Annotated in this window: 39 protein-coding genes (1 of these 39 only partly in view); 3 read left to right on the top strand and 36 right to left on the bottom strand. The window is 52.7% G+C overall.

Features of this window, described 5'->3' with window-relative positions; genetic code table 11:
* Positions 1-22: 22 nt before the first annotated feature.
* From AC0YOB_RS08120 to AC0YOB_RS08090, 7 genes are all read right to left on the bottom strand, one after another.
* Positions 23-5269, bottom strand: a complete 5247-nt coding sequence (locus tag AC0YOB_RS08120) for an Ig-like domain-containing protein (protein ID WP_475792423.1) — start codon at positions 5267-5269, stop codon at positions 23-25.
* A 281-nt stretch (positions 5270-5550) separates the two neighbouring features.
* Positions 5551-6384: a carbohydrate ABC transporter permease gene (locus AC0YOB_RS08115; protein ID WP_475792422.1), complete on the bottom strand. Its 834-nt coding sequence runs from the start codon at positions 6382-6384 to the stop codon at positions 5551-5553.
* The gene (locus AC0YOB_RS08110; protein WP_210045461.1) at positions 6381-7334 is read right to left on the bottom strand and encodes a carbohydrate ABC transporter permease; all 954 of its coding nucleotides are present in this window, start codon (positions 7332-7334) and stop codon (positions 6381-6383) included. Before AC0YOB_RS08110 ends, AC0YOB_RS08115 begins: the two co-directional genes overlap by 4 nt.
* Before the next feature lie 97 nt (positions 7335-7431).
* Positions 7432-8910: an ABC transporter substrate-binding protein gene (locus tag AC0YOB_RS08105; RefSeq protein ID WP_475792421.1), complete on the bottom strand. Its 1479-nt coding sequence runs from the start codon at positions 8908-8910 to the stop codon at positions 7432-7434.
* Between the two features lie 1177 nt (positions 8911-10087).
* Positions 10088-10939: an NAD-dependent epimerase/dehydratase family protein gene (locus AC0YOB_RS08100; protein ID WP_475792420.1), complete on the bottom strand. Its 852-nt coding sequence runs from the start codon at positions 10937-10939 to the stop codon at positions 10088-10090.
* A gap of 205 nt (positions 10940-11144) precedes the next feature.
* Positions 11145-11450 (bottom strand): hypothetical protein, encoded by a 306-nt coding sequence (locus tag AC0YOB_RS08095; protein ID WP_475792419.1) that lies wholly within the window; start codon positions 11448-11450, stop codon positions 11145-11147.
* A 264-nt stretch (positions 11451-11714) separates the two neighbouring features.
* Complete coding sequence (locus tag AC0YOB_RS08090; protein WP_475792418.1) at positions 11715-12248, bottom strand: RNA polymerase sigma factor; 534 nt, start codon at positions 12246-12248, stop codon at positions 11715-11717.
* Between the two features lie 295 nt (positions 12249-12543).
* Between AC0YOB_RS08090 and AC0YOB_RS08085 the strand changes: the two genes are divergently transcribed.
* Positions 12544-14046, top strand: a complete 1503-nt coding sequence (locus AC0YOB_RS08085) for an alpha-N-arabinofuranosidase (protein WP_475792978.1) — start codon at positions 12544-12546, stop codon at positions 14044-14046.
* A gap of 12 nt (positions 14047-14058) precedes the next feature.
* Entirely contained in the window at positions 14059-14340 is a 282-nt protein-coding gene (locus AC0YOB_RS08080; protein ID WP_475792417.1) for a DUF6171 family protein, read from the top strand.
* A gap of 63 nt (positions 14341-14403) precedes the next feature.
* Here the strand turns inward: AC0YOB_RS08080 and AC0YOB_RS08075 are convergent, their stop codons facing one another.
* From AC0YOB_RS08075 to AC0YOB_RS08000, 16 genes are all read right to left on the bottom strand, one after another.
* Entirely contained in the window at positions 14404-14565 is a 162-nt protein-coding gene (locus AC0YOB_RS08075) for a hypothetical protein (protein WP_475792416.1), read from the bottom strand.
* Between the two features lie 309 nt (positions 14566-14874).
* Complete coding sequence (locus AC0YOB_RS08070) at positions 14875-15624, bottom strand: 4'-phosphopantetheinyl transferase family protein (RefSeq protein ID WP_475792415.1); 750 nt, start codon at positions 15622-15624, stop codon at positions 14875-14877.
* A 326-nt stretch (positions 15625-15950) separates the two neighbouring features.
* Complete coding sequence (locus AC0YOB_RS08065; protein WP_475792414.1) at positions 15951-17597, bottom strand: extracellular solute-binding protein; 1647 nt, start codon at positions 17595-17597, stop codon at positions 15951-15953.
* 95 nt (positions 17598-17692) lie between these two features.
* Positions 17693-18565 (bottom strand): carbohydrate ABC transporter permease, encoded by an 873-nt coding sequence (locus AC0YOB_RS08060; protein WP_475792413.1) that lies wholly within the window; start codon positions 18563-18565, stop codon positions 17693-17695.
* Positions 18566-18579: 14 nt separating this feature from the next.
* Positions 18580-19533, bottom strand: a complete 954-nt coding sequence (locus AC0YOB_RS08055) for an ABC transporter permease (protein WP_475792412.1) — start codon at positions 19531-19533, stop codon at positions 18580-18582.
* A 237-nt stretch (positions 19534-19770) separates the two neighbouring features.
* Positions 19771-20964 (bottom strand): S-layer homology domain-containing protein, encoded by a 1194-nt coding sequence (locus AC0YOB_RS08050; RefSeq protein WP_475792411.1) that lies wholly within the window; start codon positions 20962-20964, stop codon positions 19771-19773.
* 88 nt (positions 20965-21052) lie between these two features.
* Positions 21053-24430, bottom strand: coding sequence for a glucuronyl esterase domain-containing protein (locus tag AC0YOB_RS08045; protein WP_475792410.1), 3378 nt, complete (start codon positions 24428-24430; stop codon positions 21053-21055).
* A gap of 211 nt (positions 24431-24641) precedes the next feature.
* A complete protein-coding gene (locus AC0YOB_RS08040) occupies positions 24642-24803 on the bottom strand; it encodes a hypothetical protein (protein WP_475792409.1) in 162 nt (53 codons plus the stop codon).
* A 165-nt stretch (positions 24804-24968) separates the two neighbouring features.
* Positions 24969-27188 (bottom strand): helix-turn-helix domain-containing protein, encoded by a 2220-nt coding sequence (locus AC0YOB_RS08035; RefSeq protein ID WP_475792977.1) that lies wholly within the window; start codon positions 27186-27188, stop codon positions 24969-24971.
* 430 nt (positions 27189-27618) lie between these two features.
* Entirely contained in the window at positions 27619-29226 is a 1608-nt protein-coding gene (locus tag AC0YOB_RS08030) for a response regulator (RefSeq protein WP_475792408.1), read from the bottom strand.
* A 296-nt stretch (positions 29227-29522) separates the two neighbouring features.
* Entirely contained in the window at positions 29523-31277 is a 1755-nt protein-coding gene (locus AC0YOB_RS08025) for a cache domain-containing sensor histidine kinase (protein WP_475792407.1), read from the bottom strand.
* A gap of 103 nt (positions 31278-31380) precedes the next feature.
* On the bottom strand, positions 31381-32223 hold the full coding sequence (locus AC0YOB_RS08020; RefSeq protein ID WP_475792406.1) for a carbohydrate ABC transporter permease: 843 nt from the start codon (positions 32221-32223) through the stop codon (positions 31381-31383).
* Positions 32220-33182 (bottom strand): carbohydrate ABC transporter permease, encoded by a 963-nt coding sequence (locus AC0YOB_RS08015; RefSeq protein WP_475792405.1) that lies wholly within the window; start codon positions 33180-33182, stop codon positions 32220-32222. Before AC0YOB_RS08015 ends, AC0YOB_RS08020 begins: the two co-directional genes overlap by 4 nt.
* Positions 33183-33350: 168 nt before the next feature.
* Positions 33351-34145, bottom strand: a complete 795-nt coding sequence (locus AC0YOB_RS08010; protein WP_475792404.1) for a Nif3-like dinuclear metal center hexameric protein — start codon at positions 34143-34145, stop codon at positions 33351-33353.
* A gap of 68 nt (positions 34146-34213) precedes the next feature.
* Positions 34214-35518 (bottom strand): ABC transporter substrate-binding protein, encoded by a 1305-nt coding sequence (locus AC0YOB_RS08005; protein ID WP_475792403.1) that lies wholly within the window; start codon positions 35516-35518, stop codon positions 34214-34216.
* A 237-nt stretch (positions 35519-35755) separates the two neighbouring features.
* Entirely contained in the window at positions 35756-36481 is a 726-nt protein-coding gene (locus AC0YOB_RS08000) for a YebC/PmpR family DNA-binding transcriptional regulator (RefSeq protein ID WP_475792402.1), read from the bottom strand.
* A gap of 268 nt (positions 36482-36749) precedes the next feature.
* On the opposite strand from AC0YOB_RS08000, the gene AC0YOB_RS07995 reads away from it, so the two are divergent.
* Positions 36750-37652 (top strand): aldo/keto reductase, encoded by a 903-nt coding sequence (locus AC0YOB_RS07995; protein WP_475792401.1) that lies wholly within the window; start codon positions 36750-36752, stop codon positions 37650-37652.
* Positions 37653-37889: 237 nt separating this feature from the next.
* Here AC0YOB_RS07995 and AC0YOB_RS07990 read toward each other — a convergent pair whose 3' ends face one another.
* The 13 genes from AC0YOB_RS07990 to AC0YOB_RS07930 form a co-directional block, all read right to left on the bottom strand.
* Entirely contained in the window at positions 37890-38648 is a 759-nt protein-coding gene (locus AC0YOB_RS07990; RefSeq protein WP_475792400.1) for a cyclase family protein, read from the bottom strand.
* A gap of 155 nt (positions 38649-38803) precedes the next feature.
* Positions 38804-39823 (bottom strand): galactose/methyl galactoside ABC transporter permease MglC, encoded by a 1020-nt coding sequence (mglC, locus tag AC0YOB_RS07985; RefSeq protein WP_475792399.1) that lies wholly within the window; start codon positions 39821-39823, stop codon positions 38804-38806.
* Positions 39820-41355, bottom strand: coding sequence for a sugar ABC transporter ATP-binding protein (locus tag AC0YOB_RS07980; protein ID WP_475792398.1), 1536 nt, complete (start codon positions 41353-41355; stop codon positions 39820-39822). The genes mglC and AC0YOB_RS07980 overlap by 4 nt, the downstream gene beginning before the upstream one ends.
* 80 nt (positions 41356-41435) lie before the next feature.
* The gene (locus AC0YOB_RS07975) at positions 41436-42473 is read right to left on the bottom strand and encodes a galactose ABC transporter substrate-binding protein (RefSeq protein WP_475792397.1); all 1038 of its coding nucleotides are present in this window, start codon (positions 42471-42473) and stop codon (positions 41436-41438) included.
* A 114-nt stretch (positions 42474-42587) separates the two neighbouring features.
* Positions 42588-43586, bottom strand: coding sequence for a substrate-binding domain-containing protein (locus tag AC0YOB_RS07970; protein ID WP_475792396.1), 999 nt, complete (start codon positions 43584-43586; stop codon positions 42588-42590).
* Positions 43562-45286 carry a cache domain-containing sensor histidine kinase gene (locus AC0YOB_RS07965; RefSeq protein ID WP_475792395.1) on the bottom strand — a complete coding sequence of 575 codons (1725 nt, stop codon included), beginning with the start codon at positions 45284-45286 and terminating at the stop codon, positions 43562-43564. The genes AC0YOB_RS07970 and AC0YOB_RS07965 overlap by 25 nt, the downstream gene beginning before the upstream one ends.
* Positions 45279-46910: a response regulator gene (locus AC0YOB_RS07960; protein ID WP_475792394.1), complete on the bottom strand. Its 1632-nt coding sequence runs from the start codon at positions 46908-46910 to the stop codon at positions 45279-45281. Before AC0YOB_RS07960 ends, AC0YOB_RS07965 begins: the two co-directional genes overlap by 8 nt.
* Before the next feature lie 104 nt (positions 46911-47014).
* Entirely contained in the window at positions 47015-48820 is a 1806-nt protein-coding gene (locus AC0YOB_RS07955) for an S-layer homology domain-containing protein (protein ID WP_475792393.1), read from the bottom strand.
* Positions 48821-48896: 76 nt separating this feature from the next.
* Positions 48897-54173: an Ig-like domain-containing protein gene (locus tag AC0YOB_RS07950; RefSeq protein ID WP_475792392.1), complete on the bottom strand. Its 5277-nt coding sequence runs from the start codon at positions 54171-54173 to the stop codon at positions 48897-48899.
* A gap of 258 nt (positions 54174-54431) precedes the next feature.
* Positions 54432-55607, bottom strand: coding sequence for a UxaA family hydrolase (locus tag AC0YOB_RS07945; RefSeq protein WP_475792391.1), 1176 nt, complete (start codon positions 55605-55607; stop codon positions 54432-54434).
* Entirely contained in the window at positions 55597-55899 is a 303-nt protein-coding gene (locus AC0YOB_RS07940) for a UxaA family hydrolase (protein WP_475792390.1), read from the bottom strand. Before AC0YOB_RS07940 ends, AC0YOB_RS07945 begins: the two co-directional genes overlap by 11 nt.
* A gap of 219 nt (positions 55900-56118) precedes the next feature.
* Entirely contained in the window at positions 56119-56655 is a 537-nt protein-coding gene (locus AC0YOB_RS07935; protein ID WP_475792389.1) for a hypothetical protein, read from the bottom strand.
* A gap of 214 nt (positions 56656-56869) precedes the next feature.
* Positions 56870-57671: the 3' portion of an MFS transporter gene (locus tag AC0YOB_RS07930; RefSeq protein WP_475792388.1), read on the bottom strand. Its footprint extends 443 nt past the window's final position; the window shows 802 of its 1245 coding nt (coding positions 444-1245); its start codon lies beyond the right edge, outside the window — the gene reads right to left on this strand; the stop codon is at positions 56870-56872.

Here is a 57671-nt window from a genome sequence, read left to right as displayed (position 1 = left end):
ATGCTTGTTCTTCAAGTGCTAATTAACCAAGTATCAGTCTTGCCAGCGCGGACAGATCCTCAATATCGATTTTGCCGTCGCTGTTGTAATCGGATTTCTCGTACTGTGACCAGTTTGGATCGGCCAATGTCTTGCCGTAGCCTGCGGCAACAATAGCAAGGTCGCCGATGCTTACTTTGTCATCATGGTTGATGTCGCCCGGAATACCCGTGATGACCGCAGCCTTGAAGGTTTGAAGCGCTGCGTTCAGATCGGTTACCGCCCCGGCAACCTCCTCCGAAGTCGATCCGCTGTCTCCGGCTACTGCCTTGGCATCGTCAATCGCTGCCAGCAGAGCCGCTTTCGCGCCAGCCGGATATTGACCAGGCTGTGCACCGGTTACGGCCGCATCGTATGCAGCCTGCGCTTCATCGATCAATGAGCGGAGCGCCGCTTTGTCGATGGCGTTGATGCCAATCGCGAATGCTTTGCCCGGTATGACCGTTTCCACGCCGCTTGCGTCAGCCAATGTCACCTGCGGGATGGATACATTGGCGGAGGTCGACGCATCGGTCGTTTTCGCCTTGAAATGAAGCTTCATAATATCGCCGGACACGTCCGGGTTCGTTCCAATATTAACGGTCAGAAGCCTTACACTGCCCGCCTTCGCGTCTTCGCCGACGAGCACGATGTTCTCATTCAGCATCGTGTCGTCCACGCCGATCCATTCCAGCTTGTCGGCATCGTACGTAACGGTCAGATCCTGGGCCAGCATATTTTTCGCCGAAGCGCTCAAGCCGAAGGTCAATTCGAATGTCTGTCCGCCTTCTACCGCCGCAGGACCGGTAAGGGTGCCTGACAGCGAAGAGGTAACCGTCACGTTTGCTTTGGCCTTCATTGTCGTTCCGGCTACCGTACCGTTCACGGAGAAGACTCCCGCAGCGGCATATTTCGCCGGATCAATCGCATCCCAAACCACTGCAGCCTGTTTGGTCGTGCCGTCACTGTACCTGGCCGCTACCGCAGCAGGCAGCACGGGAGCCGTCCCCGATTCCGTCGTTACATTGACGTCAGTGATGCTGGTGACAACAGGCGTACCCGTATCATTCATCACCGTTACATTGGCCTTGGCCGTAATTGTGGTTCCCGCCACCTTGCCGCTGACGGTGAATTGTCCAGGCTGATTCAAGAGCTCGGGATCGTATTCGTTCCAGACTACCGTAATGTTCACGTTGTCGACCGATCCATCGTTATAGGTCGCCTCGACAACCGATGGCAGAAGCGGAGCCTTGCCCACGGTCGTGACCACATTCTCATCGGCAATGCTCGTAATCGTAACCGCATCCGTCACACGAACATATATGGTTGCTTCAGCGGGCACATTCGTACCGTCAACTGCCCCGGTAATGGTGAAGCTGCCCGGAACAGCCAGCTGTCCGGCTGTAATCGGATCCCACAGCACGGATGCCTGGGAGGTTGTGCCGTCGACCAGAACCTTGGTTACTTGTGCCGGCAGTACCGGCTGCACATCATGCAGCGTGCTGACTTTGACCGGCTTGACGCTGGCCGTTGGGGAAGCGTATACCTTCCATTCCAGAATACCGGTCCACTGCGTGCCTCTGGTGATCGTCATCCGCAGCTTCGTCGTAGTGATCGACGGGAAGGTTGTCGTGTTGTACTTGTTCAGTGCCACCCCGTTGCCTGTCGTGCTCGGCACATCGATGAAGGCGGTGCCGTTCCAATACTGCAGCTTGCTGGCCGTCGGGGCGAGTATCCCGCCGTTGTCCGTCCACCAGTATACATCCGATTTATTGATATTGACCGGCGACTGCCAGTCGTACTGGACCCACTGGGTTGCACCGGAGGCATTCCAGTTGCCGTAACCGCCGCCCGTTTTATCCGTGGAGTTGCGCGGATCGTAGCCGTCCTTGATCGCATTCAGATTCTCCCATGTCGAGACGTAGGAGGTGCTTGCCGTCGCGGCCAGAGCCACATTCACTTCATTAGGCAGCGGATCGACCGTTACCGTGACATCGACGGCTGTCGACAACTCGCCGTCGGTAGCGGTGACTGTCACGACATAGGTGCCCGGCTTGCTGAAGCTGGCAATGGTATTCTCGTTGGCAGCATTGGCGAAGACCGCCTGGCCGCCTGCCGGTCCGCTCTTCAGCGTCCAGAGCGAAGACAGCTTGCCGTCCGGGGCTCCGTCATCCGTGATTGAAGCGAGCAGGCTGGCCTTGAGCGGAATCCTCGCGCCCGAATCCTGCTGAGCCAGCACAACCGGCGGCGTATTGACCGCTTCCGGAGCTTTTACACCGGTATTGAATACTTGAATTTCCTTGAGCCCGATGCCAAAGCCTGCTTTCGGCGTCATCATAACCCTGAGCTTCTGCGCCGTTACAGGCGGGAATTGATCATGGTTGAAGTTGGCCAGAGTCGGCGACTTGTATTGGCCGGGAATCGATTTCCAGGTGCCGGACTCATCGTCCAAATATTGAACCGAATATAAGGATGGCTCGCTGTATGTGTTTGTCGGCTTGTCATTGTAGAAATACAGCTTGATGTCGTCAAATGTCTTCGGCGCGCCCAGATCGAGCTGGAACCAGTCCTGCGCGTTCGACGAACCCTTGCTGCCCCAGATTGGAGGATCAGCGCGGAAGCCGCCGGACGAGTATGCATTGCCGCTGACGGTGAAGCCGTTCACGGCATTGGCCGTCGATGTGTTGGGGGCGGTGAAGGATGCTGTCGCACTGGCGTTCAACGCCAGATTGTCCGCGCTGCCCGACTCGGCTGAAAGATCCACGCCGGCCTTCTGGAACAGATCGACCGCACGCTCGTTCGTCGACAGGTCGACCTCATTGGCCGCTTTCAGACTCGCACTGCTGTTATGAGCAAGCACAGCTGCTCCGCTTGCGTCCTGGACCGACACTTCGCCGGTAGCCGGATTCCATTCCAGATGGGCCAGCTTATCCGTGGTAAATGCCAGCTTGCCGTCGATATACAGCGAGTAGCCCTCAGGGGAACCCGGATAGCTGATCGTACCGTCCGGCTTATCCCATACGATGGTCATGTCGCTGCCATGATAGCTCAGATTGTTGACGGTGAATTTATCCCATCCGATATCGATCGGCCACAGCTCCACCGTGGAATCGATACGCGGTACGAGTCCGCCAATGTCCTCAATAACCGAGTAATTGTAATTGCCGAGAATGTTATGATGAATGCCGGATCTGCCGCCGATTTGCTTGGTTGTCGGGTTCCAGTTGTACCAGTATTCGTTGTTGTCCAGGTATTGAATATTGCCGTTTGGCGCCATAGCCCAGCCGGTCCAGTACATCAGCTTCTTGTACATATCCGCCGTAATGTAGGATTGATCCGGGTATTTGCGCAGCACTTCGGTGAAGAGCCTCATGTCGCCCGTAGCGTTGATGTTGGAGAAGTTATTGCTTCCGCCGACTCCCGCCGCCACTGCCAGCGCTTTGTCCTTCTGGTTCGCGGTATAGAACGGGAAGATCGGAAATTCATCCTTGTCCGCCCAGAAGCGGAGCGATTCCAGATACTTGGGGTCATCCTTCGGAATAAGTCCGTCCATCTGGAAGGCATAGTAATTGTTCGCGTCCTTCCAAGGGATGAAGCTGTTGGAGAATAGGTCCTTTTGCAGGAACATATCGGTCGAATCGTCCCACAGAATGTTCAGGAACGAATTCCGGATTTTCCCGGCAAGCTCGTTCATCTCGTCGGCTTTGGCCGTATTGCCAAGCAGAGCGTACGCATTGGCTGCAGCCTTGGCGTTGCCGTAGACAAATGCGCTTTCCGTGCGGTCCTGATCGATATTGCCACGCTTCTGGTAATAGTTGAACGCATTGGCATCGGCGTCATTGCCTGTCAATGATCCCCAATCGTAGTTGATCAGATAGTTGTCGTTGGTATCGAACCGGTCCAGCTGGCCCTTGACATCCTTCTCCGAGTAACGTGCCAGATTGTTCAGTATCTTGGTCTGTCCTCCGTGAACCTGATACGTCTGCCACGCGGAGTCTCCAATGTACTGGGTATAGCTGTTGTTCCAGTTGGCGGGATCGCCAGGATTGTCTGTGAACAGGCTGTCCCGGGATGATTCGCCTGCAGATACCCAATCCCCGTAGGAATAGATCGGATTGCGCAAATATTTCAAATCCTGCATATGCATCGGCTGCGTCAATACGATGGCATTGTTGTAGCCGAGCACTCCCTCTATGGATACCGGGAACTGGAAATCATTGCCCGGGATGTTCGCATCAAGGAAGTTGAAGCGGTTCAGCCACCAGCGGTAATACACGATTTTCTTGATATTCTCGTCGGGAACGTCGATGTACGGAATATTGTCCGCCCACCATTCGTTATATTCCTTCATTTGAGCCAAGTAAGCCGTATTCGCGTCATAGCCTTTATAGCGGTTGTAATCGGCCAGCGATTCCGGGATTTCATTGGCGATAAAGCCCATCTGGAACTTGATCGTAACCGATTCTCCCGCTGCAAGCTCGACCGATCTGGTCAAAATTCCGCCGGCTGCCGACATGCCGTCGCCGCTCAACCGCAGATACAGCTTGGTCAGCTTGTTCTTCACGTCGATGACGCCGGTCAGCTCGGCGCCGTCCGCCGAGGCTGTCGTCGCATAAGGCGAGTCTGCCGTCAGCGTCAGACTTTTGCTGCTCGTCCCCGTATTCTTGATCGTTACATTGGTCACGGCAACGTTATTGTCGGTAATGAATTTCGTTTCCTCCAGCGTGTAGCCGGCCGTCGCCGCGTTGAAGAATCCGTACCAGTAGCTCGGCGTCTGGTAGCGCTTGGAGGAATCCTCCGTGAACGTTACGCCTGCCGCCTGGATGGAATACGCCTTCTGGTTGCTGATCTCGTCCCAATAAGCCACATCGTTCCCGAACCCGATAACCGATGCGGTATGTTTATACATATAAAGCGCCTTGCCCCGCGAAAGCATGAAGCTCCCCGTTGTATCGTTGCCGGTGCGGGCCAGCAATCTATCCATCCAGAATGAGGTGCCTCCGGCGGCTATATCCGCCTCATACATGGCTCTCATCATGCTGCTTCCGGCGGCGTAAGCGGCAGGCTCCGCAGGGACAACCGGGTTGCCGCCGGGATTGACGAACACGGGCATGCCCGGATCGTTATTATGCGGGACCGCATCCGCTGCGGAAACGAACATGCCGGGACCCAGCAGCAGCGATACAGCCATAACCGTACCCGCTACCGATTTGCCGACCGACTTGCGAATGGTGCTCTTAAAGCGCAGCATACGATACCTCCTTATTGTTCATGGTCAACTTCACTTGTTTAGCAACGCGCAGCATACCATAACCTCCCGAAATTAATGTCACTGCTGATGTTTCCCGTCCGGCCCGCCTCAAGCTGCGGTCATAAAGATGTGGCGGGCGGATCGCCCGGACGCTTCCCAATATCCGGCGGCGCTGTCATTTTTCTTTCTTTAATTGATCGCCGGACCTCGACTTGCAAGCGGTTTCTTTTTGGGGCATCACTCCCTTCCAAAAGGGCGGCCAAGCTGTAACGGGCATAGGCCTACCCTTTTATTCCCGTCATGGCAATGCCTTCGATAAAATAACGCTGGGCAAACAGAAAGACGATGAGAGACGGGATGACAATAACGGAGGTCGCCGCCATCATCAGATTCCACTGCGCGGAATAGGAGCCCTGGAACAAGGTCAGTCCCTGCATAAGCGTGTAATGCTTCTCGGAGGTAATAAACGCGAGGGGACCCAGATAATCGTTCCAGTTGGAGAGAAAGGTCAGCAGCCCGACGACGATCATCGCCTGCTTGCTGATCGGCAGCACGATCTGCCAGTAAATCCGGAAATGGCCAGCCCCGTCCACCTTGGCCGCTTCGTCCAGATCCCGGGGAATGCTCATGAAGAACTGCCGCAGCAAAAAGATGTTGAACACCCCGCCTCCAAACCAGGCCGGCGCAATAAGCGGTACGAACGTATCCGTCAGATTAAGCGTCTTCCAGAAGACGAACTGCGGGATCATGACGACAAAGAACGGAATCATCAGGCCCGTCAATATAAAACCGAATACCTTATCCCTGCCGTACCATTCGATCCGCGAGAAGCTGTAGGCGCAGATCGACGCGGAGAGCAGCACCCCGGCGATCGCCGATACCGTAATAATCGCACTGTTCATGAAAAACCGTCCGAACGGATATGCGCTGAGCGCATCACGGAAATTATCGAGAATCAGCTTCGGCGGAATGAGCTTCGGCGGCACCTGATACAAATCGCCCATCTGAATAACGGAGGTGCGAAGCATCCAGATAATCGGGAACAGGCAGAACACGCTTCCGGCAAGCAGCAGAATATAGACAATCGTCTTGTTTAAGAGCGATAGTTTTCTCATTTTTTACCGCCCCCCTGCCCTTCGTAATGAACCAGCGTTTTGGAAAATATGAATATGACAGCCGTGAACAGGATAATCACGATGAACAGCAGCATCGAAATCGCGCTGGCGCTGCCCATTCTGGCGAATTTGAAGCCTTCGTTGAACAGGAACAGCACGTACAGCAGACTCGAGGTGCCCGGTCCTCCCTGCGTCATGACCGCCGGCTGGACGAAGGTCTGGAAGCCGTTGATAAAAGCAATGACCGTGTTGAAAAAAATGATCGGCGAGCTGAGCGGGATCGTCACATAGATCAGCTTCGCGAAGGCGTTCCCGCCGTCGATTTCAATCGCCTCGTACAGATGGGACGGAATGTTCTGAAGCCCCGCGAGAAAGATGACGATCGTGTTGCCGAGCGTCCAGAAGCTGAACAAAATGAGCGTCGGGATGACGGAATTCATCTCTCCAAGCCATTTGGACGTTGGCAGATGCAGCGATTCGAGCGCAAAATTGACGATGCCGAAGTCCGGCTGGAGCAGCCACAGCCATACCATGGAGGAAGCGGCCAGCGGAATAATGACCGGCAGGTAGAAAATGCCCCGGAAAACCGCCCTGCCGGCGATTCGCTGATTAAGCAGTATCGCGACGAAGAAGGAAATGATGATGCCGAGCGGAACGCTGACGCCAACGTAGTAGACCGTCGCTCTTACCGCCGGGTAGAAGAATGTATCGGCTCCGCTGAAGAGACGGGTGTAGTTATCGAGTCCGATAAACTTTGGAGTCGTGCCGACATTGTATTCGGTGAAGCTCAGAAACAGCGTGACGGCGATCGGAATAATGACGAAGATCAAATAACCGGCCAGCACGGGTGAAGCGAACAGCACGCCATAGAAGAAATCTCCGGCCCGTTTTCTTTTCTTTACCGAAGGCTCAGCGCTGAGCGCGCCCTTGACTTCCGTTACCGTTTTCATAAGGTTTCTCTCCAATTTGCATATTCATTGAAGCGGCCGGACCGGGAAGTCCGGCCGCTGCTGACAGCCTGCATGGCCGTCCAGATCTGATATTGACTTAAGGGGCGTCGTAGCGTCCTTGAATTTCGGGCAGCACCTTCGCTTCCGCTTCCTTCATTGCCTCGGCCGCTGTCTTCTTGCCGAGCATGACGGCATCGATCTCAGCGAACGTAATCGCGTTGATTTTCGAGAAGTTCTTGACGTAATAAGGTGCGGACGGAACGGCGTTATGGAGCAGATTATTCATCATGGCATCCTTGAAGCCTGCGGGATGCGCCGGGTTGTTCTCGGCCCACTGCGCGACAAGCGCGGGGTCCGTATACCATTTGGTCATGGTCGGCATCCACAAGCCGCCTTTGTACAGATCAATCGAGCCTTCCGGATTTTCCAGGAATTTGGTCAGCATCCACGCCTCCTCAATATGCGGCGATGATTTATAAATGACGGACAGACCGCTTGTACCCATCGGCACGCTGCGTTTCATTTTCGGCAATACTCCGATGTCGTAGTTCACCTTGGCAGCACCCAAATCCAGATTGATCCATTGTCCGTGCATCGACATGGCAACGAGCTTCGACTGCAGAGCCACGGCTTGCGACGGAATCGATTTCGCCTGAACCGGCGATGGCGCCACATGATGGACATTGATCAGATCGGCCATCCGCTGAATAGCTTCAGTCGCCTCCGGCTGGCTGAAGCCGAATTTGCCGTCCTTCGTGATCCATTCGCCCTCGTTGTTGACGACCTGCGCCTGCACCGGTCCCCACCATGTCTCGAAGGAAACGCCGAACTGCTTGATGTTCTTCGGATCAAAGCCCTCCTCGGAGGCGTTCTTGCCGTTCTTGTCGAGAGTCAGCTTCTTGGCCACCTCTACGAATTCATCCCATGTCCAGGCTTCCTCCGGCTTCGCCGGCGGGTACGCCGCTTTCGCCGCATCGAACAGATCCTTGTTGTAGAACAGGCCGAACATTTCGCCTGCCGTGCTGATGCCGTATGCGAAGTCGTCGGATGCCTTGAACCAGATGTAATCGAGGAAGTCTTCCCGTTTAAGCTCCGTATCCTTATCGAGCAGCTCGAACAAATTGACGAACTTCCCTTCATTCTGCCAGGGATCGGCCAGCTCGCCGTGCATATAGCCGAGGTCCGGCGACTCGTTGCCGGCTACCATCGCGGTAATTTTGGCATCATAGTCGGCCTCCGGAATATGGATCGGCTCCACCGTTATCCAGGGGTACTTCTCGGTAAATTTCTTCGTCGCCTGCTCCAGCGCCGTCTTCTCCTGCGGGCTTCCCCAGTAGGTAAATTTCAGCGTCACCGGCTCCTTGCTCTCTTCCTGCGGCTCGCTGTTCGCGTTGTTGGCCGGCGTATTGGCAGGCTCATCAGCCGTTTGATTGGCAGGCTGGCTTGCCGGCACGTTCGCTCCGCCCTCTTCAGCCTTGTTGTTATTGCCTCCGTTTGAGGAACAAGCGCTGAGCAAGCTGCTGAGGACCAGCGTAAGAATGACCAGTAAAGCAAGTGCCGTTCTCCTCTTCTTCATTCATAACCCTCCCGATATTCACTGTGATGAGGCGCTGTATGCGGCCTCTGACATTATTATATTGAACACGCTTACAGTAGAAAATTGGATATTCTTGCGGTTGGTGGACTATCTAAAGAAGTTGGCGAAAAAACGGTAATGTGTGGCAAGAGTGCAGCGGCCGGGATGATCTAACTATAAGCTTTAGGCAGGGACGGAGCTGTCTGGGGAAAAGGAACCCTGCTTTGGGAACTATCTGACGTCATTGACGGTATGAGTCCATTATGGCTTTTCCTCACTGGAGAGGCTGGTCGGTGCTTTGTCGCGCTGAAGTGGCAGTCTAGCAAGGTTTTTCCTGGCTACAGTGGACCGGACAGAGGCCAGTGGCTGTCCAAGACGGTTTTTCCTCACTGGAGAGGCTGGCGGGTGCTTTCGCGCGCTGAAGCGGCACTCTAGCAAGGTTTTTCCTGGCTGCAGTGGTTCGGACAGGGGCCAGTGGCTGTCCAAGACGGTTTTTCCTCACTGGAGAGGCTGGGCGGGGTGCTTTCGCATGCCAAAATGGCAGTCTAGCAAGGTTTTTCCTGACTGAAGTGGACCGGGGCGGGACCAGTGGGTGTCCAAGACGGTTTTTCCTCACTGGAGAGGCTGGTCGGTGCTTTGTCGCGCTGAAGTGGCAGTCTAGCAAGGTTTTTCCTGGCTACAGTGGACCGGACAGAGGCCAGTGGCTGTCCAAGACGGTTTTTCCTCACTGGAGAGGCTGGCGGGTGCTTTCGCGCGCTGAAGCGGCACTCTAGCAAGGTTTTTCCTGGCTGCAGTGGTTCGGACAGGGGCCAGTTGGTGTCCAAGACGGTTTTTCCTCACTGGAGAGGCTGGCGGGTGCTTTCGCATACCGAAGTGGCACTCTAGCAAGGTTTTTCCTGGCTGCGGTGGTTCGGACAGGGGCCAGTGGGTGTCCAAGACGGTTTTTCCTCACTGGAGAGGCTGGCGGGTGCTTTCGCATACCAAAATGGCAGTCTAGCAAGGTTTTTCCTGGCTGCGGTGGTTCGGACAGGGGCCGGAACAGGAGTGTGCGCATGACGGTTTTTCCGCTCTATTATGTTAAACCCAAAAACGCCCCTCAACCCGGCATAGCCGAATCAAGAGGCGTTCATATTTACCGCTTACACCGCATTTTAACGCAATCTTCCCCGTAAATTTCCTACTCTTCTTTTACATAATCGCGCCAGACATGCTTGGGCTGCCAGCCAAGCAGCCGCTTCGCTTTCTCGTTGCTCAGCAGCGATTCGTAGCCGGTAAGCGGCTGGCGGAAATCGTTCACCTCGGGAAAACGCGCAGCCATCAGGTCGCGGCTTGTCACCGCCATGCTCGTATCGTCGGCGGCCAGATTGAGGGCGACCGAACCAAGCCCGTCCGTTTCTATCGCCAGACGGCATGCTTCGGCAACATCGCGGGTATCCACATAGCTCCACAGAATCCGGTCACGCATCTCCGGATTATGAATGAAACGCGGGAACCCCTTGTATGCATCCGGCGCAATAACGTTGCCGATCCGCATCGATACGACCTGCATGCCGGTGCGGCGGTGGAACATGTCCGCTGTCTGCTCATTCACTACCTTGGACAGGCCGTAGCTGTCCTGAGGCAGCTGCGGATGCTCCTCATCGACCGGCACATACTGCGGACCGAAGCGGTTAACCGCAAACACGATGCCGTAGGATGACTCGCTGGAAGCGATAACCGCCTTCTTGATTCCGAGTCCTGCAGCCGCTTCCAAAATATTATACGTAGACATGACATTGTTGTTGAAGGTCACTTCGCTTGGCTTGATATACGCCGCCGGAATAGCCGCAAGATGCACAACGGCATCCGCTCCCGCCAGTACGCCGTATGTTTCGCCAAGGTTGTTCAGATCTATGAGAAGCGTCGGACAAAGCGGCTCCTCAGGACGCTTTACGTCCGCATTTATTACGTCATAGCCCTGTTCGACAAAATGCTTGACCACCCATTTGCCCAGCATCCCGCTTCCGCCGGTAACCACTACTTTCGCCATTCTACTGGCCTCCTCCTGTTTGGTCTTTCACCCGAACTTTTCTATAAACCTCTTATAGTATACGTTCCGCCCTATGCAATTAAAAGTAGTGAATTTATTTACATTTAATTATAGATGATATATCTACTATACTTTATAATACCCCATATAATCGTTGACCTTCTGATCATTATCATCTGTACCTTGATCGCCTGATGAACGCATTTCATTGAAATTCTATAATAAAAGGCTCGATATATGCTGCCTGGAATGCAGCAGTCACAGACGCAGGCCTTATCTCTCGTACATACGGTTTCTGTGCATCAACCACAAGCCTGCTGTTGTCTGGACTCCATGCCATCCAGGAGGGAACGGCACCCTGATTAACCGACATCTCGTTCAAAATATTATTTCCCTGCTGCTTGCCCGCATAAATCGTCAGATCCTTGCCCATCCAGTACGCGATATATTTCCGGTCCGGAGACAGCTGAAAGCTGATTGCCAGCCCCAGCTGGACAAGATACCGCCGCATTGCGCAAAATCGTACGGATACAGAGCGCCATCCGCCCCAATGTAAGCAATCTGATGATTATTGACCCAGGCGGCTCGGCTGCCTCCATCCGGCCAAACGGCTGAAACATCCCCGCCGAGCCCGGTCTCTTATTGGCTTACAAAACCGCTCCTTCTCCAGTTCCGGGATGAGACTGATGCCGATTCGATCCCTTCATTGTCTGCTTACCGACCAATCTCCTGCAGATTGGCTAACATCTCTTTTAACCATCTGTCCAAAATAGGGTCAGCATGACTGTTCCATTTCCCGTGCCATGGACTGCAGTTTCTTTTTTGAGCGGTGTAACTGTGACTTCACTGCACTAACGGAGGTGTTGTGAAAACGTGCCAGCTGTTCATAGGACATCCCGTATTCATATATAAGCAAAAGAGACTGCCGATGCTCCGGTTCCAATGACAAGAGCAGCTCGTGGACGGTCTTCATTTCTAGTTGATGTTCCATTCCTTCTTCGGCAGCTCCAGTGAAGAATTCGATGTTATCGTTCCATATTTCCTGTCTTCTAAGTCTCTTCCGGTAAAAGTCGATAGCCGTATTTCTGGAAATGGCGTTTAGCCAGGCTTCCTTCTTTTCTTTATCCTTCAACGTATGGAAACGGCGGAAAATCTTCATGAAGGTTTCCTGTGCCACATCCTGAGCCAGAAAGTGGTCTCTTATAATCGAATAGGCAGAATAATAAACTTGCTTGTAGTGCTTTTGATATAAAGCGCTGAAAGCATCGTCCATTGTTCCATCCTTCGCTGTCTGTTCATCCTTTAGCATAGAAGCCCATCCTCTCGAAAGATGATCTCCCCCATCATCGTTCACGCTGTCCTGACGATCTTTCTCTCCTTAACCGGGTCTATCCCTCTCTTATCCTATAAGTTCGATATGAATAAAGCTTCTCCAACTTGTAAAAAGCATGTAACAAAGTTACCCGTCTTTTAATCCGCCTCTTCACCAAGCAGAAAAAGTTGCAAATAACTCCAAAAACTCCTATTATGATATTAATTAATATAATCATTATATTAATTAATAATAATATTAATTCAAGGAGATGAAGCTGGCAGTGGCAGATCTGAAAACAGTAACCAACAAAGTCATTGTGAATACGGATTTAAAAGAGGGCACAGTCAACCGCAATCTATACGGTCATTTCTCCGAGCATTTGGGTAGATGTATTTATGAAGGAATCTGGGTTGGCGAGGATTCTCCCATTCCGAATACGAATGGTATCCGTAATGATGTTGTTGCTTCGCTCAAGAAGCTTAAAATTCCTGTACTGCGCTGGCCGGGAGGCTGCTTCGCCGACGAGTATCACTGGAAGGACGGCATCGGTCCAAGTGAATCCCGCAAGCGGATGATCAATACGCATTGGGGCGGCGTCATTGAGAATAACCACTTCGGTACCCATGAATTTCTGATGCTGTGTGAAATGCTGGAATGCGAGCCCTACATATCCGGCAACGTCGGCAGCGGGACGGTCCAGGAAATGTCGGAGTGGGTGGAATATATGACCTCGGGCGGCGTGTCCCCAATGGCGGACCTGCGCAAGCAGAACGGCCGGGAGAAGCCGTGGCACATCAAATATTTTGGCGTGGGCAACGAAAACTGGGGCTGCGGCGGCAATATGCGTCCTGAATATTACGCCGATCTCTATCGGCAATACCAGACGTATGTCCGCAATTACGAAGACAACCGGATATACAAAATCGCCTGCGGCCCTAACGGTGCAGATTACCGCTGGATGGAAACGCTGATGAAGGAAGCCCATACGAAGATGGATGCGATCAGTCTTCATTATTATACGGTTCCCGGCAGCTTCTGGGATGGAAAAGGAGCAGCGACCGGCTTCCCGGAAAACGAGTGGCATCTAACCATGAAGAAAGCGCTTTATATGGAGGAGTTGATCACGAAGCACTCCGCCATTATGGACCAGTATGACCCCGGCAAGCGGGTCGGATTGATTGTGGACGAGTGGGGGACCTGGTTCGACGTAGAGCCTGGCACCAATCCGGGCTTCCTGTACCAGCAGAATACGATTCGCGATGCGCTCGTAGCCGGGATCACCCTTCATATCTTCCAGCAGCACTGCGACAGAGTGCAGATGGCGAACCTTGCCCAAATTGTGAATGTGCTGCAGTCCGTGATCTTGACGGAGGGGGAGAAGATGCTTCTGACGCCGACCTATCATTTGTTCGACCTGTTCAAGGTTCATCAGGATGCGGCCCGTCTGCATACACACAGCATATCGCAGGACTATGAAGGAGAAAGCGGCAGCATACCGCAGATCTCCGCTTCCGCCACTGAAGATGGGCAAGGCCGCATTCATGTCAGCTTATGCAATATAAGCCATCAGGACGGAGCTGAAGTTGAGATTGAGCTTCGGGGATTGGAAAACAAAACGCTCGCTATCACAGGCACAGGCTTGTCTGCCGATGTCATCGATGCCCATAATACGTTTGAACAGCCTGATAATGTGAAGCCAGCCCCATTCCATTCCTTCACCAGAGAAGGCTCCACAATCAAGGCAAAGCTTGCGCCGATGTCAGTAGTCTTGCTTGAAATTGCTGCGGAATAGGAAGCCATCTCCATGAGTCCTATGAATCATACCTCTTCCTGCAAAGGCTGCTCCGATCATTACAAGGTGACGGAAGAGCAAATCAACCGGATCTTGTCGTCTAATCTGGTCAAGCACGGCAGCTGTGTGCCCGATGAGCTGTACGAGCGGAGACTCGGCGCCTGCCGCGAATGCGCCAGGCTGCTGGATGGCACAACCTGCATGCTGTGCGGCTGTATTGTCCGCGTTTCCGCCAAGTTTGCGGAAAAGCGCTGTCCCCATCCGGGCGGGGACCGGTGGATGGCAGAGCCTTAAATAAAGCCAGCAAGGGGAGTGCATCATGATTATCATGCTGCACTCCCCTTGCTTATCTGTTTTCTAATGGATGTGTTCAACGCCGATACATGAAATCCCATCCTGTTTGGCAAGAAGCAGCGCTGAAAGGCGCCATTGCAAAGCCGGTGCCGGACTAAGCGACAAACGGATGCTGCAAGCGCGAATCCCTGGATGAATCTGATTGGCGGCATCATTAAACGCCACAGAATACCTCCCGCTAGGGAAGGTAAACAAATTGATTTTATTTAACATGACAGCGGGTACATTGAGCATGAATTTCTCATTAAAAGTCATAAGGTTCCAACGAATGCTTCGGACATCCCTACTCTCAATGCGCTAAGCTTTCCGGCCTGTGCTACAAAGCTCCGCAGAGAGCAAGTCAATTTCCATTTATCTATATGATATTGATAATCATTATTATTGCAAGTGTAACAAATTATGGACTATTTTAAAAGCATTGCAACAAAGTCGTCCTGATCGGCTCTTTCGATTCAAGCAACTGAGAAGACTGGCTTAAGAGTGACCCTGCCTTTTCCCTGCCTGCAGGGAATTATAAGGTGAACGGATGGATTCGAATCGACTAAGAAGCTCTTCCTCGTCCCACACCGACGCTTCCTCCGGGAACGAATCATGCATGGCGCATACCGCAAGCTCATATCCTGGGCAGCAATCGTACAGCCGAAAACTGCAATGCTGCAGCAGAAGCTCTGTGTTCAGCTTGATTCCGGGGCTCCTGCCGCTATCGTCAATAGAGAAGCTGAACGTATCAAGTCCAAGCCGCATCCCCCGGCCATCGGCCTTCATATAGCTTTCCTTCAGCGTCCACAGCCGGTAGAAGGCCCTCGTACGCTCGATGCCTGTCAATCTATCGAGATCCGCCGCTTCCTGCTCCGTGAAAAATCGCCTTGCTATGCCGGGCTCAACCTCTTTGATCTGCTCTACATCAATGCCGACTGGCTGCCGGTCCGTGATGCAGGCAACCCACTCGCCTGAATGCGCAACGTTGAAATGAAAGTCTGCAATCCCATCGAGCTGCGGTTTCCCGTTATTGTCAGGCACGATCCGCAATGCCGAATTGGCTAGCCCGAGCTCCTCGCCAATCATCGTACGTATGAGCAGCTCCGCCATCAGTCCTAAATTAAAATCTTTGTTATGACGGAAACGCTGCAGCCTGTCCAGCTTTCCGGACGATATGTGCCCCAGCAATTCAGCATATCGCCCGCGGCTTCCTTCCGTATGGATGCGTACTGCCGTCACTCTCATCCCGGTCCCCTCCTGCCCGCAATAATTCCCCCTGAACGAACAGCCTGCACGGGGTAATTGATATGGTTGAAGCTATTCATAGAATAGCTCCACGTTGTTTTGGAAAATAGGATATCATTAATCTGACCTTCCAGTAAAATCAACCATTTGTCAACCAAAAGTCTTGAAAAAAAAAGAGAAACCGCCATAAACAGCAGTTTCTCTTATCTTTCATAATCCACTACCCTGTTCTTCACGCCGGCTGCTTTCCTGCAGCTTTCTTTGAATCCCGCACTCGATACCCGCTTGGCAGGCTGCCGGAAGGTTCCCAGCTTCTCACACGGGGCTTAAGGATTTTCCGCCTTGAACGCTTTGCGTTTCTCGTCCATGACTTCCTGTCCGCCAATTTTCAGATAATCCTGAACTTCATTGTCGTATACCTTGTCAAAGTCTGCTGTTTTCGCCGTTACGACTTTAACCATAATTTCGTCGTCCTTGTCCTTCAAAGTCGTCGCATATTTAATTTCCGACTCGATTGGCGTCAGGACACGCGGTTTAACGACACCGTCGGACATGCCCTTCTCGATACTCTCTACCGTAAAATCCTTAAATGCCGGGTCCGACGCGTTCGCTTCGATATTCAGCTTTTCGTCCGTATTGCTTACATATTTGCCGTTCAGAATAATGCAGTAATCGAAATAGTTGTACAGCGTCTGATTGACCAAATCATTGTCAAGCGTATAGGGAAGACCGTTCTCCATCTTGTACGTTTCGCCTTCCGTACCGTTCTGCAGCGTAATAATATTTTCCGGCTGGGCCATCCAGTCCAGGTACTTGACGGCAGCCTCGGCGTTTTTGCTTGCCTTCGGAACCAGAATATACATTCCGTTCGGAGAGTACACCGGTTTGGGATGCTTGCCGCTTGCGTCCGTGAACGGATCGATCAGCGCCAATACCGCATTCGGATCCGCCTTCTTCAATTCCGTATAATAACCCATGTATACGGGCTCGTTGGTGTTCGGCGTAGCGGCGCCGACCCGGCCGTTGATCAGGTCCTTCTGGAACTGCTGCGTATCCTTGTTCATTTGCAGCGGGAAGTCGGGATCGATCAGTCCTTCATTATACAGCTTGTTCAGGAAGCGGTAGGCGTCCTTATTCCCCGGCATCAGCCATTCCGCATTCGCATACAGATCTTCCTGCGAGATTTTGTCCCACTGCCAGAATGAATACTGCAGGGCATGCATATGGAAGTAGTCGATATAACCGTATGGAATGACGTTATCGCCGGATTTCCCCGGTTTTTTCTCCTTGAACGCTTTCAATGTCTCATAAAATTGTTCTGTCGTTTCTGGCAGCGGCAAATTAAGCTCCTTCAGCCAATCCTCGCGGATAAACGTCGTCATTTGTGCGGTCAGCACGCGTTTTGCCGGAATCGTGTACTGCTTGCCGTCAAATATCCCGTAACTGAGGAGCTCATCGCCCATCGTCTTCTTCAGGTTCGGGCCAAACTGCTCGATCAAGGGACCAAGATCGGTCAACCCGCCGTCTTTGACATATTTCTGAACGGTCGGCTGATCATACGTGTAGGCAATATCCGGAGCCTGGTTGGCAGCCATCAGCACGTTCAGCTTATCCACCTCCTGCGAGCGCGGGACGGTGACAAACTCCACCTTGATGTTGTTCGGATCGCCGAAATTCTTTTGAATAAACTGGGTCATAAAGTTGTCCGTGATAGGCGGCGCTCCGGCCGGCGTATTGTTGCGGTCAAACAGCTCTACCCGCAAGGTGATTGGATCTCCTTTAGGCTCTTCTGCTGCCGGCTTGTTCTCATCCCCCTGATTGTCCGCTGGCGCTTCAGCCGGCGTGTTCGCTGGCGTGTTTGCCGGCGCTGTGCCGTTGTCCGAATTGTTGCCGCTGCTGCAGCCTGCCAATACGGATGCAAACAACAGCAGGGTGAACATAATCATGCCTGTTTTTCGGATTGCGATTTTCATCAGACTTTGGCTCCCTTCATATTTTGGTTTTTTCTATCTATAGCAACCTTCGCGAGGACGGCTTAAGGGCCGCATGATCTGACGAAGAGCGACTATCAGCCTTTGACTGCCCCGATCATCATGCCTGAGATAAAATACCGCTGCAGCCATGGATAGATAAGAAGAATGGGCAGGGTTGCGAACATAATGGACGCTGCCTTGAGGCTCTCCGGCACCGGAGCAGCGGCATTCATCCCCTCTGCGGTAGCCATATCAATGACCTGACTGTTGATGACCATCTCGTACAGTCTCAATTGAAGCGGGTACAGCTCCGATTTGGTGATATACAGAAGCGCGTCCATAAACCCGTTCCAGCGTCCTACGGCGTAGAACAGGCTGAGCGTAGCCAGCACCGGGAGAGACAAGGGCAGCACCAGACGGATCAGAATCTTGAAATGGCCTGCTCCGTCCATTCGCGCGGATTCTTCCAGCTCCAGCGGAATAGAAGAGAAGAACGTCTTGATAATGAGCAGATAGAAGGCATTAATCGCTCCCGGCAGAATGAGCGCCCAGACCGTATCGAGCAGATGCAGGTTTTTGATCAGCAAATATTCCGGAATGATGCCGCCGCTGAAGAACATGGTCAGCACGATGATGAGTAGGAACAGGGTTCTCCCCTTCAGCCTCTCTTTGGTTAGCGGGTAAGCTGCCATAACCGTCATAATCATAGAGAAAACGGTAAACAGCGTGACAAGCCCGATGGTAAACACCAGGGAGCGAATCATTTCCGGATTGCCGAATACGGTCTTGTAAGCCGTTAAATCGATGTCCATGGGGATAATGGTGACCTTGCCCGCCATGATCGGGCTGTTGGAGCTGAGCGACAGGGCGAAGATATGGAGCATAGGCACGAGGCATAATATTCCCGCTACGGTGATAAAGCATATAATGATCGCATCAACGACTCTTTCGTTTCCGTTTCTGGTCATAATTCTCCTCCCCCCTACCAAATGCCTTGATCGTTGACTTTACGGGAAATAAAATCGGCGGACAGCAGAAAGATGAGCCCGACAACAGCCTGGAACAGGCCGATTGCGGTAGCGATCGTATAACGCGCCGACTGGATCCCGATCTTGTACACATAGGTGCTGATCACTTCAGATACATCCGTTACAAGGGGATTGCTCAGGACGAAAGGACGGTCAAAGCCAATGCTGGCCATATGTCCGATATTAATGATTAATAGAATGATAATTGTCGGCTTGATGCCAGGCATGGTGATATGCCAGATTTTCCGCATCCGGTTCGCTCCGTCCACATCGGCTGCTTCATACAGGTCTCTGTTGATGCCGGTCAGAGCGGCCAGATAGATGATCGTTCCCCAGCCTGCGCTTTGCCATATGCCGATGCCCAGGTAAGAGAGAACCCAATACAGCGGCTCGGTCAGGAATGGAATCGCTTCCAATCCGAATGACTTTAAAATAATGTTCACGATACCGGTGTTCGTTGCGAGCAATTGGAGAGCCATCCCGCCAATAATGACCCAAGAAATGAAATGGGGCAAATACAGGATCGTCTGGGCTCCCTTCTTGAACCACTTCACACGCAGCTCGTTAAGCAGGATCGCCAGAATAATCGGAATGGGGAAGCTGATCACCAAATCCAGAAAATTCAGTACAAAGGTGTTGCGCAGCGCATTGTAGAAAGCATCCATGGCGAACACTTCCCGGAATGTCTCAAAACCGATCCAGGGGCTTGCCAGAACTCCTTTAAACATGTTGTAGTCTTTGAACGCAATAATGATGCCAAACATGGGAACATACTTGAACAAGACAAAATAAACCAAGGGCAATATCAACAGCGCATATAATTGCCAATCCCGCTTCAGCGTCTTGAAACGGATACGCCGTACGCGGACTGCCGTCTTATCTTGCCGGCTGGTCGTTGCAGTAGCCATGGTAAGCCTCCTCTTCCTAAATGTGACAAACCGTTCTTGAGCACCAGTCTAACACCCGTCCGCCACGCTTGGAAATTAACAATAATCGGGAGGTTAACCTGACCAAAATCTGCTAGGTACCGGGGCAGTTAACACTTTTTAATGAACTTAACCTTTCTTGAAAACGGAGAATTTCCCTGGATCCACAGGCAAAACGCCGCCCAGTATGAAGATATTCTCAGCGGCGTTAGCGCTCCATCAGGAGGGAATCGCGTAAGCCGGGTCGATCTTGCCGGCTTTTTCAAGAATAATGTAAAGAATTTTGGCGGCTTCGGCGCGTGTTGTGTTGCCCAGAGGATCAAAAATGTTGTTCCCCTTGCCTGCGATGATGGAGGCCGACTGCATTTGATACACGGCAGCTTTTGCATAGCCGCCTATCAATTGATCATCTGCAAATGCTGCTTTCTCCTGTCCTGCCTTTAGATCCATGTCGAACGTGGAAGCAAGGCGCGACATAATGACTGTGATGTCCTGACGCCTGATCGGATCGTTCGGGCCAAACGCTTTTTCGGTGTAGCCGGTCACAATCCCGTTGTCCGTGGCCCAGGCAATGGCGTTCGTATACCATCCGCCGGGTACAGTATCCCCGAAGGTCAGCGGGCCGCCGGGCTGCGCTCCGCTGCCAAACGCGTTGTAGAACATCTGCACAAATTCGGCGCGGGTGAGCTTGCCGTTCGGACTGAACTTGCCGTTTCCAACGCCGGACACAACCTGCTGTGCGGCGAGAGAAAGAATGTAGCTTTCCGCCCAGTGTCCGCTTATATCGGTGAAGCCGGGCATACCGGCGAGAGGGACAGCATCGTCAAGCACGATCTCAATATTTGCGTTTTGCTCATCCAGGATAATGGTTTTGCCGCCGCCACTGCTGCCGCCTGTACCGGAATTGTCTCCGCCGGGATTGGCCTCGCTGCCAGGACGGGAAATCTGAATGGTCTGCTCTTTCTTTGGCGTGGAGACCGGTTTGCCGTCGCCGTCATACCGGCTTACCGCAGGAGAAATAGAGATGGTTTCGTTCGCGTTACCCTGATAATTTAATTTCAGCACACCTACCTCAAGCTTGCCGGAGAAAACATTCTTTCCTTCTGTCGTCATCCCGCCAATGAGGTGCCGGGTGCCGTTATACTGATAAAGGCTTGTAAAACTCGGCTCCATCTCATGGCTTACATACTTTATGCCATCCGACAGTTCTACCGACATCTCCACGCCGGCATATTTTTCTTTTTCCGTGAGGGAAATCGTCACCGTGAATTCGGTCAGTGCTGTTTCCACATTGATCGGTGCGGCTTCGGCATTCGATGGAGCGGCATTCACCGGCAGGCCGGCCATACAAACCAATAGAACAAATGAGAGCGCAAAACATACGGCGTGACGCGATTTTCTCAAAACTCTCATAATATTTTCCTCCTAAGTGTGTCGGCACCGGGATAACGTACTCCCGGCGCCGGTCACAATCTTTCCTGAATGAACGATTTGGCTGCTGTTAAAATCCTATGCTGTTGTCATTAAGAACCTGGATGAAGACCAGCAGGTCGTCTATTCCCACCTTGCCATCGCCCGTATAATCGGCGCGATAGGCGTTCTCCCGCCAGTTGCTGTCGAGGCTGGAAGCCCCATAGTAGCCGGCAACGGCATAGAAGTCGTTCCAGTCAACGACTTTGTCGTTGTTAATATCGTAGGTAAGCACCATATAGGAGCCCACCGTCACCGTCGCCGTATTGTTCAGCGGAGTGACAGCTAATTCGTTTTTGCCATTGCTTGCAAACTCAATGATGATTTCCACGCTCACGTCGCCGACATAACCCGCGGGAACAGTAAAATTCAGATCAAGCAGGTTCAAAAGATTCTCTCCGGAGGAGATAGGAGCGCCCAGCTTGGCAACGGCAAGCTGAATCTCCTTCTTGCCTGCGTCGTTCTTGGCGTCTACAACCGAAACGCCGGATTTGCCGACTGCGCTTACGTATGTGAGATCCGCGTCGTATTTCACCCTGGCGTTGAAGCCCTGCAGGCCGGTGTAATTTCCTGCGTCTAGCGTGAATTTGACAGGTGTCTCCTTATCTTTGCTGTTGACGATGACGCTTTCCGGCACATTGACCGTGTAGATGATGCTCTCGGGCAATGTGGCCGTAATATTGAACTTGGCGGTGAAGCCGGAGAAGCTGACTGTCGCCTCTGTGGTGCCGGCTTTTTGCACCAGCGTGCCGTCCTTCACGTCGGTTTCATAGCTGCTGACTGCCTTGGATGTGCCGTCCTCAAAGGCTGCGGTAACAACAAGCCCCGTCAGATCGATGCGCTCGCCAACCTTGTACTCCACCTTGTTCGGCGGCGTGACGGTGATGCCGGTAACGGCCTTCGGCGCGAGATCAAAGACGTAAGGTTTGACATTGACGTTGCCCGCCGCATCCTTCAGTCGGACAAGCGTGAGTTCGCTGCCTGCAGAGAGAGGCTTGTCAAAGCCGATGGTGACGATGGTGTTGTTCTCACTCCACTGGACGGTGTAATCCTCTGCGAAGTTTGTGCCGAAGCCGAAATTCTGCGGGTCCATCGGATCCGCAAAGCCAATGGATACGCTGGTGTCGGCCTCCGTGATCATCGTATTCTTGGGATTGAAGATAACGTCTCCCAGCTTGGTGGTCGGCCACGGAAGCGATTCCGGCCTCTCGCCCGTATCGGTGTTCTTGTTCGGGAACTGCGGCCAGTTGGGACTCGGTCCGATCTTGATATTGGTGGACGGCCAGGACGGCGGCAGGACAGCCTTGGCCATATTCAAATCATAAGAGAACTGGAAATTATAATCGGGCAATGATTCAAGTTTGACATCCTCAAGACGGACAACCCTGTTCACTCCTGCTGTATAAACGGCCGGGAAGCCGGGAACATCTTCCTGGAAGAAGGAGTGCTTGTTGGTGTTGTCCGCATCGGCGCTGGAATAGCCTGTCAGGATAGAAGCGCCGTAAGGAAGAATCCAGCCGGGCTCCTGTGCTTCGTTCACGCTGGCCGGAACCGGCACATCGTTGGCGAAGATCTTGATGGCATTCTTGTCGACCTTGCTCGTGAAGCCGAAGATCCAGCGTTGATTGTCGCCGGTGTCGTCAGCCGTGAGGCTGGTGCGGAGGATACCCGTCAGGTCATAGCTCTGGAGATAGACCGTCTGGCTGTCCTTGGCCTTGCCGATGGTGGAGAGCGTGTAGCGGCCCGCCGCAACCTTGTCGGCGCTGAGGGTGAAGGTGGCGACGCCGGTAACAACATCAGCGGTATAGACGCCAGCACCCGTGTTCAACATAACCTGCGAAGCGTCGGAATACGCCTTGATCGTTGCCGGATAACCTGCTGTTACCATCTCGTTCGTGGTATAGAGTGAATATTTGCCCGGCCGTGACCATTGAATATACGAGCTGTCTACCTCAAACGGATAGCTCGACATTTCCCATACACTGCCGTAGGTTTGCGCCGGGCGAACCGGCGGGTTGACGTTAACGCCGAGCGTATCGGGTCCCTCAACCTTGAGAGGATCGCCGTATTTTCCGCCGTGGAACTCGCGGTCCATCATAGCCAGCACATAGGCGTGGTCGCGGTCCTGAAAGGCATGCGCGCCGTCATGGACGTAGACACCGATGTTGCCGCCTGCGCCGAGCAGCTCATAGACCTCTTTGGCGGCGACAGTGGCAAGCACATTGGACGGGGAGCCCAACCAGTCAAAGCCTTCCCCGGTAAAAGTGATAAGCGGCCTCGGAGCAACCAGCGCCGCGAGAGCATGCGAATCAAACGGAAGCTTGTCAAGGTCAAAGCGGAAATCCTCGGCCTTGACGCCAAGCCAGTGGGCTTCGCTTGGAGACAGCAGGTTTGTCGGCTTCTCGTTGCGGAAGAAGCTGCGGTTCATGTTGGAGTTGCTGTAGGAGGCATTGGGAGCCCCGTTCGCGCTGTTCGGCACGTTGTAGTTGTAGATGCGGCCCTCGGAGGAATAGCGCATGGACGCTATGCCGCCCTGACCGGGATCCACGGGCACAACAATGCTGATGCGCTCGTCGAACGCCCCGGCGAGAGCCGCGCCCTTGCCGTTGCGGGACACTCCGGTGACGACCGAGCGGGTCGGGTCGATAAGGCCTTTATACGCGCCGTTCTCGAGCGCGTCAATGGTCCGGGAGATGCCCCATGCCCATGCCATCAGCGCGCCGGAATCGCCCTCGTACGTATCCTTGTTGAATGGATACAATGTGGTGTACAGGCCGGTGCGGCTGGCGCTGTCGCTGTAGATCGTGCCGGTGGGGTTGTTCATCACGGCATAGCCGTGACGCAGGAAGGCATTGCGCATATTGGCGGAAACGCCGCCGCCTACGCCGATAACAAAGGGATAGGGAGGCGCGATGTTCGTTTCGCCGTTTTTCAGATCGGCATCCGCCACACCTTCCTTATAGGTCGGGATGTAAATGCCGGTTACGTTGTAGCTGCCGGATTTTCCGTTTTCCGGATTATTGACGGTAATCGTCAACGCTGCGTTGCTCGTGCCGAAGGTGCCGGAATAGGTGACATCCTCCTTCCTGGTCTGTTCCTTATGACCGTAGTAGTAGTACTGCAGCTCGTCTGAGATCTCCGCCCGGCGCTGATCCCACTCTGCCTTGGTGGTCGCATAACCGTTCGTTCCCTTCGTCGGGTCAAGGAATTTAAACAGGTCGGGCAGGCCGTCGGAGCTGGGCAGCTTATTGATGTCGGTAGGGAAATACTCGCGTCCCGCGGGAGGCTGGGCTTGGGACGGACCCTGGTTGGATGGATAATACGCATTTGTAGCGAAGACGGAGGGCACCATTGAGAAGCTCAGAAGTACGCCCAGGATGGCACTTAACAGTTTTTTCTTGGTTTTCATGCATCTTCCTCCTGTTTTTTTGAGTAGGCATTATTCATTTACATTGGAACCAGCCAACAGCCAGAGCTTCTGTTCCATTTATCCGCTGCTGTTTGATTGACTTTGCAGTTTAAGGCAGCAATGCCGCTTGGAAGCAGCTCCACCTCCCTTTCGAAATCAGCTGTTTTTTCCTTGCAGTGGCACGGCCAGAAATGAAATCGCTTCCATTCCTTTAAATCATGTTCCCCCTGCCGGCGCCGTTTGTTCGCTTCGAGCAATTGCCAATCCCGCCGTCATTTTTTAACAGCGGACATGCCGTGCGCAGCTGCTGGGTATTCTTGCCTGTTTGCCGGTGCAGCAGCCGCATGAGCCCTCCCCTTCCTGATTGTGACAAACATTCTTGACCACCAATCTAACACCCGTCCGCCACACTTGGAAATTAACAATAATTGGACAACTAACCCTCAACAAACAAGACCTGCACAACGTGATTATTACGCTTTAAACAGACTTAACCTTTCTTGGAAACCGGGGAATTCCCCCCGCAAAACACAGTAATCTAACGGTCGGAACGGTGCAGGCTGCGGTATTCTCCGGGAGGGAGGTTGTACAGCTTCTTGAAGGCCCGGTGGAAGGAAATGACATGATTGTATCCAACCTTCTCCGCTATGCTTAAGATGGGTTCATCCGACTCCACGAGCAGCCGTTTAGCATGGCCAAACCGCAGCTTCAGTACATAGTCGATAAACTTCTCTCCAAGCTCTTCTTTGAACAAATGACTGAGCGTGCTGGACTCCAGGCCGAATCTGTCGCTAATCTGTATGAGCGACAAGCCCGGGTCCGCGTAATGCTCATCAATATAATTTTTCACCTGCACGGCAACGCTATGATGCTTTCTGTTGATGCGCTGCCGCATGAGCTCGCCTTCGAGCTTTTCCATTGCAGCCGTCAGCTGCTCCTGCAGCTCTGCCAGCGTTTCGGAATCGTCCACCAGCTCCTCGAATAAAAGCTCATAATACTCCATCCACAGGAGCTGAATATCCGGGGACAACATGCCTAGCTCTTTCGTCAGCTGCCTCGTCACATTGCTCATAAACTCCGCCATCGCCTGTTTGGTCACTAAAGTCGCGTTCATCGATTCGAAAATTCCAATGAGCTTCTCCTTCCAGCTCTTCTCGTCTTTCCGGAAGGACTGCGTCATATCCTGAACGGCCTGGAAATAGAAATAGGCATCCCCGTCAGCTTTTGTTTGCCTCATTCGATTATCGATAACGGTGTTCGTTCCGAAAACCGCTTTATAGGCGACATTTTCCTGCGCATTGCGGCAGGATTGAACGATCATAGGGATTGAGCTTGATTCCTCGCCGATCCCTGCCGAGATGGTCAGCTCCAGATGGCGGTTGATCCATGTCCGAAAATCCTCGCATATCAATTGCATCGTGTCGCCGTATGGCGTTTCCGATTCAAACAAGTGCACGGCAAACACAATTTGATAAGGCTTCATCCAGGCATGCCATACGAACAAATCCCGCTGCTGGGCCAGCTCCCGGAAAGCGCTTTCCAAAATGAATTTCAATAGATGCTGGTCGCTCTGCTTATACTTTTTGGTAAATACACGATAATGATCGATTTCCAGCGCGACGACGCCAAGACGGTCGAATGCATGCGGCAGGCTGAGTGCGGCCATTTGCCGCTCCCACTCGGCCTGGCTTGATGTCCGGTGTCCCGCCAGAAGCTCCTGAAACAGCTGCTGCTGGCGCAGTGCCGTGTCCTCTTTGTACAGATTGTCGTAATCAAGCGACTTTTTGAGCAAATGATCCAGTGCGGTCTCGATGAAAGCAAACTCGTTGCGGGGGGTCTTCATGCCAATCTCTTCGCCTTTGCGGACCGTATAACCGCCGACCTTCCCGAAGATAGCCTCAAGCGGCTTGTAGTGCATATGGGTAATGAACGTAAATCCGCCGAGCGCCAGCACGATCATGATCAGCACGACAATTACCCAAACATTCGAGAGAAAGGACAGCACAGTAAACTGCTTCGCATGCACGCTGTCGGTATAGTAATACCATCCCGTATAGGGGGAATGCGCATATAATTGCGGCGGATCGACCGCTGCGCTTCCTGTTTGAAAAGGCTGTCGCTCCGAATCCAGCAATCGGACGGAGCCGCTGCTTTTCTCAACGAAGCCGTTCAGAAATTCGACGATGGAGTCGGTATAAATGCTGACGACTACCGCTCCTTGCTTCAACGATGCGTTCGGGAATAACTTGACGAGAGAAACGGCCTTCTGCGGATTATGGTCCTGCATCGACAGGGAATAGGCCCTCGGGTTTGTCCAGCCGGACAACCCCTGGCTGCCGTAGGCGGACATCAGAAACGGCCTGTCGGCAAACGACGCCAGCTGATAGGCTCCCGAGTCGGTCAGCACCCGCCTGTCGGACTCCTTGTACAGATAGATGGAATGGACAAAAGGAAACAACGATTTCAAATCGATCAGGTTTTTTTGAATGACGAAGTAATCATAGACGGTTTTGGGCCTGTCGGAGAAATAGTCCTGTATCGCGTTATTATTCACCAATCCGCTGACGACGTTGCGTTCGATCAGCTTCAGGTTCGCATCGGTATTGCGCATCATTTGCTCGACAATCGTTCGATTCGTGTCCATGTATCTGTTCTCGGAGGCATTATTGAGCACGGTGAAAAACACAAAAATAATGGAAGAAATAATTACGAAGAAAATCGGAGTATACGAAAGCAGCATGCGGTAATACCAATTCATCCTCAATCGAATCCACGCTCCTGTTCTCGGCGTTTCGATTAGAAAAAAAGCAGAAGGTCAGTTGGGAATCGCCACCGGGTATGTAATGGGGTCCGGATTAGTACGCCTTAATGATTGTATCGGTCACCGCCCTCTCACGCTCACTGGCAAATCAGACTATGGGGAAAATTGTATCAACTACGGATAGAAATTCATATGCGAATGATGCACGATTTGCTTTAAAATAGCACGATATTTGTAAGCGTATACATTTATTTATCGGGAGATGGAGAGGCCTTTCCTTTTCTCCGGGTTAAATGGTTTGCTTTTCTATAGATAATCAGGAAGAAAGGCATGCCGGAATTCCGGATTCAACATCTGGAATTCTAGCACGCCTTTTGGATTTGCTGAAAATGAAACTGTCATACATGGCGGCGGCAGGCCGGGCCCCTCACAGCTCTGTCGGATTCATGCCGGTGATTTTTTTGAACAGGGTGCTGAAATAGGGGACATTCTTATACCCGACCCGTTCGGCTACCTCGTATACCATCAGATTCTGCTCAAGCAGCAGCTCTCTCGCCTTCTCGATCCGCACCCGGGTAAGATAGTTGTTGAAGGTTTCACCCGTCATATTTTTGAAAATAATAGATAAATGATTCCGCGAAATAAACACCTTGTCCGACAGCTCGGCAAGAGTCACTTCCTCCGCGTAATGCTCATGAATAAAATGCGTCATAAAATCTACGACCTGCCTGTGCTTGCTGCTCCCTTTCCACTGCCGGTTGCTGCAAATCACGGATATTTTGGTTGTGAGCCATTCCGCTAATTGCTCCGGCCGGGTCAGGCCGAACAATTCTTTGGCAATCTGATCATTCGCGAACAGATCGTCAAGCACCAGTCCGGCTTCATACAGGCAATACGTAAAAATGCCCCATAGCTCGCTTCCCAGCATCTGTATATAATCCTGCGTCATTCCGCCTTGCTTCTCCAGCTTTCCGATATAATCGGCAACAAGCTGATGCGCTTCGGCCTCCTTGGACGCTTTGATGGCGCTTGCCAGCTTATAAGAGAATTTGACGGGAAACAGGACAACCGATTCCTGCTCTCTTATTTTCTGTCTGTAGGCAAACAAATCGTAAGCAGGGACAACTCGCCGGTCTCTCAGATCAATAGCGCGGAAGGCTTCCTCCGTCGAATCCGGGATTTTCACCCATTCCTCTTTAACGCCACCGATCCCGACGCGAATAACCAGCTTCAGGTAAAGCTTGATGCTGTCGATCAGTTTCAGGCCCAGTTCCTCCAGCTTCTTCTCCACCTGCTCCGGGCTTCCGGCTCCCGGGTGGACGATGATCAGCGCTCTTGTGCTGTGGAGCTCCGTGTATTCCATATGGGGGAACACTTTACCGGCGACCTCGCATGCGATATTGCTGATGGCAAAACGAAACAGGTTCCAGTCAGACAGCGAAAGCTCGCTTGCGCGGACATCGCGGACCAGATCAATGCCGATCGTTGCATGATTGCTCTCCAGCCAGTGGAGGTAAGGCTGCGGCAGATGGCTGCCATTCTGGTAGGAGCTGTCCAGTGTGCCGACAGCAGCCGATCGCACCCACTCCTTCTCGATGAAAGGCTCGTACAGCATCAGCTTATGCTCAAGCTCGCCTTGCCGGATTCTTTTCTCTTCTTCTTCCACCAGCTCCTGAATAACTTTACCTATTATCGATTTTAAAGTCGGCACGCTGATCGGCTTGGACACATAATCGCTTACATTATGCCTCAGCGCCTGTCTAGCATGCTCGAAATCCGAATATCCGCTAAGAATAATGATTTTGCCGTTAAACCCTTCTTTCCGCAGCTGCTCCATCATATCCAGGCCGTTCATCACCGGCATATAAATATCGGTGATCACAATATCCGGTTGGGTCTCCCGGATCAAGTCCAGTCCGTCTTCGCCGTTCAAGGCTTCCCCCGCCCACTGCGCATTCAGCTCATCCCAGGGAATAACGCGCTTCATTCCTTGCAGCACATGGCGTTCATCGTCAATGATGGCAATCTTCCACACAAAACTGACCTCCTTTAACTTCAACAGCAGCGAAGAAATCGCTTTCACTCTTTATACTACCAATCCGTATCAGACATGCAAATCTTAGAAGTCCGGTGAAAAAATCTGGCTGCGCATGCGAAAAACGTCTTCCGATCGCTGTTGTACCCCTGAATTTTTTGATTTTGGGTAGCTTCATTTGTTAAATTCGGGGTACAAAGGCGAGCGCTACGCTTCTCCAAACTATTTCCGCCTGCTCCGCCAGTTGATCACCGGATTTCTAGAGATTCACGCTTTATTTTTTAAAGCTTAACTATTTATACGGGATTGTTATCTGCCGGCTCTTTAGGCTGCGGCTCGGTCAGCATCGGAAGGGTAATTTCGACCCTGGTTCCCCCTTCTTCCCGATCCGTCAGGACAACATCATAGCAATCTCCGAAATAACCGGCGATTCTCTCCCGCACATTCCGGATGCCGTAGCCTCCCGTACGACGTTTCTGCTTCCCCTCCGCCACGCGCTTGAGTCCGGTACCGTCATCATCAATGATGATTTGTAAAGAATAATTCCTGCTGCTCATCCGAATACGGATGTGACCGTTGATTCGCTTATTAAAGCCATGGACGACCGAATTCTCCACGAACGGCTGAAGGGTTAGCTTCGGAATAAACAAATGCTGGATGTCTTGCGGAACCTCTATCGTATACTGCAATCCGCCTCCCCAGCGCAGCTGCTGGATCTCCAGATAGCAATTGATATGCTCAAGCTCCTCGCTGATTGTGATGAAGCTCTCGCCATTAGACAAGCCGATTCGGAACATACGCCCCATCAGCTCCAGAATCCGGCTGAGCTCGCTCTGTCCGGCTTCAATGGCCATCCAGTTGAGCTGATCCAGCATATTGTACAGAAAATGCGGGTTGATATTGGCCTGCAGCGCCTCAATCTCGGCTTTTTTCTGCTGCTCATACCGGCGTTGAACGGAAAGATACAATTCCTCGATGCGCTCATTCTGTTTACGGTAACCGGCGAACAAATAACCGAATTCATTCTCGTAATCCGCCGGGAGCTCCACATTGTTGCCGCTTACAGAATACTGTCTCATCGCCGTTACCATCTCTTTGATCGGCTTCGTGAACTGTCCGCTCAGATAGTGGGTAAGCAGCAGCACCAACAGAACGGCTGCAATGCCGATAAGTACAATCACCTCGGCCAGCTGGAAGCTGCTTGCCGTAATTTGATCCCATGGCGTGATTTCCACCAATGTCCAACTGGAATCAGTCAGCTTCGAATAAACCAGGAGTGAATCACGAACCTCCGGATTTCCCCGGATGTGGACATAACCGGATTGGTCGCTTTTGACATCGATCCATTTGGACAGCTCGGTCTGATTCAGCGCCTGGCCGATCTTCAGAAACTGCTGCCCCTCGGTGTTCGTCATCATACGATTCGATCCCGAGGAATTGCCCGTCAGCAGGGTCTGAATTTCCTTGGCCTTCACATGAACGACAAGCACACCTAAATATTTGTCTTCATACACAATCTTTCTGGCAAAGCTGAGCACGGGAACATCACCTTGAAAGCTGGGAATCTCATGCTCGCTGGACCACGCAAAATCGCTGTTGACGAGATATTGAGACCAATCCTGTTTATTCAGATCCTTGATATTCCGAAATTGGATATAGCTTTTGGCATCCCCGCTTTGAGGGCGGTCCATGTACAAATCGATTCCCTGGATAAGCGGTATGGAATAGGTCAGATTCGCCAGCGCGCGTTCAACTCCCACGTACCCCCGGTACCGGTCAAATTCATCCTGCGTGTTCACAAGAAAGGTGATCAGCTCATTGTCCCGGGAGGTAGACAGCGAAATTTGCTCGATCATGACAAGACGCGTCGTGATTTCATTATTCAGCTCATCGAGCAATTGCTGCTGGTAGTGGGAGGTGGTCCGCACAAGCGCCTTCGACGAGAGGTTGTAGCTTGTCCATGCGACGAAGGCAAGGACCACTATGATCAGCAAGGCAAAGCTGCGGAAGAAGAGGCGGTCGATTCTGAATTTTTTGAACGGATTGGTCATGCCGGTTCACTTCCCTTATCTTCCGTTTCAGGCGAAAGAAACGGTAAAGCCGCGAATGAGATTCGCCGCTTTACCGCTATTGGACTCCTAATTGTTCTTCATCTTATCCTTTTATCCCGGTTGTTGCAATTCCTTCAACAAAATACTTCTGCAGGAACATAAAGACGAGCGTGGCAGGAATGATGGATACAAGCGACATCGCCAGCAGCTGGCCCCATTGCTGGGCGGACTGGGAATCGTTGATCATCCGCAGCGCCAGGCCGACCGTATATTTGTCTACCGAGTTGATGTACAGCAGATGACCGAGGAAATCGTCCCAATTCCACAGGAAGCAGAAGATCATGACGGTAACGATAGCAGGCTTGGTCAGGGGCATGACGACCCTCCAATAAATATCGAACCAGGTGCAGCCGTCCATTTTGGCCGATTCGTCAAGCTCTCTTGGAATCCCGCGCACAAATTGAATCAGCAGGAAGACAAAGAACGTTCCGCCCGCCCCGCTTGCCAGCAGGTGAGGCACGATAAACGGCAGATACGTGTTTACCCAGCCCAGCTGATAAAACAAGGCATATTGAGGAATAATCAGCACCTGTCCCGGCATCATCAGCGTAAGCATGAGCAGGGCGAACCAGAAGCTTTTGAGCGGAAAGTCCAGCCTCGCGAATCCGAACGCAACAAGCGTGCTGGAAATAAGCGTAGCAATGAGCACGGCAAGCTCCAATCCGAATGTGTTGAGATAAAAATCCGTGAAGGAATGCCCGGGAACCGAGTTCCAGCCTTTTACAAAGTTGCTCCATTGGGGTACGGAAGGGAAAATGTTCGGCGAGCTAAGCTCGCTGTTTTGTTTGAGCGATGCGCCGATCCACCAAATGACCGGGTACAGCATCAAGACGCTGAAGATGATCATGAAAATATGCCGGACAGCCAGACTCCATTTTTTTGTCATTTGCGCTTTCTCCCTCCCGGCTGTGCTTCGTAGAACACCCAATATTTCGAGGTGCCGGCGATAACGACCGTCGCCACCACAATGATGACGAGCATAATCCAGGCCAATGCCGAGGAGTAGCCCAGCTGATACCGGCTGAATGCCCGCTCATACAAGTAAAGGGCATAGACATAGGTGGAGTTCATCGGCCCCCCGTTCGTAATGACAAAAGCCGAGGTGAACATCTGGAATGCGCCAATAACGGCCATGACAAGATTGAAGTACAAGATCGGCGAAAGCATGGGCAGCGTTATTCTGAAAAATTGAATGGGCTTGTTGGCGCCGTCCACCGACGAGGCTTCGTACAGATCGTTTGGAATCTGCTTCAGTCCTGCAAGAAAAATGACCATGGTCGAGCCGAATTGCCAGACCGTGAGCAGAACGAGCGTCCCCAGTGCCGTATCGGGGCTTGTGATCCATCCTTTTCCCTCTATGCCGAAGACCGCAATAATTTTGTTGAATATCCCGTCAACGCCGAAAATGTTCCGCCAAAGCAGCGACACCGCTATGCTTCCGCCAATCAGCGAAGGGAAATAGATCGCTGTGCGGTAGAAGCTGATGCCCTTTATCGCCTTATTAAGCACCAGGGCAACGAACAGGGCAGCGGCGAGCTTCAACGGAACGGATGCAATGACGTACATGAACGTTACTTTTACGGACTGCACAAATTTGGGATCTTCCGTAAATATAAGCTCGTAGTTACGGGTGCCTACCCATTTGATGGGCTCCATCAAGGTATAGTCGGTAAGCGAATAATACAATGACAAGAAGAGCGGATACGCGGTAAGTCCGATAAAGCCGAGCAGCCAAGGTGAAATAAACAAGTAGCCCGCAACGGGAGCGTTCCATCTGCTTGGGGTAGAACACTTTTTCCTGGCGTTCTCAGTAATGTTTGCGGTAACGGCTGTGGAACGTTTCATGTGTAGTCACCTCTTGTAATCAATTTTATACTTTAAGTATAAAGGCGGGTTCCCATAGACTAAAGGAGAGGAATCCTCGAATTCTTTCAAAATATAACGAAAAAAAAGAAGAAGCGGCATATTCGCCGCTTCTTCCAGAAGGTCCCGCGGTCACGCCGCTCCCCGGGGTTACACCAGTCGGAAGGCATGCTTCCCGGAAATAAAATGAACCGGAATCGCAGGAAACCAATCTTCGATCCGCTTGGCCAGATACTTCATCCCGGGTTCTTCGCTTTGGGCATGACCCAGCATGATCAAAGCCTTCTGTCTGTGCTGATGGACAGCATCGCGCACATATTCCGGAGTCTCCCATTCCGGGCCTTCCCCTGCTATAATCAAGTCCACATTCTCTTTCCCCAAGAGCGGGATGGACAAGGCGCCTCCGCCTCTGTACCCTGCCAGCAATCCGATCCGGGTACATGTCATGGATAAATCCCCGACAACGCGTACGTAGGGGATGTCCAGTTTGCGCTTCGCGCATTCGGCTATTTCTTGGACGGTCATAGCCGGAACAGTGACAATTGAAGCCGCCGGCTGATGCTCAATCACACAGGATGCCCAGCCCAATTCCTGGATTAACCCTGCCATAATCCCGTCAGGCCGATAACGGTGCCAATAATCGTGGAACCTGTAAATAGCGATGCCGGACTCGTCGACAAGCTTTTGTTTTTGCTGATAGACCGGATCATGCTGCAAGGCTTCGCCTTGGTTATGGTGGCTGTAAAATGTCCCCTCATGCGAAATAATCAGATTCGCTCCCGCTGCAATTGCCTGTTCAATCACGTCCTGCGTCGCCATGAACGTGGTTGCGATTCCCTGCACAGCTGTGGACGGATCTCCTGACTCCAGCCCGTCTACCGTTCGCTCAAGCCGGTCAACGGGTTCCGTTAATTTGTTCAAGACGTCATTAATGCATATCATCATGGCTGCCTCCCCTTCAATAACGCCAGGCCCGGAACAATGCCTGTTCCGGGCCTTACGTTCATTATTTGTTATTCATATGCCTTTGCTGCCGACTTCAGCTGCTCGAAAGCCTGCTCCGGTGTTATCTTGTTGAAGCTGAGCGAATCGCGGACAAGCGGCCAATCCTTGTCCACATAATTCGTCCAGCCGCCAGGTCCGGCTGTCCAGGTTTGTCCGTCCTTCTCCGTTTCGCGAAGAAGCCCCATGCCGACTTTATCGATCTCGCTCATACTGGCTTCCAAAGCGGCCGCATTGTCCTTATTAACCGGCAGCCCGCGCGAGGTCTTCAATATTTTAGCCGCCTCGGGGTCGTTTACGAACCAATCGACGAATTTTTTGGCCTCGTCTGTTTTCTTGGAGGCTGCGGAAACGGCCAGATACATGGAAGGCTTGAGCCATCCGCCCGCTTCTGTCGAACGGGGCATCTCCACAAGCGCGTAAGCTCCCTGCTTTAAGCTGTCCCATGAACCGTAATTATTGGAAAAGCTGAAACGAATGAGAATTTTGCCGGCAACCATCAAGTCCAGCTGGGGATCAAACTCTTTGTCCGATGAATTGATATCTGCCGGAGGAACGATTCCTTCCTTACGCAGCTCTTCGAATTTTTTGGTCCATTCCAGAAAGGTAGCCTCATCAACGTTGAATTTGCCATCCTTCGACACAATCGTGCCTTTGCCTTTGCTGTACTGGAATGCCGAATAGGCAAAGTAGTCGCCTGCATAATCCTTGGTAAAGTACTGTCCGTCCGGCAGCTTGCTTTTGGTTTCCTCCGCCAATGCGAAGAAATCGTCCCACGTCCAGTCATTGGCTGGCGTTTTAACTCCGAGCTTATCCAGCGCCGCCTTGTCGAAGATCATCCCATAAGCGACAGAACCCAGCGGCACGGCGTATTGATTGCCGTCTGCTTGTCCTCCGGCCAGCAATTTCGGATCAATTTTACTTACATCGACTTCCGGCGTCAAGAGAGCCAATTGATTACGGGCCGCCCAATCCGGAGTCCAGCCCGGATCCAGTTGAATAACATCCGGCGCGTTATTGGCCGCAGCCTGCGTTGACAACTTGTCCAGATAACCGTCTATGCCGGAATACTCCGGTTCGAACGTAACATTCGGATTGTTTTTCGTGTACAGATCAAGCGCTGCCAGTGTTGCCTCATGCCGCTCCTGGGCACCCCACCACATAATGCGCAGCTTGACCGGCTTATCTCCCGTTTCTGCTGCAGAGCCCGCAGACTCCGAACCGTTGTTTGGCTCATTTCCGCCGCCGCATGCGGCCAGCAAGCCTACTAAAGCAATTACAACGAAGACTGTCAGAGAACGCTTCCATTTCAACATCGTTAACCCTCCTGTTTTTGAACAATGAATATCCTGCTCTGCTATTAAGAGTAACAAGTAAGCATGAAAGTTCATATAAGAGCGATGCACGAATTATTTTAAAATAGCCCGATTTCTCAGGTCAGTTCATCCGCCCGGCCGGAGGCTGCGGGGCTATAAAGTAAAAAAAAAGCCGCGTTATACGCGGCTTCCCGTGGAATGATCCTGATTTTGAATCCCGCCAGCATGGTTCACAAGCTAGTCCGATTCGCCCAGCTCCACATTGTGATACACCTGTTGAACATCCTCCAAATCCTCCAGCGCGTCAATCAATTTCTCGAATTGCGCCTGGGAATCCTCTGGAAGAGTTACGTAATTCTGGGCAAGCATGGTCAGCTCCGCAACGGTAAATTCGGTAATACCGGCATTCTTGAACGCCTCCTGGACGGCATGGAATTGATCGGGCTCGGCATAAACAATAATGATCCCGTCTTCCTCCACAATGTCCCTCACATCAACGTCAGATTCCAGCAATAGCTCCATGACCTCATCCAATGAATTGTCCGCCAGGCCAAAAACAGCCGTTGAATCGAACATATACGATACCGAACCGCTTACTCCCATGCTGCCGCCATTCTTATTAAATGCGGAGCGAACCTCCGGAGCCGTGCGGTTTACGTTATTCGTCAACGTATCCACGATGACCATTGAGCCGTTCGGTCCGAAGCCCTCGTACCGCAGTTCTACATAGTTTTCATCGCCGCTGCCTTTTGCTTTTTCAATCGCGCGGTCAATGATCGCTTTTGGCACATTGTATGTTTTAGCCCGTTCGAGTACAACCCTCAGCGTCCGGTTTGATTCCGGATCGGGCTCGCCCTTCTTGGCCGCCACATAAATTTCCAGGCCAAACTTTGCATAAATACGGCTCACGTTCGCATCCTTGGATGCTTTCTTTTCTTTAATATTGTTCCACTTACGTCCCATACTGTCCCCGCTTTCTACTTTGCTTTACATTAATTATAGCCGATTTATTAAGCTCTAGGCCAGTCTTACGGGACAAAACATTGGAGAAGCGGTATTTGCCGCCTTCGGCGGTTCAAAGCAGCGGGCGGTCACCGCATCCTCGAACCACGCCCTCCGCCGCGATGCCGCCAAACAGGTCAGAATCCTCTACATTACGGACGCCAGACATATGCCATAATGATGATGACAGGCAATTCAACTTCAATGCTGAAGAAGAGGAGTGGCGGAAATGGAACGAAGGGAATACGGCAATACCGGCATGCAGGTGAGCATGCTCGGGTTTGGCGCAGCGGAAATCGGGTTTATTCAAGCCGAAGCGAAGACCATCGAACGGCTGCTCGGCAGCGCCCTTGATTCGGGATTGAATCTGATCGATACCGGCGAATGCTACGGCGACAGCGAAGAGCTGATCGGGCAAGCAGTCGGCCATCGCCGGAGCGATTATTATTTGTTTACCAAATGCGGGCACGGCAAGGTGGCGGGGTATGAGCGCCCGGACTGGGAGCCTTCTCTGCTGGAGGAAACGATCGACCGCAGCCTGAAGCGGTTGAAGACGGACTATATCGACGTCATTCATCTGCATAACTGCTCCGAGGCCATTTTGCGCCAAGGCGACGTTATCGAGGTCCTGCTGCGGGCCAGAGAGAAGGGGAAGATCCGCTTCGCGGGCTACAGCGGCGACCATTATGCCGCGCTTTATGCCGTGCAGTGCGGAGCGTTCCAGTCGCTCCAGACTTCTGTCAGCATCGCCGATCAGGAAGCGATCGAGCTGACTTTGCCGGAGGCGGCCAGGCAGGGCATCGGCGTGGTGGCCAAGCGCCCCGTCGCCAACGCCGTCTGGTTCGCGCCGGAGAATATCAATAACGAGCGCCATCAGGAGAACTGGAACCGGCTGCAGAAGCTGGACTACGATTTTCTGCAAAAGGACGGCGAAGCCGTGCTGAAGACGGCGCTCCGCTTCACCCTGGCCGTTCCCGGCGTCCATTCGGCGATCGTCGGCACGGCCAGGGAAGGCAGATGGCAGCAGAATGCCGCCTATCTGCAGAATGGAGTGCTCGGGCAGGCCGAATATGAAGCGATCCGCGCTGTTTGGAAGGAAAGGGCCGAGCCGGACTGGCGCGGACTCGGCTGAGCCGCAGCTTATAAAGTCTATAAGTTGGGGATGAAAGTCCCCTCGCTTCTGGTCTGTAACGGGGGGATCTGTTGAAACCAATCAAGAAGAACCGGCTAACGCCGTCTTCTGGAGGCGCAACAGATTTCTTCCCTCAGAAATATAAGCAAAGGCATAGTGGGTTTTATACTCTTATACTTGAACAAAGCCGATTCTTCCTCTCTTGTCGCAGGAAAAATCGGCTTTTGTTTTTTCGTATTACTCCTCCACGATTGCGACCGGACGGGCCCAGCCGGCACTCGCCTTTTCGACTTTGACCGGAAAGCAGCTGACTTTGAAGCCAAACGGCTTCGGTATTTGCTCCAAATTGGCCAGCTTCTCGATTTGGCAATATTCGCGGTCCTTACCGACATAATGCGCCGCCCACAGGACGCCTTCCCTCGGCTGCTTCTTATACGCTTCAGCCTGCAGGTTGAGCGGGATATCCCAGCCCCAGCCGTCAGTACCGACTACCTTGATTCCCTGATCCAGCAGCCACAGCGTAGCCTCTGCCGATACCCCGGCGTGAAGGAACGCATAATGCTCGTGATACAGCCGTTTGTCCGCATCGCTCCTGATAAGTACGATATCGAGCGGTTTCAGCGTATACCCGATCCGTTTCAGCTCGGTAATCAGGTCATCCGTCTGAATCTCGTAACCAGGCGGCTTCCCGCTGAAATCGAGCACCACGCCATCGGAATAAAACCATTCCAGCGGCAGCTCGTCAATGGTCCTTGCCTGCTTTCCTTCCGAAGTCGGCCAGTAGTGCCACGGCGCGTCGATATGAGTGCCAGCATGCGTGTTCAGCGTCACCGTTTCCGTCGCCCACGCCTTGCCTTCCGGAAAATCGTCCTGCTTGAGGCCGAGTGCCTCCGCCGCTTGCAGCGCCCCGTCCTCATGAGTCGCATACTCGATTTTTGCCGGCAGCGGCTCGCGGATGCTCGGACTGACCGGCACGCTCAAGTCGATAAGCTTCATCGCATAAATCCCCCTTCATTGTCACCACCCGGTATTATACCATATTGCTTTAACTGCAGATCACCTGCCGTTATGAACATTTACGATAACTTAATCTTTCAGTTTATTCAGATACATCAGTCAATTGATGTATCTGAATAAAACGCTCCATGAGCCTATTTTTTAGCCATATACTTGCGGATATCGAATGCAACGGCTGCGACGATAATGAGCCCTTTAATGATCAGCTGCCAATAAGGGCTGACGCCGATAAAGGTCAAGCCGTAGTTGATGACGCCGAAGATCAGCACGCCCGCCATAACGCCTGGCACCGTACCGATGCCGCCGGCCGTTGAAACACCCCCGACCACGCAGGCCGCAATAGCGTCAAGCTCGTACATATTGCCGTAATTGTTCGTCGCTCCGCCGGTGCGCGCCGCCTCCAGAACTCCCGCGAGTCCGTAAAGCGCCCCGGAGATGGAATAGACGGCAATGAGGCTGCGGGCAACATTAATGCCCGATACATGCGCCGCCTGAACGTTGCCGCCGATGGCGTACATGTTTTTGCCAAGCCGCGTTTTATTGAACACGACCCAGCAAATCAAGGCGACAATGACTGCGACAATGACAATGTTGGGGATGGAGTAGCCGCCCCCGAGATCGATAAAGCCGGAGCCCCATTTCGTGAAATCCGGGCGCAGGCCTCCGATCGGCTGCGACTGGTTCGGCTCCATGTCGAAGTAGATGGAGTTAACGCCGTAAATGCCGACCATTGTACCCAGCGTGGCGATGAACGGGGGCACGTGAAGCTTGGCGATGATCAAGCCGTTCACCAGTCCCACCAGCAGGCCCGCGATAATGCCTACAATAATGGGAGTGCCCACCCACAGCTGTGGAAGATCCGGAAAAAACCGGTTTGTGTACGACTCGATCTGAAGCATGGAAGCCGAGATGACGGCCGTCAGCCCGACAACCCGGCCCGCGGATAAATCCACCCCGCCCGTGATGAGAATGAACGCCGCGCCCAGCGCGATAATCAATCTTGTTGAGGATTGCTGCAGAATGTCACGCAGCGTCGAAAAGCCCAAAAAATGCGGATCCGCAATCGCGATTCCGATAACCAGCAGTATCAATACAACGAATATAGCGCGCTGCGCCAAATAAGTTCTGACTTTCATCATGGTTTGTGTATTCATTCGTTAAACCTCCCTGATTCAACCGGCCGCTGCTGTGCGGCCAGCCTCATGATCTCCTGCTCCGTTGCCGCGCCGCCCTCTACGATTCCCGTCTTACGGCCCTCGGACATGACCATGATCCGGTCGGACATGCCAATCAGCTCCGGCATTTCGGAGGAAATCATGATAATGCTTTTTCCCTGCTTGGCCAGCTGTGCAATAATCGTATAAATTTCATATTTGGCGCCGACATCGATGCCACGCGTAGGCTCATCCAGAAGTAAAATATCCGGCTCGGTAAGCAGCCAGCGCGCGAGCAGCACCTTCTGCTGATTCCCTCCCGACAGATTACGGATCTGGGTATTCACCGACGGCGTCTTCGTCCGCAGCTTCTCGACATTCTGCTGCGCCTCTTCTCTTCCTTTGCGTTCATTAAGCAGGCCTGCCCGGTTCTGGTAGCGGCCCAAATTGGCTATAATCGTATTCTCGTACACCGACAGCACGGGAAATATGCCGGTGGCCCGCCTCTCCTCTGTCAGCAGGGCGATTCTATGCCTCTTCGCATCGGAAGGCGATTTGATCCTTACGGCTTTGCCATGGATCGATACGGTGCCGGAAGCGACGCTGCGAAGACCGAACAGCGCTTCGACCAGCTCGGTCCGCTGCGCGCCGACAAGTCCGCCAAGACCCAGAATCTCCCCTTTGCGCAGTTCAAAGGATACGTTTTGGAACGATTTCGGATTCGCCGAGCTTAAGGACTCGACCTTCATCAGCGTATCCCCCGGCACATGCGTCCGTTCCGGGAAGCGCTCCGTCAAGTCGCGGCCGACCATCCGTTTAATGATCAGATCCATCGTCAGCTCGCCCGCGGCCCATGTCCCTACGCGCTTGCCGTCACGCATAATTGTCACATCGTCGGAAATACGCAGGATCTCCTCCATTTTGTGGGATATATAGATGATGGATACACCGCGCGAGCGAAGCCGGTTAATGATGGTGAACAGCTGCTCCACCTCGTTGCCTGTAAGCGAGGATGTCGGTTCGTCCATTACGATTACCTTCGAATGGAACGATACGGCCTTGACGATTTCAAGCGACTGGATCTTCGAGACGGACAGCGATCCCGTCTGAGCCCGCGGATCGATATCGATATCAAGGTCGCGGAAGATCTCCAATGTATCCTGATACATTTTTTTTTCATTTACTAACCGGAATGGCCCGTAGCCGAACGTAGGAAAACGTCCGAGCCAAATATTTTCCATCACATTGCGGTAGGGCACAGGATGCAGCTCCTGGTGAATCATGGAGACGCCCAGATTCAGGGCATCCCTGGAATTCTGGATCACTACCTGCTGACCGCTGAGCTTAATCTCGCCCGAGTCCGGTTGATAAATGCCAAATAAACATTTCATTAACGTTGATTTGCCTGCGCCGTTCTCCCCCATCAGCGCATGAACGGTCCCCGGCCGGACATGCAGCGCAACCTGATCAAGGGCCTTCACACCCGGAAATTCTTTCGAAATGTCGTTCATTTCCAAAAGATATTCGCCCATTACGATCCCTCCACTCCCCGTTTGATGCAGCAGAAAGGGCCAGACGAGCTTTCCGCCTGCCCCTTTCCGGCTTCCCTTTTTTATTTTGCGTCGTCCATGTTGTCCTTCGTGATTTTCACGTACGGTACCCATACATACTTGCCGTCTACAAGATCGTAGCCGGTCGTTTCCTTGTTGGGCGTCTCGCCCTTGGCGACTGCTGCGGCAATGTTCAGTGTCGCTTTGCCCTGATTGACCGCATCGTTCAGGACGGTGCCCAGCATCGTCCCGTCCTGCAGCGCCTGCAGCGCGGGAGCCGTTGCATCTACGCCGACGACCGGCATCGTTTTATCGCCTGTGAAATAGCCCGCCGCCTTTAACGCCTCGATCGCTCCCAGAGCCATATCGTCGTTGTTCGCCAGCACCGCTTCGATTTTATCGCCGTTGGCTGCAAGGAACGCCGACATCTTTTCCTGTCCCTTCACTCTGTCCCACATCGCCGTATCTTCCGCAACCTTCTCTACCTTGATGCCTGCCGCTTCAATCGCCTTGACCGAATACTCCGTACGAAGCTCCGCGTCCTGGTGGCCCGGCTCGCCCTTGAGCATGACATACTGCAGCACGCCATCGCCGTTCTTGTCCGCTGCCGGGTTAGCTTTCCAGTAGTCTGCGATCAGCTCCCCGGACATCGTGCCCGACTCCTCGGCTTTTGCGCCGACATAATACACTTTATCCCACTTCTGCATATCCTCCGGCAGCGGCTCGCGGTTGAAGAATACAATCGGCGTATCCGCTGCCTTTGCTTTATCGATCAGAGTGCCTGCCGCTGTCCGGTCTACCGAGTTGATAGCCAAAGCGCTCACCTTTTTCGTTATGAACAAATCAACCTTGTCGTTCTGCGTAGGCTGCGAGTTTTGGCTGTCGACGATATCGACAGTCGCCACTCCGCTTGCCGCCTCGGAAATGGCGTTGCGGACGCCCGTCATAAACGTGTCGTCAAATTTGTAAATGGCCACGCCGACTGTCGGCAAATCGCCGCCGCTGCCCCCGTTTGATGCCGCATTTGGCTCATTCGAACAGCCGACCGCTGCCGTGGACAGCATCGCGCCAATGGCAAGTACTGAAATCATCTTTTTCATCCATACAACCTCCCGATTAATGTGTATTCGTTCCCGCTACGTTTTCATTATGCTCCCGGGAGGGCCTTGGCGGAATTGATTATTCTCATATGTTCTATCGATTTTCTCATGCCTTTATTTGATAAAGGGAAACAGCAGCTTCTGATTTTTCTCGTCCAGCATATTGTTGATATCAATAACGACCGTACCGCTGTCCACCCGCTCAGGGAGCTTTTTCCCGTCTGCCGCCTCCACCGCATACTTGACGCTCAGATAGCCCATCGTAAAGGGATTTTGCACAATCGTGGACTGGATGACGCCTTCCTGCAGCATCTCCATAATTTCCGAAGTGCTGTCAAAGCCGATTACCTTGATTTTTTCGCCCACACCAAGCTCTGCCACCACGTTCATGACGCCGATCGTCGCAATGGCATTCAATGCAACAATGCCGTCAATTTGGCCGTATTCCTGAAGAATTTCTCTTGTAACCTGCTCCGCGGTCGCAATATCCGACTGGGCATACCGCAGATCGACGACCTGCACGCCGGAATACTGCGCAAGCAAATTGAGTAAACCCTCCTCTCTCTGCACGGCATTGCGCGCGCCTTCGACGAAGCTGACGACGGCGACCCTGCTGTTGTCGCCGGTCTGCTCGATCAGCTCCATCCCGGCCTTCCGCCCGGCAGCATAATTATCGGTGCCGATGTAGCTTTTCGCCTTCGTTGAAGCCACCTCCGTATCTATCGAGATAACGGGAATTCCGGCGCTTCCGGCCTTGTCGGTCGCCTGGCCGAGCGATAAATAATCGTTGGCCGCCAATATAAGAGCGTCGACCTTCCAGTCGATGGCCTGCTCGACCAACCGGATTTGCCCGCGGACATCCGTTTCCAGGGATGGGGCCGTAAAACGCAGATCAACCCCGAATTCCTTCGCCGCAACCTCCGCTCCCATCTGCACCGTTCCCCAATACTCGCCCTGGTTCATCTTCACGACCATGGCGATTTTCTTCCTGCCGACCGAAGCCGTTGCGTCGCTGCCTCCGCCGCATCCGGTAACAAGCAGGATTAAGGCACTTACGAGAAGCAGGCATCTGGCTGCATACGCAGGCTTTATTCCAACCCAAGCGGAATCCATACATTCACCTCCGTTCCTTCCTCCAGCTCGCTTGCCACTTCAAGGCCGTACTGCATGCCGAAATACAATTGAATCCGTTCATGCACATTGCGCAGTCCCACACCCGAGCCTTCTCCTTCCGTGCGCGAGCCCCGCAGCAGTACACGCAGCCGGTCAGGCGGAATGCCCAGCCCGTTGTCCTTTACCTGAAGACGTATCCGGTCCCCGACCGCTTCAGCCGAAATCCGGATCATGCCGGGATCCACCATTTTCTCAAAGCCGTGATAAATCGAATTTTCCACAATCGGCTGCAGGATCAGCTTTATCGTTTTGCACATCAGCACCTTTTCGCTTGCTTCGATGGAAAAGGTGAATTTCTTTTTGAACCGGATTTCCTGGATCGTCAAGTAGCTTCGGATATGCTCAAGCTCGTCGCTGAGCAAAATTATATTGTCTCCCCGGCTCAGCGAAATCCGGAAAAACCGGGACAGCGAGGTAATCATCCGGACAACATCCTCGTTCTTCCCGGAGCTGGCCAATCGGACGACTGAATTCAAGGTATTGTATAAAAAGTGCGGATTAATTTGCGCCTGAAGCACTTCAAATTCACGTTTGCGCTTCTCTTCCTGCTCTTCGACGATCTGCTTCATCAAATCTCTTATCCGCGTGACCATAATATTGAATCGGGCCGACAGCTTCACGACTTCGACGTAGCCGTGCACATTAATCGTCGTGCCGAAATTGCCCTGCTCGACCCGTTTCATGGAACGCTCCAGACTTTTGATCGGCCGCGACAAATAAGAGGAGACAAAATAAGCCAAAATGACGACGAAGCCCAGAACGGCAAGCATCAGCTTGAGCATGAATTCCGTCATTTCCCTGCGCGTCGTAACCGCCTCGTCCATAAACGATACGCCAATCACCTTCCACTGGATGCCGGGGATGGTCTGAACCGTAATAAGCCGTTCCTCTCCCAAAGCGGTATCTTTAAAGGAAGCATTGGAGACCCGGCTTACCCGCCCGACATTCTCGCTTTTCAGCCCCGCATAAATAAGCTGCTGCTGCGGGTGATAGACAATATTGCCATAGGCGTCAATCATATAGACGTATCCTTTATCCCCCAGGCTGACCTTCTGCATCAACGTGTCGATGGTCTTGAAGTTGACGTCGAGCAGCAGCACGCCTTCGATGGCTTGGCCTTCCTTCTGAAGGGTCAACTTTTTGCTTAAGGATACGACCCAGGGATACCTGCCTTTGAACAGGTTCTGAATATGGGGGGACGAGAACGAGACAGTCTCCCGATCCTTCAGTGCCTGCACAAACCAGCCTTGAGTCGGGACATTGGTATATTTGCGCTGCACCCCCTCCGGAATATCGGCTACAAGCTTGCCATGGCGGTCAAAAAAAGTAATCGATACGATGTCCTCTCTCGTATCCAGCACCGTGTCCAGCTCCCGCTGCAGCTGAGAGTCGGGAAATTGCCGGGACTTCTGAATTTTATCTTCGATCAGTGAGAAGGTGCCGGCGGTGCCATTCAAATAAGCTTCTACATTATAGGAAACCTGCTGCACAATCTGCTGGGTGCTCCTCTCCGCGTTCAATCCGGCCGTTGCGGCAAATTTGCTGTACAGCAAAAATCCGACGAGCAGCATCGCCAGCACGGACAAAGACACGAACGAGGCCGTAATCCAGAACTGGATACTCCGCAGGAGATTATTCATCGACCGGCACCCTTGCGCTGCTCCGGTATTCCTTCGGCGAAATGCCGTACAGCTTCTTGAAGGAAAAGCTGAAATAATTCGGATCGGCATAGCCTGCCTTCTCGGCTATTTCAAACGCTTTCATATCTGTTGTGCAAAGCAGCTCCTTGGCAATCTCCATGCGGAATTGCTGAAGATAGGCGACAAAGGTTTGCCTGGTTTCCTTCTTGAACAAGCCGCTGAAATAGCCCGCGCTGATGTAAAGCTCGCCGCACAGCTTCTGAACGCTCAGCTCGGGGTCCGCGTAATGCCCTTTCACATATTCTTTGGCTTGTTCAATCAGAGATCTTTGCGTAGAGCGGCGTTCACTCGCAATTTGACGCATAAGACGGATGCTGACATGGATGGCCCAATGCTTCGCCTCTTCAAGATTTTGAAACCGGTCGATTTGCGCAAACAGGCTTGTCTCGGAGGAAGGCACCTGCTCAATCGCAGTGCCGACCTCCTTCGCAACGCGAAATATAACCGTTACCAGCTCAAGCAAATACAGCTGCAAATCCATTACCGTTCCGCCCGTATCGGATAGCTCCCGAAACAGCCCGCTAATAATCGTGAGCAGCTCCGGTTCCGTGCCGACCTTAATGCAGCGCATAAGCGCCTGCTGCTTGAGCTCGTCGAACCGGGCAGCAGGGGCAGGGGTCCTCTGCTCAACGTCGCCGATCAGAATGACACGGTTATTGCCCAGCAAAAGACGATAATCCAGTGCTTGTGCAGCGGAATCGTAAGCTTCCTTGGCGTCAACCAGCCGTCCGATAGGCGTGCCCAGACCGATGGTGACGGTGCATTTTAAATATTTTTCGACGCCTTGCCTGATTTCCTCCATTGCGGCGGATATGCGGTAGATGAGTGAATTTCGGGAGGTTTCCGGACCCGAAGCCAGAATGACAACATCATGGCCGTGAATAAACGCCCTGGCCGGCGGCTCCAGCCGCCCGGCAATTTCCCCGGCAATGTTGTAGAGGGCGAACAATTGGAGCGCTTTATCCGAAGCGAGGCCAACGTCCTCCCCAGGCTGGGAATCCACGCGTATAACCGCGACGATGAAGGAGCCCCCCTCCAACTGCAAGCCGCATAATTCCGAATGGCTGTGCAGCTCAAGGATTGTCAGCTTTCTGCTCATCAGCGACGACAAAAACAGCTGCTGCAGCAAAGGCAGGCTTTGCCTGTAATGCTCGCGGAGCGTTTCTATATTTTTTCTGGCATCGATCTCCTCGTCGATAGTCTGCTTGACCTTGCGCAGCACATTCGTAAACTCCTGCGAGGAAAAAGGCTTTAACAGATATTCATCAATGTGAAGCTTGATCGCGCGCCGCGCATATTCGAATTCATCGAACCCGGTAAAGATAATAATTTTTACAGTAGGGCGAAGCTCGCGGATTTTCTCCGCTAATTCAAGACCGTTCATGTATGGCATACTTATGTCTGTTACGACGACATCCGGCGTAACCCGGTCCAGCATATCCAACGCTTCTTTTCCGTTCTCGGCGGTCGCAATGACCTCAATTCCAAGACTCGCCCAGTCTACCTCGCCAAGCATGCCTTCGCGCACATCCGCCTCATCGTCAACCAACATTAATTTATACATTCGATATCCCCCATATCGCGGTGCCTGATTGGCCGGTTCATAACAGGAAGAACGACCCCCATATCTGCGGATACGGGAGCCGTTCAAAAAACGCTGCCAAACGACTATATGAAATTAATATGCATCAGCAAGCGCGACAGCAGCATGACAGCCTGGGCCCGCGTAGCGGTGCTGCGTGGTTCCAGCGTATTTTCCGTCATGCCGGTCAGCAAGCCGATGTCTATATTCCCGGCCACAGCCTGTCTGGCCCATGCGCCAACCTCATCCTTGTCGAGATAGCCCGACAGGAGAGTATCCGGATCGGTTGCCGTATCCGCCCTGTACCCTGTCAAGCTTATTGCCCGGGATACCATCACGGCCATCTGTTCGCGGGTAACAAGCTGAGCTGGACGGAACGTTCCGTCTTCAAAGCCGTCTATAAGCCCAAACTCGGCTCCCGCCTGAACCGGCTCCGCATACCATGCCTCTTCATTTACATCTGTAAAGGACGCTTCTCCCTCCCCCTTCAAGCCTAAAGCCCGCACCAGAAGGGCAGCGAACTCCGCTCTGTTAATCGTCCGGTTCGGCGAGAACGACGTTCCGCTGTCGCCTTTTACAATCAGCTTCGACGCTAATCTCTCAATTTCACCGGCGGCCCAGTGCGACTGAATATCAGAGAACGTCTGCTTGTAGGAAACGACGCCGTAGACGCTGTTTCCGTTGCGTTTTATGACAACCTCCGTCTTTCCGTCGGTCCGGGGCGCAAATTGCGACGGTGCGAACAAGATCCCACCGCTGACCGTATCGGTGTAGAACGCTGTCGCGGTCACGGAGTCCTGGAGACCGGGAATAATGATGCTGCGGTTCACAAAGGTTTGGCCAAATTCGCTGATCCCGATCGTCTTTCCGTTGGCCGCAACGGAAATCCGGTACTCGACAGGCGTTCCGAGCAGCGTCATGCCGGCATTCAGCCGGCTCTTCAACAGCCCGGTTTCCGCTTGATTTAACTTGCGGATGGCAATGACAAGAGTCATCTGCTCGGCATCGGCCTCAAGCTTGCCGGCTAATGATGCCGTTTGCAGAACATGCAGAGGTAAATCGTACGATGCAAACCCGCTGCGTATCGAAATGATGGTTTTCCCGGATTCATGCCTCTGAAATGCCTGCACAGGTATATCTAACAATAGCTCATCGGCAGATTCTACATCAATCACGAGTTTTCCGCCATCCGGAACCCTGCCAAGCTCATCCAGATAGGCCTCCAATATAGACGGCTTGACCTTGACATGAACCGTCTGCGTACCGTCTTGTGCTTCCGTAATATCTACTGTTTTATCGTTTTCCTCCAATGGGATTTCGGATCGGGGAGTTGGGACGGCCGGATTTCCGGGACTGCCGTTGCCGCTCCCCGGACTGCCCGGACTGCCAGAGTTCGTGATGGTAACATCAATACTTGTTCCCGCATCCCATACCAGCGCATTCAATTGGCTGTCCCCTAGTTTTACCCGGTCCAGATGTATGGCCGCCTTGCCTTCGGTATTGGCTTTGGCCTTGAATTTCACCTTCGCGATCACCACATCGCCGGATTCTCCGGCTACATTTCTAAGCTTGGTAAATGGAATCGTAACCTGATTCCCTTCCTGAACGGGAGGAACCTTGTAGCCGGCGTCTGTCATGTACTGAACGACGTCTGCAAATTCAAGTTTTTGCCCGTCATAGCTCAGTTTCAATTCATATCCATAAACGTCCTGAACGTCCTTGGCCTGAACCGTGACAATAAATTCCCCGTTTGGCTGCACCTGCCCCGCATCCGTATCCAATGCAAACACGGCTTCTGCCGAAGCTGCAGCAGCTCCGAATAAATACAACATGATGCTCAAACCGATGACCGTTACAACCATCAACCCGTTCCGGCGCGCTTTCCTTCCCATGTATCCCATGCCTCCGTTTTGCTGAACAGGAAAGGGGTGACCCCATTGATAGCCGGCCCCTTTCCCTCACAGCCGTTTACACTAAAATATTTCTGGCGACCACGATCAGATCCATAATATCGATGACGTTGTCATTGTTCAAATCCAGCCGCTTAATCTCGTTCCAGCCGCTGTCCTCGCTGTTCAAGCCGTAGTTTGCGGATATTATTCCCAGATCGCCGATCGACACTTTGCCGTCGCCGTTGACATCGCCCGGAATCGCGGCGATTTGCTTGCCCAGGAATAATTGCAGAGCGTTGTTCAAAGATTCTCCGGCATGCTCGACCTGAGCTTGAGTCGCTGCAGAATCACTGGCTGTTTGTTCGGCGGACGTCAGCTCCGCTTGCAAAATCGCTTTGGAGCCTGCAGGATACTGCCCTGGCCTGGTACCTTCCACTGCCGCGCTTAAAGCTGCCTGTACTGTACTAATCAGATTGTTTAATGCGGACTTATCGACCAATAAAAGCTGAATGTTCAGGACAGAGCCGTTAGCTGCCGCCTCCTGACCCGTATTGCTGCTTAATGTGGCGGAGGCCACCTGGATCGCAGCTGCCGGGATGCCAGCATTATCTTTCACTTTCCATTTCAAATCGACCAGCGGTCCGTCCGAACGAATGGCGCCGCCCGACCCTTGGCTTGCCAAAATGAGGCGAAGCTGCCCTGCATCCGTTAATTGATGATCCACAACTGCCAGCCCCTCCTTCACGGATACGGCCTCCACAAATTCAAATGCCGCCGTATCGAAGGTAATCGTGACATCCTGCGCATAAATCTCTTGTATGACACTGCCCTGCACTCGGTCAAGGCCATAGCTTGTCACGAACGTTTGACCGCGCGACACCTGCACCGGTCCCGTTAATGACGTGTTCGGGGCATCGCTTGCCGTTACCGTAACATCGGCTTTGGCGGTAAAACCGCCGTCTGCCGTCGTTGCCGTTACATAGGTCTCGCCGGGAGACACAGCCGTAACGGTACCGTTATCGCTTACTGCCGCGATTGCCGGATCGTAGACCGACCATGTTACCGTTTTATTGGCCGCCCCTTCAGGTTCAACGGTGACGATTAACGTCTCGCTGCCTCCGACTGTCAGCGACAGTTTATCTTTGTTCAAGCTCACTCCCGTCACTTTGGAATCTTCCGTTACTGCAACGGTCGCTGCCGCCTGCACATTGGAACCGCTGACGGTCCCGTTAACGGTGAAGCTTCCGGCTTGAGCATAGGACGCGGGATCAACAGCATTCCATGTTACTGCAACCTGGGCCCTCGATCCATCGGAATATACCGCTTCGACTATCGGTGGCAATATTGGCGCGACTCCCGCTTTTGTCGTCACATGGATTCCCGGAATTTCCTCGATAACCGGTTCGTTGAACTGATTGCCGAGCACCTCGAGTTCAGTGATGGTCATGGCTCCGGACGCGCTGGAGTATGGAGTGGCATTCTCCATGCCTACACGCACCTTGGCGGATGTCAGGCTGTCAAATGTGATGGTGGTCGCTTCGTTAGCAGCAGCTGCCCACGCAATGTTCTGGTTTCCTGCGGACACCCACTTCAAGCCGTCCCAGTATTGAACATCAAGCGATTTTGGCAGATTATTCGTTGGAGCCGTACCGCCAATCGCGAAATAAAGCTTCATGGAATCGAAGTTTTGCTGCTTCGGCCAATACACCTGCACAAATTCATAGGGACGCGTATTGTTGACTGCCGGCAGATTCGCCGTTGCCGAGATGCTGTATCTGTTGCTCCAGCCGGCGCTTGTCTTGTTGCCGTCCAACATTAAATTAGGATAGGATGTGCCGTTAGTAAATGTAGCCGTTGCAAGCGGTCCGGCAGCCGAAACGGTATCCTGCGTTCCAGTACCCGCCGCGCTGCGGGCCAGATTGACGCCAGGCGTATACTGATCCGTCACCACAATCGTGGCTTTTGCCGGATTCGGCAGTCCTGCAATTTGACCGTTCACCGTGATTACGCCGTTTGACTCCAGCTGGCTCGGCGCAATTTCCTCCCATGTTACGGGCTTCATTACACTCAGACCGTTGGTATAACGAACCTTCACATTAGCGGGCAAGACCGGCGTGTCGCCTTTGGCAGCGGCAACGCTGACGCCAGCTTCGGCAAAGTCGTATACATCTACATAAGCGGTGGCCTGCAGACCCCCGACTGATGCTGTAGCCTGGAAGGATCCCGCCACCGTTGAAGCCGGAATATCGCTCCAGGAGACGGCTTGCCGGGAAGTCGACCCGTCCGCCTTGACTACGGTTACCTGCGCCGGAAGATTGACATCGTCTCCCTTTTTCACATGAAGGGTGACCGGTGTTATTCCAACATTGCCGGTCGCATCTGCAGCAGCGGCAAATACTGTCGCTTGCGCCGGAGCGGAGCCTTCGAAGGAGGCGGTTACCGTGATCGGGCCAGTCTGTCCTTTATTCGACTGGACAATGACAAGCACCTTGCCGTTGTATGCGGAGCGTTCCGAATATGCGCTGCGGTCCGCATTGTTCCACTTATAGAGCTCCGCGCTTTCCTGCTGCCCATTGTCCACACCGACAATCGAGCCGCCCGTAACATTGAATTTAACCAGTTGATTGGCATCCGGAACCAGACTGCCGTTCTCGTCCACTACATCGGTTTCAATATAAGCCAGACTGCGTCCGTCGGCGGTAATGACCGGCTTGTCCGGCGTCATTTTAAGCGTGTAGGGCTGGCCTGCCGTTTTTACGACGTCGGTGGACGTCACCACCGGACTGGTTGGATCCGCGTACGTTTTTACTTCCAGTGTTCCTGGCGCGAATGGCACCTTCCAGGTGAGATGAAGCTTGCCGTATTCACCGGTCGGACTCAAATATCCGCCTGTGTTGGTGCCGCTGGTATTCAGCTTGTCATCCTTGGTCGGTTCGGAGGTTTCGTAGTATTTTTTGCTGTAATTGGTTGTCTTGATATCGAAGCTCTTGCGGCCCAGCGATTCGCCGTTCAGGAACAGCTCCGCGCTTTGCTGGTTGGTGTTGACCCATACGTCCACGATCTCCCCAGGCGTCCAGCTGGTCCAGTTCATGGGCACGATATGCGACATGGGCTTCGACGTCCATTGGCTTTGAAAGAGATAGAAGGAGTCCTTGGGGAATCCAGCCGTGTCGATAGCGCCGAAGGAGGAGACGCCTACCGGGTATACATTGTACGGAGTCGGCTCGCCTATGTAATCGAAGCCCGTCCATATAAACTGGCCGATAAACGGTTTTCTGTCCCGGTCTTTCTTCAAGCCGTACTCGTTGCCCATCGTCCAGGAAGCGAAATTATTATCATACGACGATGTTCCGCGCGAGCCCGGTGTCTGGTTCACGCCGGTATTGACCAATTGGACGTCCTGATAGACTCCGCGCGCGCTTGTTTGCGAGGAGGATTCCGATTCAAAGAAGAACGTATTCGGGAACCGCGTTGCCAGCGTATCCACGGATTGCGCCGTATTGTAATTCAAGCCGTATCCATCCAGATAATTATTGATGAGACCCCAGACGCTGGTAGGCGTCGGCGGAGTCCGCTCCTGGTCGCCGCCCATGACGACCGGCCGGGAAGGGTCGATTGCCAGAACATCGCGCTTCAGGCGGATGGCTTCGCTGTATTCATTGAAGGAGGCGACGCCATACAATTCCTGCGTATTCATCCAGGCGGGCTTCGTGCCGACTCCCCTCACCTCATTACCGATCGACCACATAATGACGGCCGGAGAGTTTTTATCGCGGTTTACCATTTCCTGCAAAACCCAGTCGCTCCACATAAACTGAGCGCCATTGGTGCTCGGAACCGGCGCAAGGACCGAACCCGCCCAGCCCTCGGGCATACTGGTCAGGAACCAGTTGCCAAAATCGTAGGTAGCCTTGCGGCTCCCCCAACCGTCAAAGGCTTCTTCCATAACGACGATCCCCAGCTTCTCGCAAGCAAGAATAACTTCTTTGCTCGGCGGGTTATGCGAGGTTCTGAAGGCGTTGACGCCCATATCCTTGAGAATCCTGAATTTCCGCATGGCCGCATCCAGCGTGCTGGCTGCTCCCAATGCCCCGTCATCATGATGCAGATCGACGCCCTGAAGCTTCGTATAGACGCCATTCAAATAAAAGCCGCCGGAATTAGCGGTCGTATCGGCATCCGTCACATCTACATCCTTGATTTCAACCCAACGGAAGCCGTATGACGTATCGATCGAATCGACGACATTCGGTCCGGTGCCGCCGTTGATTTCGGTAATCAGCTCCGTACGGATCGTATACAGATACGGATCGTCTATCGACCAGAGGTGAACATCCGGCACCTTAAAGCTGTCGTTCAAGGTAAGCTTTGTAGACGGATTATAATCGACCACATCACTGGTATGTGTCGCGACGACACTTCCGTCAGCCGCAATAACGGACGTGCGGATATTTGTAACCCCATTGGAGGCTTCGGAATAAATATCCGCCGTCACTGCCAAATCGGCGCTTTTATCCGCTTTGTACGCAGCTTCAAGTCCAGGCGTGGTATAGGTGAGGCCATGCCGCAGAAAACGGGTTTTATCCGTTACGACAAGACTGACCGGTCTTGTAATGCCGGAGCCTGTGTACCAACGGCCCGATGGGGCCATGTTCTGCACTTTGACGGCTATGACGTTCGGCTGATCGCTTCCCAGCGTCACATAAGGAGTGATATCGTAAGAAAAGCCGGTATAGCCGCTCGGGTATTCGCCAACCAGATTGCCGTTCACATAAACAACGGAGTCTGCGTACACGCCTTCAAAGTCGATGGCAATCTTCTTGTCTCCCATGGATTCCGGCAGTGTGAAGGTTTTGCGGTACCAGCCCAGCCCTCCCTGCAAATAACCTTGCGAGTTGCTTGAGCCTGCAAGCTTCTGTCCTTCAATGCTCCAGTCGTGAGGAACATTCAGCGTTCTCCATGAACGGTCGTCAAAACCGGATTTAACAATGTCGGCAGCAGCGGGCGCATCGGGAGGATCCTGCAGCCCATTGACGATATTGCCGGAGATGAGCGCCGGCGTACGGGTTGCGAGATAAAACTGCCAGTTGTCATTAAAATCAATGCTGCGTTCACTATTTTCCGCTACTGCAGTGATAACCTTCGAAGCCGAAGCTGCCGGGTCTGAGTCGGCGCTTGCCGGGAATGAAGGCAGCAGCGTTACAGCAAGTATGCCGCATAAGATCATGCTTACGGCTTTTTTGATTGCGCTTCCATTTTTGCTTTGCTTAACCCTCATCTTGTCCTGGAACAGTGGAGCCTTGTCTAACGATGATCTCTTGCGGAGTTTAAAATGCAATAAAATTTGATTCAATCTTACAACCTCCCCGATTGTGATTTACTTCTCATTCATTATGCTTCCGGGGAGACCATGGCGGAATTGAATATTCTCATGCGTTCTATCGAATTTCTCATATTCTTTGACAGGACTGTCAATTATATCTGCATCACGTCGGAACGGCAAAAAGCCTACTGCCGGCGGGAGCAATAAGCTTTTTGAATGATCAGCAAGTATAGCTTTGCGCCTAAGGAAGGCTTCAGCCTTTTCTACTGAATTGCTTAATCCAAACGTTTAAAAGGTTGGTCCAATCCGCCATATCCCGAAGTCATGCTGCTTCAAGACCTCCGCTTTGGTCAGCTTGCCCGAGCAGACCAAGGCCATTTCATCGAACAAGCGATGTCCGACATGATCGATTGTTTCCGTTCCGTCAATAATCGTTCCCGCATTCATATCGATGTTATCATTCATATTCTCGTAAATTGCCGTGTTCGTAGCAATCTTTAGGACCGGTACGATCGGGCAACCCGTCGGAGTGCCGCGTCCTGTCGTGAACAGCACCACCTGCGCGCCGCCGGCCGCCATACCCGTCAGCTGTTCGATATCATGGCCAGGCGTATCCATCCAGACAAGCCCCTTCCGTGTAGGCGTCTGGGCGTAATCGATCAGCTCCTGCAGCGTAGACGAACCCGCCTTGCCCGCGGCACCGAGAGACTTCTCTTCCAGCGAGGAAAGCCCTCCTTTAATATTACCCGGGCTTGGATTGCCTGTGCGGATATCGACTCCCATCAGAATCGCCCTGTTTTCCATCGCCTGAATGACCTCGTACACCCGCTTGGCCACCTTATCATCGGATGCTCTCGCCGCCAATAAATGCTCGGCTCCGATCAGTTCCGTCGTCTCGGCCAAAATTGCCGTACCGCCATGTGCCACCATCAGATCGCTGACGACGCCGACCGCCGGATTGGCCGACAGGCCCGAGCACGCATCCGACCCTCCGCATTCCGTACCGACAATCAGCTCACTGAAATCGCAAAGCTCACGGGTCTGGGCGGATGCGTCCACTACCATCTTCGCCGCGATCTTTGCGCCTTGCGCAATGGCCATCAAGGTGCCGCCGTGATCCTGAATGGAGACGACCTCCACCGGCTTGCCGCTTTTTGCGATTTCCCCGGCCACACTGCGGGCCTGATGCGTCTCGCAGCCCAAGCCGAGCACGACAACGCCATATACATTCGGATTCAGGCCCATTCCCGCATAAGTGCGGAAGGTTTGCTCATAATCCGTCCCCACCTGCGCGCATCCATGCTGGTGAATGAAGGATACCGTCCCCTGCACCAGCTCGGTGATTTGCTTTGCCGCCTGGGCCGCGCAAGTAATTGTCGGCAAGATCAACACATGATTGCGTACCCCTACACGCCCGTCCGCCCGCCGATAGCCCCAAAATGTCGCTTTCCGCTCATTGGTCATGCCGGTCTCCCCTTCCTCTTGTTCCTTCCAGATTATGAACATGCACATGCTCACCGGGTACAATATCGGCAACGGCTCTGCCAATCGTTTCCCCGTACTTGAAGATCGGCTCTCCGGTCTGGATCGGTGAAATGGCAAATTTATGGCCGACTTCTATGAGCTCTTTCATCTCCACTACAAGGATCGTTTCCTGGCATTCGATTGTAACCTCGGCTCCAATGGGAATTTCCGTCAAAGCGGTAGCCACATTATCCTGCGGCTTAATCATGACAGCCCTGTACATATCGCTCATTCAACCGTGCCTCCTTACCTTTGCGGCAGCTTGTTTTATATTATAAAACAATGTTCTATTAGAGCGCTTACATTATTATAATACGGTGTTATCGGAACATATGCCAGTACTTTATTATTGGCCGCTCGCCTTGAATTTTTCCGTACTTCGCTTCAGCCGTAGAGGGCTGCCGCGCGGAAGCCATTCGGCATTGAACTCGTGCTTCCGTCGAATACCGGCTTAGCCTGGAATTTGTTCAATTATTTGTCCATTTGCCGAACGGCCTATTACAGAGGACCCTCCCAGGTCTATTCCATCTGTAATTAAGAACCATAACCTTTCGCCGCTATCGTATTCAAGTATCTTTGCTGGATATTGCTTTCCTTTGTTAGTCGTAACAAGTACGCTTTCAACATCGGAGTCGAAAATTTTTCCATAACTAATCTCCGTGTACTTTGAGAACTCCCCCCTTAAGTCTGAATAAGACCAGCCTAACTTATATCCCTTTGGAGTTTGCGAGGTGGAGCCGCCAATAAAATGCCAGCCAAATAGATTTTTCTTTACCATTGCAATACCGAAATACTCTTGTGGAGCAGCGCCCCATTCATAAAATGCGATAGCATTTTTATTTTCTAATCGTTCAATCCGAACAAGGTTTGTCATTGGCTGGTTTAAAGAAAGAACAGCCGTTTTAATGCCTTGTGCATCGTCCTTCAGTCCGAATGAAACGATTAATATCGCAGCGGTGGATAAAATGATTTTCATTATTTTTGACAAGAAACCATCTCCTCACCACGACAATTAAAAAGATGTTTCATCAGCTTTAAGCTATCCATTATACGCTTCCAGTGTCTGGAAAGTTTCTTTCATCCCCCCGCCTGCTGGCAGGAATCTCTTTCCTTGCCCTTACGCCTTTTCAACGGGGCGGAATCCTGTGTTAACGACAGCTTCAACACTTATAGAGATCATATGAACCGGAAAAACCAGCCCCTTAAAGGGACTGGTTTACGCTGCCCAGGCTGTCTAAACGTTCGCTCGCATGCATCCGTTTGAATTGGACATACATGAAGAAGCCCGTTAATATCGTGGCGATGCCTGACCAGAAGAACCACGTTTGCACGCCGAATTTGTTTACAATCGGTCCTGCCAGAGCGAGCCCGATCGGCGCGGAGAGCAGCGTGACGCTGGTCACCAGAGAGATAACGCGGCCCAGTATGGCAGGTTCATATGCTCGTTGAAGCATCGCCATATAAGGGCCATTGAAGAATGGGGCCGCCATTCCCATGACGGAGGAGAGGATGACGAACAGGATGAACGACTCTTGGCTGATGACACCGATCGCTACGCAGGTGAGGCCGATTCCAACCAGGCTGATGCAAATATACGCAATGTCTTTCAAGCGGGAACCGAGCATGGACAACAGGATCGCGCCCAGAATCATTCCGATGCCGAACAAGGCCTCGACCATACTCGCATTGTAGCCGCCGCGTCCGAAATGCGACAGGGTCATCAAGGGAAACAAGGTCGGAAGCGGCATGAACGCAATACCGAAAATCGCGGTGCCGACGGTAAGCAGAACAATCGGTTTTGCCTGAATAAAGGCTTGCCAGCCAAGCTTGAATTCGCTATAGAAGGAAGGGGCTGATGGAATGGATTCCGCCTTTGGCTGATGGATTCTCGTGAGCAACAGCATCAGATTGGCGATCAAAGCGCCAAACACATCCAGAAACAGTACAATGCCAAGAGAAGTGGCCGAGTATACCGCAATGCCGAGGACAGGTCCGGCTATCATC

The sequence above is a fragment of the Paenibacillus sp. JT31N17 genome (assembly GCF_056269255.1).
Note: the sequence above shows the minus strand (reverse complement) of the source record. Positions and strands in the feature narration are given on the sequence as shown.

Coding starts and splice junctions, on each gene's coding strand:
- AC0YOB_RS08060 (WP_475792413.1), bottom strand. CDS start 18,565: ATGACCAGAAACGGAAACGAAAGAGTCGTTGATGCGATCATTATATGC.
- AC0YOB_RS07990 (WP_475792400.1), bottom strand. CDS start 38,648: ATGAAGCTTATCGACTTGAGCGTGCCGGTCAGTCCGAGCATCCGCGAG.
- AC0YOB_RS08015 (WP_475792405.1), bottom strand. CDS start 33,182: ATGAAACGTTCCACAGCCGTTACCGCAAACATTACTGAGAACGCCAGG.
- AC0YOB_RS08000 (WP_475792402.1), bottom strand. CDS start 36,481: ATGGGACGTAAGTGGAACAATATTAAAGAAAAGAAAGCATCCAAGGAT.
- AC0YOB_RS08035 (WP_475792977.1), bottom strand. CDS start 27,188: ATGAATTGGTATTACCGCATGCTGCTTTCGTATACTCCGATTTTCTTC.
- AC0YOB_RS07995 (WP_475792401.1), top strand. CDS start 36,750: ATGGAACGAAGGGAATACGGCAATACCGGCATGCAGGTGAGCATGCTC.
- AC0YOB_RS08010 (WP_475792404.1), bottom strand. CDS start 34,145: ATGATGATATGCATTAATGACGTCTTGAACAAATTAACGGAACCCGTT.
- AC0YOB_RS08105 (WP_475792421.1), bottom strand. CDS start 8,910: ATGAAGAAGAGGAGAACGGCACTTGCTTTACTGGTCATTCTTACGCTG.
- AC0YOB_RS08065 (WP_475792414.1), bottom strand. CDS start 17,597: ATGAAAATCGCAATCCGAAAAACAGGCATGATTATGTTCACCCTGCTG.
- AC0YOB_RS08055 (WP_475792412.1), bottom strand. CDS start 19,533: ATGGCTACTGCAACGACCAGCCGGCAAGATAAGACGGCAGTCCGCGTA.
- AC0YOB_RS08110 (WP_210045461.1), bottom strand. CDS start 7,334: ATGAAAACGGTAACGGAAGTCAAGGGCGCGCTCAGCGCTGAGCCTTCG.
- AC0YOB_RS08080 (WP_475792417.1), top strand. CDS start 14,059: ATGAGTCCTATGAATCATACCTCTTCCTGCAAAGGCTGCTCCGATCAT.
- AC0YOB_RS07965 (WP_475792395.1), bottom strand. CDS start 45,286: ATGAATAATCTCCTGCGGAGTATCCAGTTCTGGATTACGGCCTCGTTC.
- AC0YOB_RS07975 (WP_475792397.1), bottom strand. CDS start 42,473: ATGAAAAAGATGATTTCAGTACTTGCCATTGGCGCGATGCTGTCCACG.
- AC0YOB_RS07970 (WP_475792396.1), bottom strand. CDS start 43,586: ATGGATTCCGCTTGGGTTGGAATAAAGCCTGCGTATGCAGCCAGATGC.
- AC0YOB_RS08120 (WP_475792423.1), bottom strand. CDS start 5,269: ATGCTGCGCTTTAAGAGCACCATTCGCAAGTCGGTCGGCAAATCGGTA.
- AC0YOB_RS08050 (WP_475792411.1), bottom strand. CDS start 20,964: ATGAGAGTTTTGAGAAAATCGCGTCACGCCGTATGTTTTGCGCTCTCA.
- AC0YOB_RS08025 (WP_475792407.1), bottom strand. CDS start 31,277: ATGACCAATCCGTTCAAAAAATTCAGAATCGACCGCCTCTTCTTCCGC.
- AC0YOB_RS07960 (WP_475792394.1), bottom strand. CDS start 46,910: ATGTATAAATTAATGTTGGTTGACGATGAGGCGGATGTGCGCGAAGGC.
- AC0YOB_RS08045 (WP_475792410.1), bottom strand. CDS start 24,430: ATGAAAACCAAGAAAAAACTGTTAAGTGCCATCCTGGGCGTACTTCTG.
- AC0YOB_RS07940 (WP_475792390.1), bottom strand. CDS start 55,899: ATGAGCGATATGTACAGGGCTGTCATGATTAAGCCGCAGGATAATGTG.
- mglC (WP_475792399.1), bottom strand. CDS start 39,823: ATGAATACACAAACCATGATGAAAGTCAGAACTTATTTGGCGCAGCGC.
- AC0YOB_RS08115 (WP_475792422.1), bottom strand. CDS start 6,384: ATGAGAAAACTATCGCTCTTAAACAAGACGATTGTCTATATTCTGCTG.
- AC0YOB_RS07945 (WP_475792391.1), bottom strand. CDS start 55,607: ATGACCAATGAGCGGAAAGCGACATTTTGGGGCTATCGGCGGGCGGAC.
- AC0YOB_RS08020 (WP_475792406.1), bottom strand. CDS start 32,223: ATGACAAAAAAATGGAGTCTGGCTGTCCGGCATATTTTCATGATCATC.
- AC0YOB_RS08005 (WP_475792403.1), bottom strand. CDS start 35,518: ATGTTGAAATGGAAGCGTTCTCTGACAGTCTTCGTTGTAATTGCTTTA.
- AC0YOB_RS08070 (WP_475792415.1), bottom strand. CDS start 15,624: ATGAGAGTGACGGCAGTACGCATCCATACGGAAGGAAGCCGCGGGCGA.
- AC0YOB_RS08090 (WP_475792418.1), bottom strand. CDS start 12,248: ATGCTAAAGGATGAACAGACAGCGAAGGATGGAACAATGGACGATGCT.
- AC0YOB_RS08095 (WP_475792419.1), bottom strand. CDS start 11,450: ATGCGGCGGTATCTTGTCCAGCTGGGGCTGGCAATCAGCTTTCAGCTG.
- AC0YOB_RS08100 (WP_475792420.1), bottom strand. CDS start 10,939: ATGGCGAAAGTAGTGGTTACCGGCGGAAGCGGGATGCTGGGCAAATGG.
- AC0YOB_RS07955 (WP_475792393.1), bottom strand. CDS start 48,820: ATGGGAAGGAAAGCGCGCCGGAACGGGTTGATGGTTGTAACGGTCATC.
- AC0YOB_RS07980 (WP_475792398.1), bottom strand. CDS start 41,355: ATGGGCGAATATCTTTTGGAAATGAACGACATTTCGAAAGAATTTCCG.